This is a genomic window from Bacteroides sp. MSK.20.12, assembly GCF_019052435.1.
In the GTDB taxonomy this organism is placed as follows: Bacteria; Bacteroidota; Bacteroidia; order Bacteroidales; family Bacteroidaceae; genus Bacteroides; species Bacteroides xylanisolvens.
The window spans coordinates 1-57,671 of record NZ_JAHQVH010000010.1; the positions used below are offsets into that span (position 1 = coordinate 1).

A 57,671-nucleotide genomic window follows, 5' to 3' on the forward strand; every position below is an offset into this window, starting at 1 on the left:
GTTAACTAACTTAGGTATAACAAACGAAGTTGTCAACTAAATCCAGTACAGTACAGTCTCTACGGGGAAACGACAGTATCCTTACGTAGAAACTGTCGTGTCCCGCCTTAGAAACTCTCGTTTCCTGCCGTGGAAACTGTAATTTCTAATGCCGGAAACGACAGTTCCCCGCCTGGAAACGGGAAGTCAATGTATACAATAAACTTTTGCCCTCCTAGAGAATTAGCTTATGTAAGGTTTATACTGTGTTGCAGATACTTTATCTGCAACCTATCTGCCACAGTATCTGCAACGCTCCAACTATTTGTCAACTAGTGTATTACACGCGTTTGGTTGCAGGTGGCAGATGTTTTTATGTTTTTTCAACTTTATAGAGGAAGGATTACGCATCAAAATTAGGATCACAAGCGTAAGTCATAAACCCAATTCACCTCTGTGCCCTCCGTGTCCTCTGTGGTGAAAACAGTGCAAAAATGAACTATTCAATTAAATAACAAACCGAATAATATTTTTTTATTCTAAAGTGAATCAGCTAATGAGCTAACGTCTATACGATACAGTATAAGGTTGGTAGCTTGATAAAAGTTTTTTTTAAGCTAAAAAGTACAAATCTTTAAACTTTATTTCTTTACTTTGTTATTTATAGAGTGAGACTTATAGCGAACTTAAACTAGAAAGATTATGAAAGTAAAGCAGATTTGTATGATGGTGCTACTATGGTTGGGAGTGATTCCGGCGGTGCAGGCACAGACTTTCGACAAATTATGGAAAGAAGTGGAGCAAGCAGAGAAAAAGAGCTTGCCTAAGACAGTGATAAAACTGACTGATGAGATTTATCAGAAAGGGGAAAAAGAGAAAAACTCTCCGCAGATGCTCAAAGCATACGCGTGGCGGATGAAATACCGGGAAATGTTGAATCCGGATAGTCTTTATGCCGGTCTGAAAGGACTGGAACAGTGGGTGAAACAAACCGACCAACCAATGGACCGTGCTATTTTGCATTCTCTGATAGCCGGAATTTATGCAAATTATGCTGCCAACAACCAGTGGCAACTTCGCCAACGGACGGAAATTGTAGGCCAAACGCCTTCCGCGGATATACGCGAGTGGACCGCCAATATGTTTGTAGAAAAAGTGCGGACAAATGTGAAAGAAGCCTTGGCTGACTCTGTGTTACTGCTCAAAACTTCTTCACGCGATTATATCCCTTTCGTAGAATTGGGGAAAACGAGTGAATATTATCACCATGACCTTTATCATTTATTGGCTTCCCGTGGCATTGATGCTCTGTTGCAAGTGGAAAAACTAGGTGGCGGGTACACTGAAACGAACGCCGTAAATCCGGTGAAGCAGGATATAATAGCTATTTACGGAAATATGCTTTCTGCTTATAAAGCAGCCGGATTGAAAGAAGGTTATGTGTTGACTGCACTTAACTATTTGGAATGGAGACGGGGAGCGGAACGATATATCCGCCCTCTCCAAGCAAAGGGAGCGGCTTCGATATTGACGGATGACACTTACTTGAAAGCATTGAATACATTGAAAAGTAAATATGCTTCGGAACCGATATGTGCTGAAGTGTACCTGGCACAAGCCCGTTATGCTATTGAAAAGCAACAGCAGGTTAATGCATTGCAACTTTGTGATGAGGCGATTCGTCTTTATCCGGGGTATGACAGAATCAATGCTCTGAAGAATCTTCGGGAAGAGATATTGGCTCCTTATTTGAATGTCTATGCAGCAGATCAGGCTTTCCCGAACGAAGAGATAGAACTAAGGGCCTCACATAAGAATCTGGATGGTTTTACCGTCCGGATTTATCAGGCGAAGAAACTGATAAAAGAACAACATTACTCTGTAATTCGTCCGGAAGATTACCGGACACAGGACACGGTGTTTACGTTCAAAGCTCCCGAACTTGGAGCTTACGTAATGCGTATCATACCGGATATTCGTGCAAAGAGAGACAGTGAAAGCAAGTTTGACGTAACACGTTTCAAGGTGTTGACTTGTCGTCTGCCGGAAAAACAATATCAAGTGGTGACGTTGGACGGACAGACGGGACATCCTATTTCGAATGCGAAAGTTACGATGTATAGTAACGATGAAAAAGTTTTGCAAGAGTTTACGACGGACAAAGATGGTAAGGTGGTATTTCCCTGGAAATCTGAATACCGCTATTTGAAAGCCTCCAAGGGTACGGATACAGCGATGCCGAAGCAAGGTATCTATGCAGGAAGTTACGGATATTACGGTGACGAAGATAAAGTGGCGGAAAATATGACTTTATTGACTGACCGTTCTTTGTATCGTCCCGGACAGACGGTGTATGTGAAAGGAATTGCCTATTCTCAAAAATCAGATACGGCGGATGTGCTTCCGAACAAGGAATATATGGTTACTTTATTGGATGCAAATAATCAGGAAGTAGGGCAGAAGTCGGTACGCACCAATGAGTTCGGCTCGTTTGCCACTGATTTCGCGTTGCCTTCAGCTTGCCTGAACGGAATGTTCTCGTTGAAGGCAGGAAGAGGTCGTACAAGTATCCGCGTGGAAGATTATAAACGTCCGACATTTGACATCACTTTTGAAAAGCAACAGGGAAGTTACAAGTTGGGAGATGAAGTGCAGGTGAAAGGCAAGATAGCATCTTATAGCGGTGTATTGCTTCAGGATCTTCCGGTAAAATATAAGGTGATGCGTTCTACATACAGCCTTTGGCGCTTTGCGGAATCGGTACAGATTGCTTCCGGTGAAGTGACTGCCAATGAGAACGGAGAATTTACGATACCGGTCCGCCTGCAGGAAAGTGACTCTTATAAGAATGATGATAAAGTATATTATCGCTATTCCATTGAAGCTACTGTTACCAATGTGGCGGGTGAAACACAATCTTCTACGGATGTCATTTCGGCCGGAAACCGTTCGTTGGTTTTGCAGGTGGAATTGCATGATAAGACTTGTAAGGATAAACCATTCGACACGATGTTTAACGTGCAGAACCTAAATGGACAACCTGTGGAAGTGAAAGGAAATTATTACTTATATCCTGCCAAAGACCAGGATTTCAAACAACTGGAAGAGAAACCGGTTTTAACGGGAACGTTTACTTCTAACGAAGAAATAACGCTCGATTGGAAGAATCTTCCTTCGGGCCCTTATGTACTGAAAGCATCGGTGAAAGATAATCAGGGCAAGGAAGTGACTACTGATACTAACACGATTCTTTTCTCCATTGAGGACAAACGTCCGCCTGTAGAAACGACGGTTTGGTTCTATGGAGAAAATATGGAATTTGATGCGACTCATCCGGCTGTATTCTGCTTCGGCACGTCGAAAAAGGATGCTTATGTGATGATGAATGTATTCTCCGGTGATAAACTGCTGGAAAGTAAGACGTTGAACTTGTCTGATACGATTGTTCGCTTCGAATATCCATATCAGGAGAGTTATGGTGACGGTGTGTTTGTGAATTTCTGTATGGTAAGAGATGGACAGGTTTATCAGGAACATGCCCGGCTGACCAGACGTGTGCCGGATAAGAAACTGACTATGAAGTGGGAAGTGTTCCGCGATAAGTTGCGTCCCGGACAGAAGGAAGAATGGAAACTGACGATTAAAACGCCACAAGGACAAGCCGCTAATGCGGAGATGCTGGCAACGATGTATGATGCTTCACTGGATAAGATATGGAACCGTCAGCAGAATTTCCAAATCTTCTATAGTCAGATTGTTCCGTATTCTAATTGGATGAGCGGATATTCAGGAAATAATTCATTTAATTACTGGTGGAATACGAAAAGCCTTAAAGTGCCGGGATTGGCGTATGATTATTTCGTGATGTCTTCCGGTGTAGGAAATGTATATGCATTGTCGGAGTCTTTGGCTGATGGAGTGGTGGTTAGAGGTCTGGCGGTTCAGAGAAAGGTGTCGATGACAGGAAGTGTTACAAGCCGGAGCAATGCGGTGGAAGTGAAATATGTACCGGCTTTAGTCTCCGATGCTTCTGAAGATGTGGAATTTGAGTCAGGATGGGGCCAAACGGGAACACTTGGTAAACTTGATGAAACGTCCGGAAACGAAACACTCCCTGAAGCTCCTGCCGACCTGCGTACGAATCTTGCAGAAACGGCCTTCTTCTACCCGCAACTTCGTACCAATGAACAGGGAGAAATCTCATTCTCTTTCACGATGCCCGAAAGTCTGACACGTTGGAACTTCCGTGGATATTCTCATACGAAAGGGATGCTGATGGGAACATTGGATGGTGAAGCTACCACGAGTAAGGAATTTATGCTGACTCCTAATCTTCCCCGCTTTGTACGTGTGGGAGATAAGACTTCTCTTGCAGCTTCTATCTCTAATATGACTGGTAAGCCGCAAGCTGGAACAGTAACTCTGATTCTTTTCGATCCGATGACGGAGAAAGTAATCAGTACACAAAAACAGAAATTCAGCCTTGTTGCCGGAAAGACGATTGGCGTGAGCTTCCAGTTTACCGTCAGTGATAAATACGAAATATTGGGATGCCGGATGATAGCCGACAGCGGTACTTTCAGCGATGGAGAACAACAGTTGCTTCCGGTGCTTAGCAATAAAGAACATTTGGTAGAGACACTTCCAATGCCTGTACGTGGAGAAGAAACCCGTACTTTCTCACTCGACCGCCTGTTCAACCAACAAAGTAAAACGGCAACCGACCGTAAACTGACTGTCGAGTTTACAGGAAATCCGGCCTGGTATGCTATTCAGGCATTGCCTTCTTTGAGTCTTCCTACAAGCAATAATGCGATCTCCTGGGCTACAGCATATTATGCAAATACCTTGGCTTCGTTCATTATGAACAGTCAGCCGAAGATCAAAGCAGTGTTTGAAAGTTGGAAATTACAGGGAGGTACGAAAGAAACCTTCTTGAGCAATCTGCAAAAGAATCAGGAAGTGAAGAACATCATTCTGTCCGAATCTCCTTGGGTGCTCGAAGCGCAAACGGAAGAGCAACAGAAAGAACGTATCGCCACTTTGTTTGACTTGAACAATATCCGTAGTAATAATATCGCGGCTTTGACCCGATTGCAGGAGTTGCAGAACGCAAACGGTGCATGGTCTTGGTATAAAGGAATGACCGGCAGCCGATATGTTACTGCCTATATCGCCGAACTGAATGCCCGTCTGGCTATGTTGACAGGTGAGAAATTAACAGGTACAGCTCTCTCTTTGCAACAAAATGCTTTCACTTACCTTCATCAATCAGCTTTAGACGAATATAAGGAAATCTTGAAAGCACAGAAAGAAGGAGTGAAATTTACCGGTGTTTCGGGCAGTATTCTGCAATATTTGTATCTCATCGCTATTTCCGGAGAACAGGTGCCTGCTGCCAATAAAGCTGCTTATACCTATTATCTTTCTAAGGTAGGAGAACTGCTTACTTCTCCTTCAATGGATACGAAAGCGATTGCCGCTATTGTACTGGATAAAGCCGGACGCAAGAAAGAAGCACAGGAGTTTGTCGCTTCTCTGAAAGAATTCCTGACCAAGACGGATGAACAGGGAATGTTCTTTGCCTTCAACGAGAATCCGTATACATGGGGCGGAATGCAGATGCAGGCTCACGTAGATGTGATGGAAGCATTGGAGGCGATAGGCGGTAACAGCGATACCGTGGAAGAAATGAAACTTTGGCTGTTGAAACAAAAGCAAACGCAACAATGGAACTCTCCGGTAGCTACTGCCGACGCGGTATTTGCGTTGCTGATGAAAGGTGTTAATTTGCTCGACAATCAGGGAGATGTACGGATTGTAATTGCTAATGAAGTGCTGGAAACGGTTGCTCCGAGTAAAACAACTGTTCCCGGATTGGGATATATCAAACGTTCTTTCACACAGAAGAGCGTGGTGGATGCCCGTAAGATTGAAGTGGAAAAGAGAAATCCGGGTATCGCCTGGGGAGCTGTATATGCAGAATTTGAATCCCCCATCAGTGATGTGAAACAACAGGGTGGTGAGTTGAATGTAAAGAAACAATTGTATGTGGAACGTATGGTAAATAATGTCCCTCAATTGCAGCCTATAACAGTGAAAACTGTTCTTCAGATAGGTGATAAAGTCGTTTCCCGTTTGAGCATCCGTGTAGACCGTCCGATGGACTTTGTGCAGTTGAAAGATCAGCGGGGAGCTTGCTTCGAACCGATCGGCAGCATTTCCGGTTATCGTTGGAACAACGGACTGGGCTATTACGTAGACATCAAAGATGCATCGACCAATTTCTTCTTCGATCATTTAGGAAAAGGAGTATATGTATTGGAATATAGTTACCGTGTCAGCCGTGCAGGAACTTACGAAACAGGTCTGGCAACCATGCAATGTGCATACGCACCAGAATATGCTTCACATTCTGCTTCGATGACGGTAGCTGTTAAAGAGTAACGCAGGACATTTGTAAGAGAAATATTCAGGCACGCATTATGCCGATTTTACGGTTCATTAGATAAACTGAAACCGTAAAATAGGCGTAATCCGTGCCTGAATCTATTTGATACCTCTTGATGGGGAGAATTATCCTCTTTCGTCAATCTGTGTTAATCTGTGTAATCTGTGGTGAAAAACTCATCTAAAACCCCTACATTTGTGCACCAAAATAAAAAATATCGCATGAAACGTAGTTTACTATCTATATTATCTTTACTTACTGTCGCTTTGGCAGCCGTTGCCCAACCTCGTATCTCTTCAAATAAAGAGACACATAACTTCGGACAAATTGAGTGGAAACGTCCGGTGACAGTGGAATATACCATCACTAACACGGGAAACCAGCCATTGGTACTGACCAACGTCACAACCTCTTGTGCTTGTGCCGTGGCCGATTGGACCAAAGAACCGATTGCCCCGGGAGGAAAAGGAGTAGTAAAAGCTTCTTTTGACGCAAAAGCGTTAGGACATTTTGAAAAGTCGATAGGAATATATAGCAATGCCAGTCCGAGCTTGGTCTATCTGAAGTTTACCGGTGAAGTCGTGCAGGAAATAAAAGATTATACAAAGCTACTTCCTTATACAATCGGAAATATTCGTTTGGATCGTGATGAGTTTGCTTTCCCCGATGTCTATCGCGGACAGCAGCCTTCATTGACCTTTGATATCGCCAATCTTTCGGATCGTCCTTACGAACCGGTATTGATGCATCTGCCTCCTTATCTGAAAATGGAAGCGGAACCCAAAGTCTTGTTGAAAGGCAAGAAGGGAACTATCAAACTGACGCTGGATGCGAGCCAGCTAAAAGATTACGGATTGACACAGACTTCTGTCTACCTTTCCCGTTTCTCCGGTGATAAGGTGAGCGAAGATAATGAAATACCGGTTTCGGCCATTCTTCTTCCCGACTTCTCTCGTATGACGGAAAAAGATTCTTTGAACGCTCCTGCCATGCACATTTCGGAAACGGATATTGATCTTAGTATCCCGTTGATAAAGAAGAATAAGGTAAGCCATGATATATTGATAGCCAATTCCGGAAAGACTCCGTTAGTCATCAGTAAGTTGCAGGTATTCAATTCGTCGGTAGGAGTGAGCCTGAAGAAGACGGTCCTTCCTCCGGATGGAATGACGAAGCTCAAAGTAACTATTCGTAAGCGTGACGTAGGTAATAAGAAGCATCATTTACGTATCCTGATGATAACAAATGATCCGTTACGCCCGAAAGTTGAAATCAATATCAAACGCTAAATCCTATGATTATGGAACATCCTGAAAATAGTGAAGAATATAAGGGGCTTGTTGTCAATAAAGGCATTGAGCAACCCTCATCTGTGAATCCCTACTTAAAGCGGAAACCTAAGAAACGCCAACTTTCAGTAGCAGAGTTTGTAGAAGGTATCGTAAAAGGTGATGTCACCATATTGAGTCAGGCTGTGACATTGGTTGAAAGCGTAAAGCCTGAACATCAGGTTGTCTCACAGGAAATCATTGAGAAGTGTCTGCCATTTTCCGGTAATTCGATCCGGATTGGTATCAGCGGCGTTCCCGGTGCGGGAAAGAGTACATCCATAGATGTATTCGGTCTGCACGTGCTCGAAAAGGGGGGCAAACTGGCGGTATTGGCCATCGACCCTAGTAGTGAACGCAGTAAAGGCAGTATCTTAGGGGATAAAACGCGTATGGAGCAGCTTTCCGTACATCCTAAATCGTTTATCCGCCCTAGTCCGTCAGCTGGTTCTTTGGGAGGAGTGGCACGCAAAACACGTGAGACGATTATTCTTTGTGAAGCTGCCGGATTCGATAAGATTTTTGTGGAGACCGTAGGAGTGGGACAGAGCGAAACGGCTGTTCACTCGATGGTTGATTTCTTCCTGTTGATTCAGTTGTCCGGTACGGGCGATGAACTGCAAGGAATTAAGCGTGGTATTATGGAGATGGCGGATGGTATCGTTATCAATAAGGCCGATGGAGATAATCTGGAACGTGCCAAGTTGGCTGCCACTCAATTCCGTAATGCATTACATCTGTTTCCTGCGCCTGAATCCGGATGGATTCCCAAAGTATTGACTTACTCCGGTTTTTATAACCTGGGAGTGAAGGAAGTCTGGGACATGATTTACGAATACATTGACTTCGTGAAAGAAAACGGCTATTTTGAATATCGCCGCAACGAACAAAGTAAATACTGGATGTATGAAAGCATCAATGAACAACTTCGTGACAGCTTTTATCATAATCCGAAGATTGAAGCGATGCTCTTAGAAAAAGAACAGCAGGTATTGAAAGGCAACCTGACTTCGTTTATAGCTGCAAGAAGTCTGCTCGATACTTATTTTGAGGATTTGAAATGAGGCTTTTCTGCTTTTTCAAGATCAGCTCTTGATTTACTTTGAGTCACAATATATACTCCCAGGAATACGAGCGCGATAGCGATTCCTTTCTCCCAGCCGAAACTTCCGATACCCATCGCGATTGCCGCAATCGTAGCCACGATCGGTTGCATATAATTGTACATACTGACTACCGTAGGACGGAGCAGCCTCTGTGCAGTCATAATGCAGAGATACGCGAGGAAGCTACCTCCTAATACGACATAAAGTACCTGTAGAATGGCGACAGTGGAAACAGAAGTCCATTGAATCGTAGAAATATCATAATAGGAGAACGGAATGTAACACATTGAAGCATATATGAACATCCATTTATTAATCGTTACTGCCGAATATCGTTGAGACAATCCTTTGAATACAGTCAGGTATATGGAAAAACTGATTTGCGCAACGAGACAAAGCAAGTCGCCAATCAGGCTTCCATTTCCGTTGCTTCCTGCCTGGCTACTCATAATGAGAATGAGCGCTCCCATAGCACCTATAAAAATTCCCAGTACTTTCTTATTGGTAATAGGTTCTTTCAAGTAAATGGCCGCTACAACCATTGTTACAATCGGTAGAGTAGTAGTTACGATAGAAGCATCAATAGGAGAAGTCATAGAAAGCCCGAAGATGAACACTCCTTGATTGAATACTAGCGCAAACAGTGAAGCAAAGAAGATTTTCAGCATATCTTGATGATTCACATGTTCCTGTTTGCAAAATATAGAAAGGATCCAGAAAGCGGCTGCTGCCCCCACCATGCGGAATGTAGTGACAGAAATTGGAGAAAACTCTTGAAGAGCCGACTTACCGATGGGAGACATTAATCCCCACATAACGTTTGCTGTAAGCGCAAACAAATGACCATACAGGTTCTTACTTTTGTCCATGTTGATACTATTTATTTTACCATATCTCTGATATCATTAACAATCAAATAGAGAAAACGGTTGCAAAGGTAGTCTTTTATCGTATGATTTGTTTATATTTGCCTTGATTAAACTTGAATATTATGGAACAACAAGCCAATTATATCCGTCGTATCGAGATACACGGACTATGGGAACGCTTTAATATAGGATGGGATTTGCGTCCCGATGTGAACATCCTCTCCGGCATCAACGGAGTGGGGAAGACTACCATTCTGAACCGTTCGGTGGGATACCTCGAAGAACTTTCCGGTGAAATGAAAAGTGACGAGAAGAACGGAGTGCGTCTCTTTTTCGACAATCCCCAGGCAACCTATATTCCTTATGACGTCATCCGAAGCTACGACCGTCCCCTGATTATGGGTGACTTCACAGCCCGCATGGCCGACAAGAATGTAAAGTCTGAACTGGACTGGCAACTCTATCTCTTGCAACGCCGTTACCTCGATTATCAGGTCAACATTGGTAATAAGATGATTGAAATGCTTTCCAGCACTGATGAAGAAGAGCGTCGTAAAGCAGCTACATTATCTGTAGCCAAACGTCGTTTTCAGGATATGATTGACGAACTGTTCAGCTATACACGCAAAAAGATAGACCGGAAACGGAACGATATCGCTTTCTATCAGGATGGCGAACTATTATTCCCTTATAAACTGTCGTCCGGTGAAAAGCAAATGCTGGTTATCCTGCTGACCGTACTCGTGCAGGACAACAGCCATTGTGTATTGTTTATGGATGAGCCGGAAGCCTCCCTTCATATAGAATGGCAGCAGAAACTGATTGCTATGATACGTGAACTGAATCCGAATGTGCAGATTATCCTGACTACCCATTCGCCTGCCGTCATTATGGAAGGCTGGCTGGATGCCGTGACAGAAGTAAGTGATATATCTACCACCGTAGGGCACAAGCTCGACAAGGATTCTCCCAACTGTAATTTGTAATTCGTAACCTGTAATTGAACAAATGGCAACTTCACTACGAGATAATCTGACTTCTTCTTATTTCAATGCCGCCCATAAGCTTTATCCGAAGAAAGCCCGCCGACGTATCATCGCTTACGTAGAAAGCTATGACGACATCGCTTTCTGGCGCACATTGCTTGAAGAGTTTGAAGACGACGAACACTATTTCCAAGTGATGCTTCCTTCGGCCACCTCCCTGGCAAAAGGAAAAAAGATGGTACTCATGAACACGCTGAATACAGCCGAATTGGGGAGAAGTCTGATTGCCTGTGTGGACAGTGACTATGATTTCCTGTTGCAGGGAGCTACCAATACTTCCCGTAAAATCAATCGGAACAGGTATATTTTTCAGACTTATACCTATGCTATTGAAAACTATCATTGTTTTGCCGAAAGCCTTCACGAAGTATGTGTGCAGGCTACGTTGAATGACCGTTCCATTTTAGATTTCAACTTCTACCTGAAGAAGTACTCTGAAATAGTATATCCGCTTTTCCTCTGGAACGTATGGTTCTATCGCCAACGGGATACTTACACTTTCCCCATGTACGATTTCCATACTTATACTTCTTTGCGCGAGATTAATCTCCGGCATCCGGAAAAGAGCTTGGAATCCCTTCAACAACGGGTTAATCAGAAGTTGGCAGAGTTGAAAAGGAAATTCCCCCATAACATTAATCAGGTGAATGGATTGCGGACTGAATTTAAAGAGCTGGGCTTGGTGCCGGAAACTACTTACTTGTATATGCAGGGACACCATGTGATGGATAATGTGGTAATGAAACTACTGATTCCGGTCTGCACCGTATTGCGTCGTGAACGGGAACAGGAAATCAAGCGACTGGCCGAACACAATGAGCAATTCAGAAACGAACTGACTTGTTATCAGAACAGCCAGGTGAATGTAGAAATCATGCTCAAGAAGAATGTAGCCTACAAAAGACTCTTCCATTATGATTGGCTACGGCAGGATATCAGTGAATATTTGGAAGAAGGAAAGAATAAAGAAGAAAAGAAACAGAGATCATAAATAAAAGAAAAACTAAAAAAGAGAGAGACGATTGCTTATGAAAGAAGTAAAAGAAGTGGTTGATACAGTGAGTGTGGCATTAGCAAACGGGCAACCGGAAGAAGCAGGTAATGTAGTGATGCAAGAGGTGAATCATGCTTTGCTCTCGATGGGAGTGGATGAAGCTATGGCTGATAAGATTGATAACTTTATCATCTTATTGTTTATTATTGGAATAGCATTATTGGCTAATCTGATTTGCCGCAAGATTATTCTGCGTACCGTGGCTAAATTGGTGAGACAGACAAAAGCTACTTGGGATGATATTGTATTTAATGATAAAGTAATGGTGAACATCAGCAGGATGGTGGCGCCTATATTGATTTATATATCTATTCCTATTGCCTTCCCCGAACATGCAGACTCTGCTTTGCTTGATTTTCTTCGAAGACTTTGCATGATTTATATCCTTGCAGTCTTTCTTCGCTTCGTCAGTGCTTTGTTCACGGCTGTGTATCTGGTATATAGCGCGCGTGAACAATATAAAGACAAACCTTTGAAGGGGCTTTTGCAGACAGCGCAAGTCATTCTCTTCTTTATAGGAGCTATCATCATTATCAGTATTCTGATAAAGCAAAGTCCGGTAGTGTTGCTGACCGGATTGGGAGCTTCCGCTGCGGTTCTGATGTTGGTTTTCAAGGACAGTATCATGGGATTTGTCTCCGGCATTCAGCTTTCCGCCAATAATATGCTGAAGGTGGGCGATTGGATCACGATGCCGAAATACGGTGCGGACGGTACGGTGATAGAAGTAACATTGAATACCGTAAAAATACGTAACTTCGATAATACCATCACCACCATTCCTCCTTATCTATTGATTAGTGATTCTTTCCAAAACTGGCAGGGAATGCAGGAATCCGGCGGACGTCGTGTGAAACGTTCCATCAATATAGACATGACCAGTGTGCATTTCTGTACACCGGAGATGTTGGCAAAATACCGGAAGATACAACTGTTGAAAGACTATGTGGATGAAACGGAAAAGGTAGTGGAAGAATATAATAAGGAACATCATATCGACAACTCTGTGTTAGTGAATGGACGTCGGCAAACAAACTTGGGAGTTTTCCGGGCCTATCTGACTAACTATCTGAAGAGTCTGCCTACCGTCAACCAAGACCTGACCTGTATGGTACGTCAGCTTCAGCCTACTGAAACCGGTATCCCATTGGAACTTTATTTTTTTTCTGCCAATAAAGTATGGGTTGCCTACGAAGGCATACAGGCAGATGTTTTCGATCATGTGCTTGCCATTATTCCCGAATTCGACTTGCGTGTCTTCCAAAACCCGTCGGGGGCAGACCTGCATCGGATAGGGGTAAAGATAGAAAACTAATCAAACGATAAAACGCTTATAAATTGTAATTACTATGACTACACCGTTATCCAACCAGATTATCCGTGAAATCACTCCTTTGTCAGATAAGGATTGCTTTTACATTGCGGAACGTTATAAAACGGAATTCACTTATCCTATACACAACCACTCCGAGTTTGAATTGAACTTCACCGAAAAGGCTGCCGGAGTAAGGCGGATTGTAGGAGACTCTTCCGAAGTGATAGGTGATTATGATTTGGTATTGATAACAGGAAAAGATTTGGAACACGTCTGGGAACAGAACGACTGCCATTCGAAAGAGATACGGGAGATTACGATTCAGTTTTCTTCCGATCTTTTCTTCAAGAGCTTTATCAATAAGAATCAGTTCGACTCTATCCGCCGGATGCTGGATAAAGCACAAAAAGGGCTTTGTTTCCCGATGTCTGCCATACTCAAAATATATCCGTTGCTGGATACGCTTGCTTCCGAGAAGCAAGGATTTTATGCGGTCATTAAGTTTATGACGATCCTGTATGAACTTTCTCTCTTTGAAGAAGAAGCGCGTACCTTGTCCAGTTCGTCTTTTGCCAAGATAGATATTCATTCGGACAGCCGGCGTGTGCAGAAAGTGCAGGAGTACATCAATACACATTATCAGGAAGAAATACGTCTGGGGCAGTTGGCTGATATGGTTGGGATGACGGATGTGTCATTCAGCCGCTTTTTCAAACTGCGTACAGGCAAGAATCTTTCCGATTATATCATTGATATTCGGCTGGGCTTTGCTTCCCGGTTGCTGGTAGATTCTACGATGTCTATCGCCGAGATTTGTTATGAGTGCGGTTTTAATAACCTTTCCAATTTCAACCGGATCTTCAAGAAGAAAAAGAGTTGTTCGCCTAAAGAGTTTCGCGAGAACTACCGGAAGAAAAAGAAATTGATTTAGCGCATTCTCTTTTATGAACTCGGTGATTAACTCCCGAGTTCTATCTTCCACTCACCAATCGTTCGTGTGGCACTGTCAAAGTTTACACCTACTTTAACTATTTTCCTGTGATCCGCCTGATACGGAATAGCATACTTTTTGCTGTTAATCTGCGTTAATGCTTCTTCGGGTGTACCATCTACTTTAAATTCAAAAACATAGATGGTATCTTGAAGTTTCACAACCGCGTCTGCTCTTCCAATGGCTGTATCCACTTCCACATCTATATACTGTCCCATCAGCCGGAAAAACAGATAAAAGATAGTTTGGTAATGTTTCTCTTCCTTGTTGTTCAGTTTATTCGGGATAGACGCAAAGAAAGATTTCAGTCTTTCCAGACATTCTTCTAAATGACCGATACGCAAGTCTTTAATAAAGGACACTACATAAAATGTATTCTCTCGTGCAGGCAGATGCACATAAGCGGGCATTAGCGATTCGATAAATCCTTTTCTTACTTCTTTGTTGGGATAAGCCAGTGTATACAGTTGGAAATCCGGATCATATTCCTTAATTGTGAGATAACCGCTTTGGTAGAGCACCGGAAGAGGATCGGTGATTCTATTGCTGGGCGCATCAAACTGTTCGGCGGTGGCGGTCGTGTTATCCAGTTCCCGGATATCAAAATTGCTTTCTTGCAGAATATCTATCAGGAAAGTGGGAGTACCGGTCGAAAACCAAAAATTGGCATACTTCTTCTGTGCGAATGCATTGAACAAACTGAATGGATTATAAATATCTTCACTGTTCTCACTGAAATGATAGCCGTCATATTGTTGTTTCAAATGTACACAGGCTTCCTCGTATGTTTCTTTGTTGGCTTGCGCCATTTGTTCAATATCAATTTGTAGCTGCGTGCGCAACTCTTGTTCGGTGATGCCGCAGATGGCACTGTAATCATCCCTCATGCTGATATTCTGCAAGTTATTCAACTCGCTGAAGATACTCATTTGGCTGAATTTGCTGATACCTGTCAATAATAAGAAGCGAAGATACTGTCCCTGGGCTTTCAGTGGACTAAAGAAATCCCGCATGATATTACGTATTTCCTTTTGAACTTCATCATTATGATTGCTGTCCAGCATTGGTGAGTCATACTCATCTATTAATACCACCACCTGTTTACCCGTCTGTTTGTAAGCACGACGAATAATTCCTTCAAAACGTAAACTGAAAGTCGTTTCTCCTTCTTCCCGTTGATAAATTTTCTCCCATAAAAGCAATTGGCGGTTAATAACGGCTGACAGCATATCAGCGGTTATATATTTACTCACACTAAAATCAAAGTGTAGTACCGGGTAGACCGTCCAATCCTTTTCCAGAGTCTCCATAGCCAAGCCTTGAAACAGTTCTTTTTTTCCCAGGAAATAAGCTTCTAGTGTAGAAACCAGCAAACTTTTCCCAAAGCGTCGGGGACGACTTAGAAAATAGACTTTATTTGTATGAGTCAAACGATAAATCAATTCTGTTTTATCAACATAGACACAATCATTATTGCGTAAATCTTCAAAGTTCTGTATTCCTATCGGATATCTTCTGAAATTCTCTTCCATGACGCATATCTGTTTTTAGCGTGAAACATTCACAAAGATAATGATATTTAGTTTCAAGTCAATTATGCCTGTTCTTTTTTTAAGAAAGTCCAACGTTGGATATATACTTAGTGGGAAAGGAGCTATCGGTGTTTCTTTGCGTAATGCATTGAAAAGCGATGAAACATATCTTTGACGACAAACGGGTGGAAATACACTATCAGCCAAAATTTTCACCTTCTCACAACTGTCAGCCGATTAATTTTATGCATAATGAGAGATAAAAGAGTGAAGTTCCGGTCTTAAATTTGCTTATAAACAAGTTAAACTAATAGCGTAACTGATTGATAATACGTTTGTAACATCTTGTCATCATCTTGCAATGACTCTTTCAATAGATTGTATTTTTTTCGTCTTACGGTTGTAATGCTCACCCTCTATCTTTGCCAGCGTAATTAAAACGTAGAGCAAAGTTAGATGAAAAAACTATTTCTTATCCGATTTTCAGTGGCGGCCTTCTTTTGCCTGTTGTGTGTACTTCCTGCATTGGCTGCCAATATCAAGATTAAAGGAGCTGTGAAAGACAAACTATCCAAGGAACCTTTGATAGGAGCTACGATACGTTTGCTCGGAACTCAAGCCGGAGCAGTGACCGATATGGAGGGTAATTTCGAATTGAACAGCATGGGCGTTCTGGAAGGTATGTATGATATTGAGATTAAATATGTAGGCTATAAAACCGAAGTGCGCCGTAAAGTGCGTGTGGAGAATGGAAAACTGGTGATACTGAATCTGGAGTTGGAAACCGATGCACAGGAACTTGCCGATGTGGTGGTTGTAGCTAAGAAGAATAGGGAAAATGAGAATATGCTGTTGCTCGAACAGCAAAAAGCAGTCATTGCCGTACAATCTGTTGGTGTCAGGGAGCTTTCCCGTAAGGGTGTTTCGGATGCAGAAGGTGCTGTGACGAAAGTTGCCGGAGTGTCTAAACAAGACGGAGTGAAAAATGTCTTTGTCCGTGGATTGGGTGACCGGTACAATGCAACTACTTTTAATGGATTTGCTCTTCCTTCCGAAGACCCGGAATATAAGAATATCTCTCTTGATTTCTTCGGTACGGACATTATTCAGTCCGTAGGCGTAAATAAAGCATTCAACGCGGGAGGCAGCAGCGATGTCGGAGGGGCAACCATTGATATTGTATCCAAAGAACTCATTGGTAGCGGTCATCTGGGATTCGGCATTTCCGGTGGCTTGAATACACAAACGGTAGCAGCCGATTTTCTGAAACAGGATGGAGTGAACTTCATGGGCTTTGCCAATCGTACCGAACCTGCCGATGAAAACTCATGGAACTTCAGAAATAAGTTAGACCCTTCCGCTCAACATCTTCAAATCAACCGGAGTTACAGTATTTCCGGAGGTAAACGATTCTATGTCGGAAAAAACAAAAATCCGCTTTCTTTCTTCCTGACTGCCGGGCATACGACGGACTATCAGTATACGGATGAAATCATACGTAATACCACTACCAGCGGTACGGTATATAAAGATATGAATGGTAAGAAGTATGCGGAGAATATTAGTCAGCTGGCACTTGCCAATGTGGATTTCGATATGCAGAATCGTCATCACATCAGTTATAATTTGATGATGATTCATGCCAATACCCAGTCGGTGGGCGATTACAACGGCAAGAACTCGATTTTTAGTGACGACTATGAAAACCTCGGATTCACCCGTCGCCAACAAACAAATGACAATATGCTGATCGTTAACCAACTAATGACTAACTGGGGATTGACCAAATCATTAAGTCTCGATGCAGGTGCTTCCTATAATATGGTGAAAGGATATGAACCGGATCGTCGTATCAATAACCTGACTAAAGCGGAAGACGGCTATACGTTGCTAAGGGGCAACTCACAACAGCGCTACTTCTCAACTTTAGATGAAGACGACTTGAATGTAAAAGCAGGCTTGGTCTATCGTCTGAAAGATAATATAGAAGAGATTTCGAATGTCCGTTTCGGATATACAGGCCGATTCGTAGATGATAACTTCAAAGCCACGGAATATAACCTGACCGTAGGACATGTTTCTGCCATCCCTTCTTTAGACGACTTCTCGCTTGACGATTATTATAATCAGGAAAACTTTGCTTCCGACTGGTTCAAGATACAAAAGAACTTAGATGAATACATCGTAAAAAAGAATATTCATTCCGCTTATGCCGAGGCTACCTACCAGTTTACTCCCCGTTGGATTGTGAATCTGGGACTGAAATACGACAAGGTAGATATTGAAGTGGATTACAATGTGAATCGTGGAGGCTCTAAAGGAAACAATACCATCCAAAAAGATTATTTCCTGCCCAGCTTGAATCTCAAATACAATCTGAATGATAAAAACTCGTTTCGCCTGGGAGTTAGTAAAACATATACGCTTCCGCAGGCAAAGGAAATATCTCCTTACCGTTATGTCGGCGTGAACTTCAACAGTCAGGGTAATCCCAATCTGAAACCTTCGGATCATTATAACCTTGATCTGAAGTGGGACTTTAATCCCACTCCGACCGAGTTGATTTCTCTCACAGCTTTCTATAAATTGATTAAGAATCCGATATCCCGCATCGAAGTGGCAAGCGCCGGAGGTTATCTTTCTTATGAGAATATAGCGGATAAGGCAACCGTGGCAGGAGTGGAGATAGAAATACGTAAGACTCTGTTTGTCCGTCCGGTGAGTAATGCTGCGCACGGAATGAATAAACTCTCTTTGGGATTGAATGGCTCTTATATCTACACGAATGCAAAAATGCCTTTGGCAACGGTTACCACCGGTTCGCAACTGGAAGGAGCCGCACCGTGGATTGTCAATTTCGACCTCTCGCATAACTTCACGAAAGGAGAACGCAGTTTTGTCAATACATTGGTACTTAATTATGTGAGTGATAAAATATATACCATTGGCACACAGGGGTATCAGGATATGATGGAGCAGGGAGTACTGACACTGGATTTTGTGTCCCAAGCCAAACTGAACAAGCATCTTTCCCTTAACCTGAAAGCCCGCAACCTGCTGAATCCCTCTTATAAGTTAAGCCGCAAAGCGAACGAAAACGGGGAAAAGGTGATATTGAATGATTATAAGAAAGGAATAAATATAAGCCTGGGAGTGTCGTGTACATTCTAAGCCGGGTGATGAAATAAGATTATTAACTAATAATGAAAGCAAAATGAAAAGATTGTTTGTGAACTTTATGACGTTTGCCGTTATGGCAACAGCACTTACATTGACTGCATGTAGCAGTGATAGTGATGGAGACGGTGATGGTAACGGAGATGGTGGAAACAACGGTGGGACCGGTAGCTCTATTGTTGTGGGCGAAAATATCCTGTCCGGCACGCTGACCGGAGAACAGACACTGGAAGCTAAGGAATATATTCTGAACGGAACGGTAGTCATTGAAAATGGAGGCCGTCTGAATATCCCTGCCGGAACAACAATTAAGGCTCGCGAAGGTTTCAGCAGTTATCTGCTGGTAGCACAAGGCGGTAAACTTTATGCTGACGGTACAGCTGATAAACCGATTGTTTTCACTGCCAATTCAACAACCCCTACATCCGGCTATTGGGGAGGAATCATTATCAATGGTAAAGCTCCGATTTCCGGTTCGAACGCCAATAAGAGTGATACAGGTCTGACGGAAATCGACAACAACTATAAATACGGTGGTAATGTCGATAATGACAATTCCGGTTCACTGACTTATGTGAAAATCTGCTATGCCGGTGCTCGCTCTACTGCTGATATCGAGCACAACGGATTGACACTGAACGGTGTTGGAAACGGTACCAAGATCGAGAATATCTACATTCTTGAGAGCGCAGATGATGCCATCGAATTCTTTGGCGGTACGGTGAATGTAACCAACTTGTTGGCTGTGAACCCGGATGATGATATGTTCGACTTCACTCAAGGATATTCCGGTAAATTGAAAAACTGCTATGGCGTTTGGGAAAGCGGTTATACCAGTACGGAAGCAGATCCGCGCGGCATTGAAGCAGATGGTAACTTGGATGGCATTTATCCGGATCATTTACGTCAGTCAGACTTTGCGGTTGAAAATATGACAATCGTAAATAATGCTGCCAATACAACGGATAATGCAGACCGCATGCAAGACGTGATTAAAATCCGTCGTGGAGCAAAAGCTACGATCACCAATGCCCTTGTCAAAGGTTCCGGCGGTACAATCGATTTGATTGATATGAATGACAGTAAAGGGGCAGGAAGTGCTGCTTCCAGCATCAGCATCACCCATACATTGAGTTTTAAGAATAAGCTGAACGGTACATTGAATACATTTACCGAGCCGACTACGAATACTGGTGCAGATGCATCCCTGTTCACTTGGAGCGGATATAATTTCTCTTCCTTATAAATAAGATATAGAGTAGCAAAGTGTATATTTTTCAATAGGAGGTGTGGGAGAATTTGTAACAAACAGATTCTCCCATATTCTATTTATTTATTTTCGTAATCTTCTTTTAGCTTTTTTATTTGCTCCTTTATGGTATGAGTGATTACCTTTTTTGTATATTTGTCAACCTATTGTTTTACAATGATACAAAATATGCAAACAGACAACGAGCGATACAGAAAAATGGCTTCTCTTGCACAAATCGGGTGGTGGGAAGTAGATTTAACGGCAGGATATTATTTATGTTCCGATTATCTTTGTGATCTTTTGGGATTGGATGGTAATACTATCTCTGCTTCGGATTTTTTGAATCTGATACGTGAAGATTACCGCAAGCAGATTGCCCAGGAGTTCCGGGCAAATTCTTCTATCCATAAGGACTTTTATGAACAAACTTTCCCTATTCATTCGAAATATGGCGAGGTCTGGTTGCATACCCGTCTGGCTTTTCGTGAGAAGGGTACAGGTGTTGATGGAGGTGATAAGTCTTTCGGAATAATCCAGCGCGTTGAGGCTCCCAAGGAAGAAGATCAAAGGGATGCATTAAGGCGTGTGAACGATTTGCCTTGTCGTCAGAATTTTGTTTCGCAATCGTTGCTTCGTTTCCTACGTGATGAGGCAGTAGAATCTTGTATCGCAGATATTTTAAGAGATATTCTGAATCTTTATAATGGGAAAGGTCGTGTTTATATTTTTGAATACGACGAAATTTATGCCCATCATAGTTGTATCTACGAAGTTGTTTCTGAAGGAGTGTCGGCAGAGATAGACAATCTGCAGGACATGCCTGCCAGTGAGTCAAAATGGTGGAGTGAACAGATATTATCGGGCAAGCCAATTATTTTAAATACACTGGAGCAGTTATTAGAAGAGGCTCCTGATGAATATCAGATTCTTGTAGTTCAGGGAATCAAATCGTTAATGGTGACTCCTTTGATGACAGGCGACCGCGTTTGGGGATATATGGGGATTGATCTGGTTGAGACTTACCATGACTGGAGTAATGAAGATTTTCAATGGTTCTCCTCATTGGGAAATATTATAAATATCTGTATCGAGTTGCGTAAAACTAAGGACAAGGTAATCCGTGAACAGACTTTCCTAAATAATCTGTTTCATTTTATGCCGATGGGATATATACGTATGTCCATTATCCGTGACGAGAATAATAAACCTTGCGATTATCGGGTGACGGATGCGAATGAGGTCAGTTCAACCTTTTTCGGGCTTCCTTTGGAGTCGTATATTGGTTCTTTGGCATCTGAAAAGCATCCTGACTATCTCCAAAAACTTAATTTTCTGGAAGAAATACTGGATAGTAATTCTTATAGAGAGAAAGATGAATATTTCCCTCGAACGGAACGGTATACGCATTGGGTTATTTATTCTCCCGGAAAGGACGAAATAGTCGGTCTATTCCTCGATTCTACGGGATCGGTACAAGCTAACCGGGCATTGGATCGTAGTGAAAAACTCTTTAAGAATATCTTTGCTAATATTCCGGCAGGAGTAGAGATCTACGATAAGGACGGCTATTTGATAGATTTGAATAATAAGGATTTAGAAATATTCGGTGTAGTGAATAAATCGGATGTGATAGGGGTTAATTTCTTTGAGAATCCGAATGTGCCGCAGGGGATTCGTGATCGTGTGCGGAATGAAGATCTGGTGGATTTCAGACTTAATTATTCTTTTGAGCAAGCAGGAGGATATTATGAGACAAGCCGTTCTAATGTGATAGAACTATATTCGAAGGTTAGTAAACTATATGATAATGAGGGCAACTTCAGCGGATATATTTTAATAAGCATTGACAATACGGAGCGTATTGATGCAATGAACCGTATTCGTGATTTTGAGAATTTCTTCTTGATGATATCCGATTATGCAAAAGTAGGATATGCCAAATTGAATCTCTTGAACCGCAAAGGTTATGCTATAAAACAGTGGTATAAGAATTTAGGTGAGGAGGAAGATATTCCTTTGAGTGAGGTGGTAGCAGTTTATAGCCAAATGCATCCCGAAGACCGCAAGCGTTTCCTCGATTTTTATGATGGAGTCAGAGACGGAAAAAGGAGGCATTTCCAAGGGGAGATGCGTATTCGTCGTCCCGGAACGAAGAACGAATGGAATTGGGTCAGCAGTAATGTAATGGTCACCAATTATAAACCGGAAGAAAATGAAATAGAAATTATCGGTATTAATTATGACATTACAGAATTGAAGGAGACTGAAGCCGAATTGATTCAGGCACGTGATAAAGCAGAGATGATGGATCGTTTGAAAAGTGCTTTCCTTGCCAATATGAGTCATGAAATCCGTACGCCGCTGAATGCCATTGTCGGTTTCTCCGATTTGCTGGTAGAAACTGAAGAGCTGGCAGAACGTCAGGAGTATATTAAGATTGTACGTGAGAATAATGAACTTTTGTTGCAATTAATTTCAGATATACTCGATTTGTCAAAGATTGAAGCGGGTACATTTGAGTTTACTAACGGAGATGTAGATGTAAATCTGTTATGTGAGGATATTGTCCGCTCTATGGGGATGAAAGCGAAAGAAGAGGTGGAACTGGTGTTTGATGGTCATCTTCCGGTTTGTCATGTCATTAGTGACCGTAACCGTATACATCAGGTGATCTCTAATTTTGTTAATAATGCAATGAAGTTTACCTCTGAAGGAAGTATTCATGTGGGGTATAAACTAAAAGACGGAGAATTGGAGTTTTATGTCGAAGATACAGGCATCGGTATTGAAAAAGAGCAGTTGCCACATATCTTTGAGCGTTTTGTGAAGCTTAATTCTTTTGTACACGGTACAGGATTGGGACTTTCTATCTGTCAGAGCATCGTTGAACAATTAGGTGGGCGGATTGGCGTTGATTCTGAAAAAGGAAAAGGATCAAGGTTTTGGTTTACTATTCCCGGAGTGATCGTGACGGAAGAGATGAACTGTGCCCGGTAGAGTGGTAATAAGGCAGGTGAATATCTTCCTTCCTCATTAATAAAAGCGGCTTTTATATAGAAGAAACGGTCTTGGTTTTGATGTCGATTGATACTGACATGAAACCAAGACCGTTTCTTTGGTGAAAAGGTGTAGTCCGTTTAAATTCCGAACGACAGTTTATCGATGGATTGATATACGATACTTGCAATACCCAGTCCGATGATACCCAATGTGCAAAGTGCCAGTCCCCATTTTGTGCAACGGTCGCTGCGGAAAGTAGGAATCGGGTTGTCGGAAGGAGTGATGTACATTGCTTTTACAATCAATAGATAGTAGTATAATGAAATCACTGTATTTACCAATGCGATGAATACCAGCAAGTGGAAACCTGCATCGAAAGCAGCCATGAAGATAAAGAACTTAGAGAAGAATCCGGCAAACGGAGGGATGCCTGCCAATGAGAACAGAGACAGAGTCATCAAAAGAGCGATTTTGGGATTCGTTTTATAAAGTCCTGCGTAATCTTCGAGTGTGAATTTCTGACTGCGTAATGCCACGATAGTGATAACGGCAAATACTCCGAGGTTGGCGGCAGCATACACTAATACATAATATACCAAAGCTGTCATGCCTTGTGCTGTACCTCCGATAACGCCTAACATAATGTATCCCGCTTGCGAAATACTGGAGAACGCCATCAAACGTTTCAGGTTTTGCTGACGGACAGCAAATATATTGGCAATAGTGATAGAAGCGATGGTTACCCAATAAAGTACTTCCTGCCAGTCATTAATCATTGGAGCGAATACTTTGATAAGAACGGCCAATAATACAAATGCAGCCGATCCTTTTGATATAACACTCAAATAAGCGGTAACTGTACTCGGAGCGCCTTCGTAAACGTCTGCTGTCCATAAGTGGAACGGAACCAGTGATAACTTGAACGCCATTCCTGTGAAGAAGAATATAAATGCCATGATCTGTAACGGATTTCCGTCGATATGGGCAGGGAGGTCATCGAAATAAAGAGTCCCGGCAGAACCATAGATCATGGACAGACCAAACAACAGCAATGCACTGGAGAAAAGAGCTGTCAGAATGTATTTGGCACCTGCTTCGGCAGAGTTGTGACGGTATTTATCGAAGGCAATCAATGCTGCCATCGGAATAGAAGCTGTTTCAAGACCGATGAAGAACATCAGGAAATGTCCGGCGGAAATCATGAGATACATACCAAACAAGGTAGAGAGTGTAAGCACATAGAATTCTCCTTGTTTGAATGAAGTGTCTTCTCTTTTCATCCACTCGTGCGCCATCAGGAAAACAATCAGTGTACCGACATTCAGGATCGATTTAACAACTGTGTGCATCGGTACATAGTGATACATACCACCGAATGCATCGGTAGCAGTTCCCGGAATCAAGTTGATAGCCGTATGGATAGCCATCAGAATAACGGGCAACATGGTGTTCAGGCGTGCTTTCCCACTATTTTTGTGTGCATCCGGACTCATGAAGAGGTCAGCTAGAAATAGCAGCAGTAAGACAGCTATGAGCGACAGCTCTTCTCGCATATTTAGAAATTGTGAATAATCCATCTTGTTTATTTATGAATTAAGAATTATGATTTATGAGTTAGGGGATTAGTTGTGAGACAACCGGTAATACGCTTTCACCAATCATGTGGCTAACCCAGAAAGGAGCCATACCTAGTCCGGCAACGCAAACGATGAGGCAGATAACGGCTACACGTTCGTCCCAAGTTGCGTCGGTCAGTTCGAGGTGATGTTTGTTGGTGCAGGTTCCGTATAGAATCTTACCTACCAGGCGCAGGATGTAGACTGCGGTAATCACAATCGAAGAGCAGGCGATGATGGTCAGTGTGCGGTGAAATACGTCGTTGTTCTGGAAAGAGCCGACGAAGATGGTCATTTCAGCAATGAAACCGCTTAATCCCGGCAGACCGAGGTTGGCAAGACCGGCAATCACATAACATACACTAAGGAACGGCATAATTTTCATTAAACCGGCAAGTTCGCGAACGTCACGTGTGTGTGTACGTCCATATATCATACCGATCAGAGCAAAGAACAAGGCTGTCATTAATCCGTGTGAAAGCATTTGAAGGATTGCTCCTGTTGCTGCTGTCTGGTTTAGCATCAGAATGGCGAAAAGAACCAGTCCGCAGTGAGATACGGATGAATAAGCATTGATATATTTCAAGTCGGTCTGTACGCAAGCGGAGAAGGCTCCGTAGACTACAGAGATACCTGTCAGTATCAGGAATATCCAGGAAAGTTCGTTGGCTGCTTCCGGCATCAGATACATGGCGATACGGAAACATCCGTAACCTCCCAGTTTCATCAATACTCCGGCATGAAGCATGGATACGGCAGTCGGGGCAGAAGCGTGACCGTCAGGACTCCATGTGTGGAACGGGAAAAGGGCGCCCAATACACCGAAGCCGAGGAAAGTCAGCGGGAACCAGATGCATTGCTGTGCAAAAGGTATGTTGTGCAACTGTGCAATTTCGAGAAGGTTCATGGTGGTTGCTCCCGAGCCGAAATAGATTCCGAGAATACCGATCAATAGGAAAGCGGAACCGCCCATCAACATAAGGGTCAGTTTCATGGCTGCATATTCTTTACGTCCTGATCCCCATACACCAATCAGCAGGTACATCGGTATCAACGCAATTTCATAAAACATGAACATGGTGAACAAATCGACGGATATAAAGAATCCGAATACTCCCATAGACAACAGGGTGAACCAGAGGAAATATTCTTTCGTCAGCGGTTGCAGGCGCCAGGAAGCGAATGTACCGGTGAATACGATGACAGCAGACAATAACAACATGGCTACCGAAATTCCGTCAACACCTACTGAATAAGATATGTGAAGCGGGGCATACCAAAGCGTATCTGCACGGAAAAGCATTTCTGCCGTGTTTCCGGCGCTACGCTCTCCCAGATACAGGAATGTAAGTACGACGGAGGCAATCAGAAGTGCCGATGCGCCAGTAACCATAACCCCCCGGATGGCTTTGATTCCTCGTGCTGCCCAAAGTCCGGCCAGCATCAATAAGGGGATAAGTACGAATATGGATAAGAAATTCATCTTTATGATTTACTATTTAAAGATTTACTATTTACTATTTAGAGAATCAGCAGTAGGATAAGTGCCAATGCACCGCAAAGGAACACATACGCATATTGTTGTACCTGACCGCTCTGCAAACCACGAATCTCGTCGCTTGTTGTGTTGGTGGCCCATGCCAGGAAGTCAAAGAATCCATCCACTACATGACGGTCGAACCATGCGATAGGAGTAGAGATGCAGCGGAAGATAATCTTATGCGTAATAAACTGGTAGATATCATCAATATAGAAGCGATTATAGGCTGCCTTGTGCAGACCTTTGAATCGTTTTGCCAACGAATCAGCAACAGGCTGTTTGGCATTCTTGTACATCCATGTAGCGATTGCAATCGAAATAATCGCAATAACAACGCTCGTAATAGCTACTGACGGATCGAGATGGATAGAATAAGATTCACCATTCGAACTGATGAAGTGTCCGAAAGGAATAAATCCTGCTCCACAAGTTACAACAGCCAGGAACATTAACGGGAAAGTCATAGCCAACGGACTTTCGTGTGGTGTGTGATGTGCATGAAGTTCTTTGTTTTCCTTGCCCCAAAAAATACCGTAGTAAAGGCGGAACATATAGAAAGCTGTCATTGCAGCGATGACTGTCATCACCCATCCCATTACAGGGCTGTATTGGAAACAAGCAGCCAGAATTTCATCTTTCGAGAAGAAGCCCGAGAACGGAGGAATACCGGCAATAGCCAGACAAGCAATCAGGAATGTCCAGTGAGTGATCGGCATATATTTGCGTAAACCTCCCATAGCGGACATTTCATTAGAATGTACGGCATGAATGATGCTACCTGCACCGAGGAAGAGCAATGCCTTAAACATGGCATGTGTGAAAAGGTGGAACATGGAAGCCATGTAGCCCAAACCTCCTTCGTGTGGATTCATGGAAGTACAAACACCCAGAGCTACCATCATAAAGCCAATTTGTGAAATGGTAGAGAAAGCCAGTACACGTTTAATGTCTGATTGTACGCAAGCCACACTTGCCGCGTAGAATGCTGTAAATGCACCTACCCAAGCAACCATGTGCAGCGTATTCGGTGCGTATGTAATGAAAAGTGGGAACATACGTGCCACCAGATATACACCGGCAACTACCATGGTAGCCGCATGAATCAATGCGCTGACCGGAGTAGGACCTTCCATTGCATCCGGCAACCAGATATGCAACGGGAACATGGCACTTTTACCGGCACCACCGACAAACATCAGTCCGAGAGCCAACGGAAGCATAGAAGCTCCACCGCTTATCAAGGATACTGTATCCGGAGTGAATCCGAATGTACCACCGTAATATCCGTAAATCAGGATACCGATCAGGAAGCCCAAGTCAGCAAAGCGAGTAACAATAAACGCTTTCTTGGAAGCAGCGATGGCAGCCGGTTTTGTATAATAAAAACCGATTAGCAGGTAAGAACTTACCCCCACCAGCTCCCAAAAAAGGTACATCTGGAAGATGTTGGTTGCAACGACCAATCCCAGCATAGACATGGTAAATAGGGATAGGAAAGCGTAATAACGTTGAAAACCGACTTCTCCTTTCATGTAACCGAAAGAGTAGATATGTACCATCAGTGACACTGTAGAGATGACGATCAACATCATTACCGATATAGGATCGAGCAAGATGCCCAAGTCGAAGTGTAAAGTCTCTGTAAAAGGAAGCCACGTGAAGTTGTAAGGCATCAGTGTGGCGAATGTTCCGTCTTCCAGTCGTGGAGCGGAGAAATATTGGATAGCTGTAACGTAGGATAGTACTGCTACTGCTCCCAGTATCAGCGTACCGATTGTACCCGCTGTCCGGTGGGACATCCATTTACCTCCGATTCCCAATATGAGAAAGGAGAAGAAAGGAAGAAGGAGTATTAGAATTGTTAGTTCCATACAGTTTTATTTAATTACTTGAGTTATTATTATTAATTCTTGGTCTTATAGCTGATAATCACTATACTCGGACCTTCTGTTTGGTTTCCCGGTGTGAAACTAGTTGTTCCTCGGTGAGAAACACTTTGTTTCTCGGTGTGAAACGAAGTGTTTCAAGGGATGAAACACCTTGTTCCTGGGAATGAAACAAATCACCACTTCAACTCGTCCAGATTGCGCACCTGAATGCTTCGAAGATTACGATAAATGTTAATCATGATGGCGATAGCTATTGCAGTTTCCGCAGCCGAGATGGCGATGGAAAAGAGTGCAAAGAAATAACCCTCCATTCCCCCCGGAAAAAGGAAACGATTGAATACGGCGAAGTTGATGTCCGTAGCATTCAGCATTAACTCTACAGAAATCAGGATAGCCAGTGTATTTCGGCGGGTAAAGAATCCATAGATTCCTGCAAACATCATGATGGTAGAAACTACCAGGTAATATTCCATGTGTATCATATTCGAACTCTATTTTGATAGTTAATACTTAAAATTCCTATCTCTTACGTGCAATCATGATGCCACCGATGATACACGCCAGCAATAATATGCTGACAGCTTCGAAAGGCAATACATAACCGTATTTGTCACTACTTAATAAAGCGTTCCCGATAGCATGAATGCTAATTTCTTGCGGGGCCAAATTAGCTGTCTGCATGAAATCGTGCTTCAGTGTGATAAAAAGGATAATGGCTAAACCGGCAATCATAGTGAAGAGTCCGGCTAAGACTTTACTTCGTTTTGCTTTCTCGGCCCGGTCGCCTTCTCCACTGGTCAACAGGATGGAGAATACATAAAGAACGACGATACCACCGGCATAAACCATAATCTGAACGGAACCCAGAAAGGTGTAACCCAGCAAAAAATAGATGCCGGCCGTGCCGAAGAGCACGAAGAGCAGGTAGGTGGCCGAGCGTACGATACGTTGGGTAGTCACCGTCATGATGGACATAGCAATAATAAATGCTGCCAAAAAGTAGAATACTACTGTTTCAAGTGTTGATCCCATATCTAAACTTCTTTTTTCTTTTCTATTACTTTACTACCGTCGTGGTTCAACTTCAGGACAAGTTTCGTCCGGTCGAAGACTGCATGTTCGAAGTTCTGATCGAACGTGATGGCATCGTGCGGACAAGCATTGACACAGAGCTGGCAGAACATACAGGCACCCAAATCATATTCATAGGTTGCCAGGATTTTCTTCTTCTTTCCATCTTCTGTTTCGACGGTTTCGCTGGTCACTTTGATTGTATCGTTCGGACAGGCCATTTGACACAGTCCGCAAGCTACACAGCGATGTTCATTATTCTCATTGTGGGGCATATTCAGCGTACCACGGAAACGGTCGAACATTTTCAGCTCTTTCCGGTTTTCGGGATATTGCTCGGTCACTTTCTTACGGAAGTATACCTTGATGCTGGTTTTCATACCCGTTGCCAGTGTACTGATGCCATGCACCAGACCACCTAAGTACGTATATTTTTTATCTTTATATTCCATAATTTTCATTTATCAAAAGTGGAAGCCGAAAGCTACGCAGCATGCCATTAGTAATAGATTTACCATAGAAATTGGGACCAGGTATTTCCATTCCAGATTCAAGATCTGGTCGATACGCAAGCGTGGGAAAGTCCATTTGATCCACATCAGAAGGAATACCACAAAGAATGCTTTGGCGAAGAACCAGATAAAGCCCGGAATATAATCCATTACAGCATTAAATCCATCCAAACCAACAATGTGCAGCGGCATCCATCCTCCCAGGAAGATGGTGGCGGCAACACTGGCTACGATAAACAGATTCAAATATTCTGCCAGATAGAAGAAACCGAAGCCCATACCAGAGTATTCAGTATGATATCCGGCAGTCAACTCACTTTCTGCTTCGGGAAGGTCGAACGGGCCACGGTTACATTCTGCATTTCCGGCAATCAGATAGATGATGAAAGCAATGACCGCAGGAATATGTCCCTTGAAGATGAACCAACCATTAGCTTGTCCTTCTACGATTTCAGAAAATTGCATGGTTCCCGTCAGCACTACCATTGTCATGATACTCATACCAACAGAAAGTTCATAACTGATAATCTGTGCACCGCTTCGCATGGCACCGATCAAAGAGAATTTGTTGTTACTACCCCAACCGGCCAGCAAGATACCGACAACTCCAATGCTGGAAGCTGCCAACAGGAAGAACACGCCCACATTAAAGTCCAGAATCGCCGCACCTTTATTAAAAGGAATACAAGCGAAAGTCAGGAATGAAGCGATAATCACCATGAATGGAGCAAGATTGTAAAGGAAATGGTCGGCACCCTTCGGCATGAAGATTTCTTTGGTCAGCATTTTGAGCACGTCGCAGACCACTTGGATAGAACCCCATTTACCAACACGGTTCGGTCCAAGACGACACTGGAAGAAACCGCAGACCTTACGCTCCATGTAGATCAATATGATAGCCAGGATGGCATACAGTGCTACGAGGCACACGCCGACAGCTACACATTCTATAAAGATGGCTAATCCCTCCGGCATAATGGAGAGCAGTAGCTCATGTATCCAGTTTGTTACTATACTAAAGTCGAACATATATTTTTAATAATTAAGTATTATCTGTCAATATCCGGAACGACATAATCTATTGTTCCGCCAATAGCAATTAAGTCGGCAATCTTTGTGCCCCGGCAAATGGTGTCAATTGCAGCAACAAGCGGCAATCCCGTAGCACGGTAGTGCAGACGGTAAGGCGTTTTGTCACCCTGACTTTCCAGGAAGACACCAAATTCACCACGACTTCCTTCTACTGCTGCATAGTAACTGCCTTCCGGAACACGGATGATAGGTTTCATCTTCTCCTGATAAGGTCCCTCGGGAATATTGTCTATTAATTGCTCAATGATGTTCAGACTTTCCATGATCTCATCCATACGCACCAGGTAACGGGCAAAGCAGTCACCTTCCGTATAAACGATTTCTTTGAAATCGACTTTGTCATATACACCGTATGGCATTCGTTTACGTACGTCACACGCCCATCCTGATGCACGGCCTGTACCTCCGGTACAACCGAAAGAGATGGCATCTTCACGGCTTAACACACCGACGCCTTTCATACGGCTCTGTGCGATGATGTTACCCGTGAATATATCGTGATATTCGTGGATAATTCCTCTCATATATGGAATGAACTCTTTTACTCGTTTGACGAAGTTAGGATGAAGATCAGCCTGTACACCGCCAATCGTATTGTAGTTCATAATCAGACGTCCGCCGCAAGTTTCTTCAAAGATATCGAGAATTTTCTCGCGGTCACGGAATCCATAAAAGAATGCTGTCAACGCTCCTAAGTCCATAGCAAGACAAGAGTAGAACAGCAAGTGAGAATCGATACGTTGCAACTCGTCCATTATGGTACGGATGTACTGTACGCGTTCACTGACCTCAATGCCCATGGCTTTTTCAATACACATACACAATGCGTGACGATTTTGATGCGCGCCCAAATAGTCCAGACGGTCTGTCAAAGCTAATGTTTGAGGGTAAGTGAGGCTTTCATTCATTTTCTCGATACCTCGGTGGATATACCCGCAGTTCGCATCAATCTTACGAATAATTTCACCTTCCAGAGAAACACGGAAGCGCATTACACCATGAGTAGCAGGGTGTTGCGGACCGATGTTGACTACATATTCTTCTTCGCCGAACAGTTTCGTCTCTTTGTTCTTGATGGTTCCGTCCGGGTTCAGTTCTATTTCTTGAGTCGTATCAAACGTCTCTTCATTGGTCATGCACAGTGGGTTATCCTTTTCCGGGTCGTTATCTTTACGCATCGGATAACCAATCCAATCGTTGCGCAGGTAGAGCCGGCGCATATCAGGATGACCGACAAAGGTGATGCCATAAAAATCAAAAACTTCACGTTCGTAGAAGTCGGCTATCTTCCAGATGTCGCTGACAGACGGTATTTCCGGTAGCTCGCGGTTGGTTGTCGCTGTTTTTAGTGCTATCCGTTCGCCTGTAATGGTAGATTCCAGATGGTAGACTACGCCTAAGCCGCGGAGTTTTTCCGGAGCGTCTTTCTCATCGGCTACTCCCCAGTCCATACCGGTGAGGCTTTCGAGAAAGTCCATCTGTTTTTCATTTCGCAAGCGCAGCATCTCGTCGTGTAACGCTGCAGGAGCTATAAATTGTATTTCTTGCATAAATCAAATTAAATTAAGAATGAAAAATTAAGAATGAAAAATCTGCCGGGATGTTGCATGCGAATTCTTCATTCATCATTCATCATTCTTCATTTCTTAAATAATCCGGTTTCTTCTCTTTTCTGTTTACTCCACCAAAGAACTTTTCTATTTTCACTTTGCGTTGCAATTGCATCATGCCATAATAGAAAGCTTCAGGACGTGGCGGGCATCCGGGAATATATACATCTACCGGAAGAATCTTGTCCACCCCGTTTACTACGTGATAGGACTTCTTGAAAGGACCTCCGCTGACAGCGCATCCGCCTACGGCAACCACATACTTCGGATCGGGCATCTGGTCGTAAAGTCGTTTCAGTACCGGAGCCATTTTATTGGTGATTGTTCCGCATACCATAATCATATCAGCCTGACGCGGGCTGGCACGTGCTACCTCAAACCCAAAGCGGGCCATGTCATAACGCGCGGCACCCAGTGCCATAAATTCGATACCACAACAACTGGTTGCAAAGGTAAGCGGCCACAGTGAATTGCTGCGTCCCCAGTTGATAAAGTCGTCAAGTACTCCGAGGGCAACATTGGCTCCTCCAGCATTAAGTTCTTTGACCAACTTTTCCAATGATTCATTGTCGATAAACTCATCATACGGAATAGATTTTATTTTTGGCTTTTTGGTTATTTCCATTCCAAAGCTCCTTTCCTCCAGGCATAAGCAAGACCCAGAACTAAAATGATAAAGAAGAAGAGAACACTAATAAGTCCCTGTGGTCCCATGTCACGCATAACTACCGCCCACGGAAACAGAAAAGCTGTTTCGACATCGAACATAAGGAATAGGATGGCAAACAAGTAGTAGCCTACACGGAACTGCATCCATGATTTACCACGTGTCGGTATACCACATTCATAAGCCTCAAACTTTTGCAGGTTGTATGAACGGGGAGAGATAGCACGCGAGAGGGCTATTACTACACCGACAAAAGCAAGCGCTGTCAGTAAAACAACAACTAAAAATGTAAAATTCATAATTCAATAGCTGTTTAGATTGAATATTATATAGAAATAAGCAATTAGTCTATTCGCCCTATGGAGAATAAAACCAACTGTAATAAATGACGAGCAAAAGAGTCTACTGTACTGTAGGCTAAATGACAATCTTTCTCAACCCATATATATAATAGGAGATAGGATCGTAATAGTATGTAGGAGAATGGGATGAGACAGGGTAAGGTGGACTTTGATGTTTGTAATGGTCACAGAAATAAGCGATTAACAAAAACATGCTTTTATCTGTCGGAACATGTGCGACGTCTGTATGACTCATGTCACAGGTTTGCGTCGTATAAAGATTATAAAGACGTTCCAAAGCATCCTGAATCGGACGATCTTGTGATACATAGCATTTCTCCTGCCGATAAGTCGGGGAGGAAACTTTGCACATATCTTCCATTGCTCCATTAGTTGCACAATGGATGAGCAAAGCCAACACTAAAAGTAGTCCGAATTTTAAGCTTTGTTTCATCTTTCTCTTTTAACGGCTGCAAATATAGAACTAATATTTATACTTTTTGCAAAGTCCGTATAGCAAAAAAGCTTTTTTTAACTCCATATCTTTTAGATTCATTTTTTAGTCAGCATGGTTTCACAAATATCATTTAGAATGGGGTAATTTCTCCATCTTCATTTGTTAAAAGATGCAATAAAAAGAATGATTTACGCTCTTTTTGGCGAATAACACAAAGAAAATACATTTTTTTGCAGATTAAGAAAGAATACATGATTATGAAACGCACACTTTGGTTTATATTTTTCCTTCTAAACTCCTTGTTTTACCTCTATGCAGATAGTGAGAATGATTCTTTGTTGAAGGTGTTAGACAAAGTGATTTCTGAACGTTTGATATATACCCAGAAAAAAGAAGCTACCATAAAAGAATTAAAGAAAAAGAAAGTTGGCCTTAATTCGTTGGAGGATATATACAATTTAAATAAAGAGATTATCCATCAATATGAGACTTTTGTCTGTGACTCGGCAGAACAATATATTCATGAGAATATTGATATAGCAAAAACGATTGGTAATAAAGAATATCTTTTGGAAGAGCAGCTCCGGTTGGCTTTTGTCTATTCTTTATCCGGTTTGTTTATTCAAGCAAATGATATTTTTAAGTCGATAAAATGTGCGGATTTACCCGATCATTTGAAAGCTTTGTATTGCTGGAATCGTATACGTTATTATGAAAATCTCATTAAATACACGGACGATGTACGGTTTTCAAACGAGTATATATCGGAAAAAGAGGCTTATCGGGATACTGTGATGAGCATCTTATTTGACCAGTCGGATGAATATAGAAAAGAAAAAGCTGTGAAGCTTCAAGATAAGGGAAGTACCAAAGAGGCTCTTCTGATTTTGACAGAGATATATGATAAACAAGAGCCGGCATCTCATGGATATGCTATGATGGCTATGGGGCTTGCCAGAGCTTATCGGTTGATTGGGAATTATGCACTGGAAGAAAAGTTTCTAATGCTGGCTGCTATGACAGATACAAAACTGGCTGTCAAAGAGAATGAGGCATTATTGACATTGGCGGTTAATTTGTATCATAAAGGAGATATAGACAGGGCTTATAATTATATTAAAGTAGCGTTGGATGATGCCATCTTTTATAATTCCCGTTTTAAGAATACGGTAATTGCCCGCATCCATCCGATTATTGAAAATACATACTTGATCCGGTTGGAAAAACAAAAGCAGAACCTCCGTTTCTATATATTTCTGACTAGCTTGTTTGTGGTAGCTCTTGCTATCACCCTGTATTTTACATATAAACAAACAAAAATTGTATCCCGGGCTAAACGGCATCTTAAAGCTATGAATGAGGAACTGGTCGGGCTGAATAAGAATCTCGACGAAGCTAATCTGATTAAGGAAAAATATGTGGGGTATTTTATGAATCAATGTGCCGTTTATATTAATAAACTAGATGAGTACAGGAAGAATGTGAACAGGAAAATCAAGACCGGACAGATTGATGATTTATATAAGTCATCCTCCCGACCTTTTGAAAAGGAACTTGAAGAACTATATCATAACTTTGATAAAGCGTTCCTTAAATTGTATCCTAACTTTGTGGAAAAGTTCAATTCTTTGTTGAAACCGGAGGAGCGTTATAAACTGGAAAAGGACCAACTGAATACAGAATTACGCATATTTGCATTGATACGATTAGGAATTACCGATGTTGGACAGATTGCTGTATTTTTGCATTATTCTGTGCAGACAATCTATAATTATAAGAGTAAAGTGAAGAGAATGTCCACTCTTGATAGTAATATCTTTGAGGAGGAGGTAAAAAAGCTTGGTTCTTTGTCTCAAAAATGATTCTATCCAGTTTACCAAAACTAAAAAATGATCTTGTTATAAACTGTTGATTATTAAATGTATATATAATAATTGATCTATAAAACGTTTACTTTCCCGCCTACTTCCACTAAGAAGTAGGCTTTTTTCATCTCTATATTTGCATCACAAGATTTTTGATAACTGAATACTAATCTAAAGAAACACACAACTATGAGTTTTTCAGAATTGTATCTTATTTATTATCCCAAGCTAGTTCGGTTTGCAAAAGAATTTGTGATGTCGGAAGAGGATGCTGAGAACATAACGCAAGATGTGTTTACAGACTTATGGGAAAAGAGAGAGTCAATGAATCATATTGAGAATATGAATGCTTATCTTTTCAGACTTGTGAGAAACAAATGTTTGGATTATTTAAAGCATAAAGTATTCGAGCAAAAGTATGTCGAGAATGTGAAGGCTTCTTTTGAGATTGAGTTGAATCTGAAATTGCAATCTTTGGATCGTTTTGATGTATATGATATATCAGAAAGAAATCAGATGGAGAAACTGATACGGGATGCTATCAATAGTTTGCCTAAAAGATGTCGTGACATATTTTTGTTAAGTCGCATGGAAGGATTGAAGTATAGGGAAATATCCGAACGTTTAGGCATTTCGGTAAATACAGTGGAATGTCAGATGGGAATAGCACTAAAAAAGTTGAGAGCAAAACTCAATGTAACATTGGCTGCATAACTTTTTAATGATTTTATCGGTATTTTTTAGGGGTATTTATTGAGATAATCGTTCTTTGATAAAAAAGGACTGTGTATATGGAGAATTGTCTGAATAAATATTTTGCGGATGAATTTACTTCTGATGAAAAAACAGAGTTTCTCATAGAAGTGGAAAACAACGAAAGGCTGAAGGAAGAATTTATAGAAAATCAGACTTTGCTGGCACTCGTTGATTGGATATCTCCGGAATATGAAAATAATAAAGAAGTTGTCCAAAATAAATTATATGAATTTATGTGTAGAATGGAGCAACACAAAGATAAATAGGTTTAGGATACCATGAATAAAATTTATATCATATTACTGACTGTTTTCTTTTGTGCAAATGTTTATTCTCAACAAGCTTATTTTGTTGATGGGTATCATGGCGGGATATATGGACATTATCCGGTAAAGTGGAAAACTCAATTCATTGTGGATCAGCTGGCTATGCATCCGGACTGGCGGATTTGTATGGAGATAGAGCCTGAAACATGGGATACAGTCAGAGTACAGACTCCGGAGGCTTATTTGCGTTTTAAAGAGATGGCTACTAGTAATCAGGTAGAGTTTACGAATCCTACTTATGCACAGCCTTATTGTTATAATATCTCGGGAGAGAGTATAATAAGACAGTTTCAATATGGTATTGCTAAAATAAACAAACATTTTCCGGGGGTCGATTTTGTAACCTATTCGGTAGAAGAACCTTGCTTCACAAGTTGCTTGCCACAAATCCTTAAACAATTCGGCTTTAAATATGCTGTATTAAAATGTCCCAATACCTGTTGGGGAGGGTATACTGCTGCTTATGGCGGAGAATTGGTTAATTGGGTGGGACCGGACGGGACTGCAATCTTGACCGTTCCCAGATATGCTTGTGAAAAACTAGAGCCGGGATCAACTTGGCAGACAACTGCTTGGGGAAACTCGGATGCTTATTTAAAAGATTGCCGTAACGCAGGTATCAAACACCCCGTTGGTATGTGTTTTCAGGATGCGGGATGGAAGAACGGCCCATGGTTGGGAAGTGGAAAGAACACAAAAAATAACTCTATATATATGACATGGAGAGATTACATTGAAAATGTCTCCATCGGAAAAACGGATGATAACTGGTATTTTTCACAGGAAGATATACATGTGAATCTTATGTGGGGAAGTCAGGTTTTGCAAAAAATAGCGCAAGAAGTACGTGCTTCAGAAAATAGAATTGTCATGGCAGAGAAAATGTCTGTAATGGCTTATCTGGAAAATAAATATATTTGTCGACAGGCAGATATGGATGAGGCTTGGCGTACACTGATGTTGGCACAACATCATGATTCGTGGATTGTGCCTTATAATGGACTGAATAGAAAAGGAACATGGGCTGATCAGATTAAGCGATGGACAGACAGTACCAATCATCTTGCAGATGGAATTATTGAGGCATCTATGCAGAGCTTTAATGAAAAGTTTATTCCGCAAAATAATGCTCAACAGCAATATATACGTGTTTTTAATACATTAGGAATGAGAAGAAAGGAAATCGTAAGTGTTCTTCTGCCTACGGAATCTGAAAATGCGGATTTAAGTGTTTATGACTGGAAAGGTAAAGATATAGGTTGTTTGGTAGAAAATGAAGGTAAAGAGATAAGATTATTTTTTGAGGCAGAGATTCCTCCCTTTGGTTATTCCACGTATTGTATAAAAAAGAAAGAAGCCGATAAGAAAGAGGCTTCGGAGAGTAGATTCGTTTTGGAAGGTAATAAGGTGAATAAACAGGAATACGTGGTTGAAAATGATATGTATAAAATTGTTTTTGACTTATCAAAGGGAGGAACCATAAAAAGCCTGATAGCTAAAAAAGAAGGGAACAAGGATTTTGCAGGTAAAACGGAGAAATATGCTTTAGGGGAGCTACGAGGCTTTTTTTATGAAGAAGGTAAATTTCGTTCTTCTATAGAGACTCCGGCCAAGCTGACAGTAATAAGGGATAATGTGTATGAGCAAAAAATTAAGATAGAGGGTGAGATTGCTTCCCATCCGTTTACACAGGTAATCACTCTCACTAAAGGAACGAGACGAATCGATTTTGATTTGACGGTTGACTGGAAAAAGAATGTAGGTATTGGTGAATATAAAGAGGAACGTTGGCGTGATAATCGTCGGGCTTATTGTGACGATCGGTTTAAACTAAGTGTATTATTCCCGACTGATTTACATTCTCCTCGTGTCTATAAAAATGCACCGTTTGACGTATGCGAAAGCAAACTGACTGATACTTTCTTTGGTTCTTGGGATCAAATCAAACATAATATTATACTTCATTGGGTTGACTTGGCTGAACAGGAAGGCGACTATGCTTTGGCCTTATTATCAGACCATACTACTTCTTATTCTTATGGAGAGGGCTATCCGCTAGGATTGACTGCTCAATATTCGGGTGGAGGACTTTGGGGACCTGATTATAAAATAACACACCCTTTGAGGATGAAGTATGCAATTATACCTCATCGTGGCAAATGGGACAAAGCATCAATCGCAGATGATAGCGATTGTTGGAATGAACCATTGCTGTATTCTTGCTATCCAGTGGCAAAACCGGAATCGAAATCATTTATTGATTTACAGAATACTGGTTATCAAGTGAGTGCTCTTCAAATGAAAGATGGAAAGGTACTATTGCGCCTGTTCAATTCTGAAGGGGACGAAAAATTACAAAAGGTTACCATTGACATGCCATTATCCGGAGTGGAGGAAGTTGATTTGAATGGACAATGTATCGAAAGAAAGAAGATAAAAACACGTGCAGGTAAATCGGAAATGATGATTTCAATGCCTCGGTTTGGTATTAAGACTTTCGTTCTTAGTTTGACTTAAAATAATTAGATTATTGTTATGTATAAAGCGACTGCTAATCTTTTAATTGTTTGCTTTTTGTGTTGGATGACGGGTTGCTCATCAACCAATACCGTATCGGAAGATTTGGTTCCGACCGATTATGTAAACCCGTTTATTGGTGCCAGTACTAGTGTAGGGGCTGCCGGTGTTTATCACGGATTAGGTAAAACTTTTCCCGGAGCTACGACTCCGTATGGTATGGTACAGGTTAGTCCTAATACAATAACGGGAGGTGATAACGGTTCCGGATACAGTGATGAACATAAGACAATCGAAGGATTTGCCTTTACCCAGATGAGTGGTGTGGGATGGTTTGGTGATTTGGGCAATTTTCTTGTGATGCCTACAACTGGTGAATTATATAAAGTGGCAGGTAAAGAGAATAATGATAGTATAAAAGGATATCGTTCGGCTTATAACAAAGCCACTGAAACGGCTAAGGCCGGATATTATTCGGTAGAATTGACTGATTATCATATCAAAGTAGAAAGTAGCGCGACACCACACTGTGGAATTTTACATTTTACTTATCCTTCTAGTGACCAATCGCGTATTCAGATTGATTTAGCTCGTAGAGTAGGGGGAACATCTACTTCGCAGTATATTAAAGTTGTAGATGATTACACTATTCAAGGATGGATGAAGTGTACACCTGATGGTGGTGGATGGGGTAATGGTGAAGGAAAAGCTGATTATACCGTTTATTATTATGCACAATTTAGTAAACCTTTGACTAATTATGGCTTTTGGAGTGCAGATATTCCCGAACATTGGGTTCGGAAACGTGATGAAGTAGTGAGTATTCCTTATTTGACTCGTGTATCACAAGCTCCGGTTATAAAAGACAAGAAAGAACTGACGGGTAAACACTTGGGCTTTTTTACTGAATTTCCAACGAAGGAGGGAGAGACTGTAGAAATGAAAGTTGGTATCTCTTTTGTTGATATGGAGGGTGCTGCAAATAACTTTGAACAAGAAATAGCCTCTAAAAATTTTGGACAAGTAAAGCAGGAAGCTACTGAATTGTGGAATAAAGAACTTAATCGTGTCCGGATATCCGGTGGTACGGATGATGAAAAAACGATATTCTATACTGCCATGTATCATACGATGATTGATCCTCGTATCTATACAGATGTAGACGGACGTTATGTAGGCGGTGATTATAAAATACATACGGCTGACAGCACTTTTACAAAACGTACTATATTCAGTGGATGGGATGTATTTCGTAGTCAGTTTCCTTTGCAGACTATAATTAATCCGCGTTTAGTAAGTGATGAACTGAACTCATTGATTACTATGGCAGATCAGAGTGGGCGCGAATACTATAAACGTTGGGAATTGCTGAATTCCTATTCCGGCTGTATGTTGGGAAATCCTGCTTTGTCTGTTTTGGCGGATGCTTATATCAAAGGGATTCGTACGTATGATGCAGAGAAAGCATATCGTTATGCCGTTAACACATCCCGTCGTTTTGGTAATGATTCATTGGGGTATGCTCCGGAACCATTGAGTATTTCAACCACTTTGGAGTATGCTTATACTGATTGGTGTATATCTCAATTAGCGAAAGCTATGGGGAAAGAAGACGATGCCAAATGTTTCTATGAAAAGGGACAGGCATATCATTCTATTTTTGATAAAGAAAAGGGATGGTTCCGTCCTCGCAAAGCAGATGGAACATGGGTAGAATGGCCGGAGAATGCACGTCTTAAAGAATGGTATGGGTGTATAGAAGCAAACTCTTATCAGCAAGGTTGGTTTGTACCTCACGATGTTCCGGGAATGGTGAATTTGATGGGTGGTAAGGAGAAAGTTATTGCGGATTTAACAGATTTCTTTAATAAAACTCCTTCTAATATGCTGTGGAATGAATATTATAACCATGCGAATGAACCTGTGCACTTTGTTCCTTTTTTGTTCAATCAGCTTGAAGTTCCCTGGTATACTCAAAAATGGACACGCTATACATGTGAAAAGGCTTATGCAAACAAAGTTGAAGGGATTGTTGGCAATGAAGATGTAGGTCAGATGTCGGCGTGGTATGTGTTGGCTGCTTCCGGTATTCATCCTTCCTGTCCGGGAAATACACGTATGGAGATTACAAGTCCGGTTTTTGATAAAGTAGAGTTCAATCTTGATCCCAGCTATTATACTGGTAAGAAATTCACGGTGATAGCTCATAATAACAGCATAAATAACGTCTACATACAAAAGGCCTTGTTGAACGGTCAGGAATACAATAAATGTTATCTTGATTTTGCGGACATTGCAGCCGGAGGTACATTAGAGCTGTTTATGGGTGATAAACCTAATGTTGAGTGGGGACTTTGATTGAATAACATACTCTAAAACAAATTGTTACTTTAAAATCTTGATAGTATGATGAATAAACTTGGGCTTATCATTGTATCGGTTATATTAGCTCTAATCCAGACAGGGTGTGCAGAGCAGAGTACATGGATGTCTTTGAACAGCTCTAATCCTCGGATTATCTGGGAAGTGAAACCCCAGGCAGATTTAGAGAACATAACCGGAGAACAGATTTCTACTCCGGAATTTAAAATGTCCGATTACGTTAAAGGTGTGGTTCCCGGAACTGTTTTTACTGCTTATGTTGAAGCAGGAATCGTTCCTGATCCTAATTATGCCGATAATATTTATAAAGTAGACGAAACGTTTTATAACCGTCCTTTCTGGTATCGTACGGAATTCGAACTCCCGTCTTCTTATTCGGAAGGGAAGCGGGTATGGCTTCATTTCGACAATACGAACCGTTTTGCCGATTTTTATTTTAATGGCGAGAAGATATCAGGAACAAAAACATCTACTAAAGATGTAAGCGGTCACATGTTACGTTCGAAGTTTGATGTAACTAATCTGATAAAGAAATCCGGTAAGAATGTGATAGCTGTTCTGATTACCGATGCCGATCAGAAAAAGACGCGTAAGGCTAAAGACCCGTATGGAGTTGCGTGTAGCCCCAGTTATCTGGCTGGTGCCGGTTGGGACTGGATGCCATACGTACCGGGACGTCTGGCTGGTATCACAGGCAATGCTTATCTTGTGGTAACGGGAGATGTAGTGATGGAAGATCCTTGGGTACGTTCAGAGTTACCGACCTTGCAGAAAGCAGAGCTTTCTGTCTCAACAGATATTAGAAATGCTTCTTCTTCCCTCAAAGATGTCGTTGTATCCGGAGTGATTCAGCCGGGGAATATTTCTTTCTCTAAAGACATTCGGGTAGAAGGAGGAACAACCGCCAGACTATCTATTAACAAAGATGACATAGCACAATTGGTCGTTGACCATCCGAAACTTTGGTGGCCGAATGGTTATGGTGATCCCAATCTTTATACTTGTAAGCTGACTTGTTCTGTAGATGGAAAAGTGTCGGATGTAAAAGAAATGACATTCGGTATCAAGAAGTATGAGTATAAAATGGTCGATAATGTAGTGGGATATCCTGTTCTTACATTCTTTATCAACGGACAGAAGATCTATCTGAAAGGTGGAAACTGGGGAATGAGCGAATATCTGCTTCGCTGTCAGGGTAAAGAGTATGAAACGAAAATCAGACTTCATAAGGAAATGAATTACAATATGATCCGTCTATGGACAGGGTGTGTTACTGATGATGAATTTTATGATTATTGTGATAAATATGGGATTATGGTATGGAATGATTTCTGGTTATATGTAGCATACAATGACGTGGCTCAACCGGAAGCATTTAAAGCGAATGCCCTTGATAAAGTCAGACGCCTTAGAAACCATCCTTCTATTGCTATTTGGTGTGGAGCAAATGAAACGCATCCGACACCTGATTTGGATAATTACCTGCGTGAAATGATTGCGAAGGAGGACAATAATGACCGTATGTATAAGTCTTGCTCCAATCAGGATGGACTGTCCGGAAGTGGTTGGTGGGGAAATCAACCTCCAAGACACCATTTTGAAACTTCAGGCAGTAATCTGGCATTTAATACACCGGCTTATCCATACGGTATTGATCACGGTTACGGTATGCGTACAGAAATAGGAACGGCCACTTTCCCCACATTTGAAAGCATCAAAGAGTTTATCCCGCAAAAAGACTGGTGGCCTCTGCCTACTGATGAGCAGTTGAAGAATGATGATGACAATGTATGGAACAAACATTTCTTCGGTAAGGAAGCGTCTAATGCCAACCCGGTTAATTATAAGAATTCAGTGAACACACAGTACGGAGAATCATCCGGATTGGAAGAATTCTGCGAGAAAGCGCAAATGCTGAATATCGAAGTGATGAAAGGTATGTATGAGGCTTGGAACGATAAGATGTGGAATGATGCAGCCGGACTTCTGATCTGGATGAGCCATCCGGCTTATCCCTCGTTTGTATGGCAGACTTATGACTATTATTACGATCCTACAGGTGCTTATTGGGGAGCAAAAAAGGCTTGTGAACCTTTACATATCCAATGGAATGCTTCCAATAACAATATAAAAGTAATAAATACTACAGCAAAGGACTTGAAAGGTGCAATAGCTAAAGCTGCAATTTACAACTTGAATGGAAAAGAAGTGCCTGCATACGGACAGGCAAAACAGGTCGATGTGGCAGCCAGCAACATTGCAGAAGCATTTTCTTTGAACTTTAACCCTTTCAATCTGGCTTATGGAAAGAAGGCTGTAGCTTCTTCTTCAACAGGTGCCTCTAAAAGTGCTTCAATGGTTACTGACGGAGGAGCGGGAAGTCGTTGGGAAAGTGCATACAGTGATCCTCAATGGATATACATTGATCTTGGTAAAGAAGAAAAGATAGAAAAGGCTATTTTGAAATGGGAGGCAGCTTGTGCTAAGAAATACGAACTGCAAGTATCGAATGATGCGCAAGAATGGAAAACCGTTTATGCCAACAAAGATGGAAGAGGTGGTACTGAACAGATTGAATTGGAACCTGTTACAGCACGTTATGTGAAATTGGCAGGCATCAGCCGTGCCACACAGTTCGGATATTCATTGTTCGAATTCGAAATCTACGGTGAGAAACCAAAAGAGATAAAAGAACTGACTCCGCTTCATTTTATCAAGTTGGAACTGACAGATGTCAAAGGTAATCTAATCTCTGAAAACTTCTATTGGCGGAATGGTGTGAATGATCTTGATTATACATTGCTGAATACACTCCCAGAGGCCGATTTGTCTTGCCGATTGGTGGATAAATCGATGTCTGACGGAAAGATGAAGATCGCTGTAAAGAACAATTCCGAGACTGTGGCTTTTGCTAATCGGGTGAGGCTTGTTAATAAGGCTACGCAGAAAAGAATACTTCCAATAATTATGTCCGATAATTATGCGACGTTGATGCCTGGTGAAGAAAAGGTTATCACTATGGAGGCAACTCCCGAACTGTTGAAAGGAGGCGTAAGTGTATTGGTGAAACAGTATGGGAAAGCAGAGAAGAATAAGCTGGATATAGCAGATTGATTGTTGTACGGTTATCTTTATGGTTTGATTAAAAGAATAAAGAAAATGGCTAATAGACTAAAAATGAGGATACTCTTGTTGTTATCTTTAGTTTATATAAATTGCGATTACTTACAGGCACAAATAACAATACCTCGGTTTGAAGAAGGGGAACGTGTGGTATTTGTAGGAAACAGCATTACTCACGGCGGACATTATCATTCATTTATCTGGTTGTATTACATGACTCGTTTCCCGGATAAACCGATTACTATCATGAATGCCGGAATTGGTGGAGAGAGTGCGTGGGATATGAAGGATCGCTTGGACTATGATGTTTTCAACAGGAAACCAACTTATGTGACTCTAACTTTCGGTATGAATGATACCGGTTATGATATTTACATGAAAGACGATGCAAAAGAACTGTCGGAACAACGGATTGCAAAGTCATTGGAAAGCTATCGGGAAATAGAAGAACGTTTATTGGCTAAAAATAAAATAAAGAAAGTTTTGATTGGTGGTTCTCCTTATGATGAGACTTCCCGGTTTAATAATTTTATATTGCGTAATAAGAACAACGCCATTTTAAAAATCATAGATGCCCAACGTACATCGGCTAAAAAGAATGGCTGGGGTTTTGTTGATTTTAACCAACCGATGCGTGAGATAAGCAGAAAGGAGCAGGAGGCAGATTCTACATTTACATTCTGCAGGATAGATAGAATTCATCCGGATAATGACGGACAGATGGTTATGGCCTATTTGTTTCTGAAAGCACAGGGATTGGCTGGGGATGAAGTGTCGTCAGTATCTATTGATGCATATCATTCATCTGTAATAACCCATAAGAACTGTAAAATTTCAAAACTAAAAAAGAACGGAGCTGATCTGACTTTTGATTATCTGGCGTATGCTCTTCCTTATCCGCTGGATTCTATTTCTAGAAGTGGCTGGGGAAATAAAAGGTCACAACGCGATGCAATGCAGTTGGTTCCATTTATGGAAGAGTTTAATCAGGAACGTTTTCAGGTAACAAACTTAGAGAAAGGAATGTATCGGTTAACTATAGACAATCAGTTTATTGACAATCTCTCATCCGAAAAGTTGGCGAATGGAGTGAATTTGGCAGATTACCCAAATACTCCCCAATATCAACAAGCTGCGAAAATCATGTATCTGAATGAAGAACGGTTTGAAGTGGAGAAACGTTTTAGAGAATACTTGTGGACCGAATATTCATTCCTGAAAAAGGAAGGATTACTGTTTGCAGATGATAAAAAAGCTATCGATAAGCTAAAAGAATACTTGCCTAAAGATGGTTTTCTTAGGATGAGCTACGATTGGTATATAAAAGCGATGAATCCCGAAATACGGGAGGTTTGGAGCAATTATATGAAGAGTCTTGTTGAAACAATTTATAAAATCAATAAACCTGTCACTCATAAAGTGAGGCTGACAAGGATTGAGTAATGCTCATTGTACATAAATTGCATAAACTCTTTAAATTGGGCAATATGAATAGATTATTTGAAACCTTCTTGTTATTGATGATATTTTCTTCCTTTATTTATGGAAGAGGCAATACCCGTGTCGTGAATCTGCGTTGTGATAATATGGAGAATCCGATAGTTATTGAGAGCCGACAACCGATACTTCAATGGCAACTAGTGTCGGATCAAAGAGGAAAAAGGCAAACGGCCTATCGTGTTATGGTATCCAGCAGTCTGAAACAGCTCAATAAAGGGAAAGGTGATTATTGGGATTCCGGTAAGGTCAATTCATCAGAGTCTGTTATTAACTATCGGGGAAAACTTTTGCCATCCGAAGCACAGCTTTATTGGAAAGTGATGGTATGGGATGAAGATAACACTCCTACTAAATGGAGTGATGTGTCGAGCTGGAATATGGGATTATTAAAATCATCCGACTGGAAGACAAAATGGATAGGACAGACAGAAGATCTATATCCGGACTCGACACTGACATATCCGGCACCGTATTTTCGTAAAGAGTTTGCAATTAAGAAAGCTGTCAAAAAGGCTGTAGTATATGTCTGTGGATTGGGTTTTTATGAAATGACTTTTAACGGAAATAAAATAGGAGATCAGGTATTGGCTCCTGCCGTTACGAATTATGATAAGAGATCGTTGAAAAAACTTTTGTATCATTATGATGACCAGTCGTCACAGAGAGTTCTTTATAATGTATTTGATGTCACTTCCCATTTGAAGAAACAGAACAATGTGATTGGGGTCGTATTAGGTAATGGCTGGTATAATCAACGCGACCGTGTTGTGGAAGGTTATATGTGGTATGATATTCCTAAGCTGATACTACAACTGGAGATTGAATACAAAGACGGAAGTAGGGAAACGATTGTGTCTGATTCATCATGGAAAACGACTACGGGACCGATTTTGCATGATGCAATATTTACAGGTGAAGTTTATGATGCCCGTCTTGAACTTGGTTCGTGGAATCAGGAGGGGTATGATGACTCTACCTGGAAACCGGCTTTGGTGGTTCGTCCTCCTACGGGGACCTTGCAGGCACAGACAATTCCATTTACGAAAGTGATGGGAACGGTAAATACCCATTGTGAACAGGTAAACGACTCTTTGTATATCTTCACTCTGCCTGAAACCGTTTCGGGCTGGTGTGAACTTACTGTGAAAGGTAGGGCAGGGGACTCTGTGAAGCTGCGTTTCATTAGTGATGAGGGCTTGGATTATGGTCAGGAAGATGTATATATACTGAAAGGCGGTCAGGAAGAAAGATGGGAACCCAAGTTTACCTGGCATGCATTTAAAAAGGTAGAAGTTATCGCAACAGAGGGAATCGAAATCTCCGGGCAAAGCATACGGGTGAAATCCATTTATACAGATATCAGGAGTACGGGAAAATTTGAATGTTCTAACGAACTGTTTAATAATATCTGTGAGGCTTATAACCGTACAATGCATGCCAATTTCAAAGGTATAATAAGTAGCGATCCGCATCGCGAACGATTGGCTTATACTGGTGACGGGCAAGTCATCACGGAAAGCCTGCTCTATTCATTTGACATGACTCGTCTTCTCAGGAAGTTTGTGACTGATATTAGTGATGCGAGCAATAAAAATACAGGCTATGTTCCCCATACCGCACCTTTTGGCGGTGGAGGCGGAGGACCTGCATGGGGATCGGCTTATGTAGTCATACCTTGGAACTATTTCTGCCACTATGGTGACACTACACTTTTACGGGAACATTATCAGGGAATGAAGCATTGGGTTGAATATCTTCAGACTCGTACTGATGACAAGGGGATAGTCGTGAGGGAGGAACCGAATGGATGGTGTTTAGGTGAGTGGTCTACTCCTCACAACAGAATTGAAATTCCTGCCTCATTGGTGAATACGGCATACTTTTATCATGTTACTTGCATCATGGCAGATATTGCGGGTATTTTGGACAAGAAAGATGATGAGCATTATCTGCGTACACTTGCCGAAACGATCAGAAAGAACTTCAACGCTGCATTCTACAATGAAGCAACCTGTCATTATTGGGAGGGAAAACAAGGAGCCGATGTATTTGCGTTGGCATTCGGACTTGTTCCGGAAGGTAAGCAAGGAAAAGTGTTCTCGGCTTTACTCGAACATTTGAAAATGATTAATTATCACTTTGATACAGGTATACTGGCTACTCCACTTTTACTGAAAGTGCTGACAGAAAATGGAAGAGCTGACATTGCCTATAAATTGATGAATCAGCGGGATTTTCCAAGTTATGGTTATTTGGCTGACAAAAAAAATAATACACTTTGGGAAACATGGAATGGGGATGGAAACGATGAGGGATGCGGACATTGTCATCCGATGTTTGGGAGTGTTGTGGCATGGTTTTATAATTCATTGGCGGGTATAAAACCTAATTTGTCAAATCCGGGTATGAAGCATTTTTATATTGAGCCGATAATAGTTCCCGATTTGAAGTATTGTAGAGCTATCTATGATAGTCTGTACGGTCAAATCCGTTCTGATTGGAAAATAGATGAGTGTGGAAATCTGAATTTTCAAATAGAAGTACCAGCAAATACATCGGCTACGGTGACGATTCCGGATTGGGGGAGCAGAGTGATATTGGAATCAGGCAGACAGATAAGTAGAAATAGTAATATTGTAGTGGATAAAGTTAATCCAGCTCGGATGGAAGTTTCGTCGGGCTCGTATAATTTTGTCATTCTTAAATAAGTAAAATATGAAATATGATATGAATAGTATGAAACGGTTATTGTGTTTGGTTGGTTGTTTCTGTTGGCTGTCAGTGATAGTGTATGGAAATAAGAAAACATCATCATTTTATTTGTCGGAATTAAAATGTGAAAATCTAATTGAACCTTTGGGGATTGATAATGTGACTCCTCACTTCAGTTGGAAGTTAAAGGGGAACGGCTGGAAAGGCGGGCAAACTTATTATGAAATACAGGTAGCTTCGGATAGTATTTTGTTGGTGCAGGACAAAGCTGATTTATGGAATACCGGAAAATTGAAATCCAATACTTCGGTTATGGTACCTTATCAGGGAAAAGCTTTAACTTCTCGTTCTTTGTGTTATTGGCGGGTACGCGTTTGGGATGATAAAAAACAAATTTCTTCATGGAGTCCTGTTGCCCGTTTTGGAGTTGGTATCTTGAATAAATCACAGATGCAAGGAGAATATATAGGGGCTTCTGTTGAAGGTGGTAAGATTTGTGCTCCTATTCTTCGCAAGAAAGTGAAATTGACTCAGGGAGAGACTTCTTTCCTGCATGTAAATACGTTAGGTTATCACGAAATTTATATCAATGGGAGAAAGGTTGGGGAGGACGTTCTGACCCCTGCTGTATCACATTTATCTAAACGTTCACTAATTGTTACTTATGATATTACTCCTTATTTAAGAGAAGGAGAAAATGATCTGCTTATCTGGCTGGGACAAGGTTGGTATAAAACGACGACTTTCGGAACAGCTTATGAAGGTCCGCTGGTAAAAGCAGAATTGGATGTGTTGAGAAATGGTAAATGGGAAGTCGTAACGAAGACAGACGGAGCATGGTACGGACGTGAAAGTGGCTATTCGGATACAGGTACTTGGCGTGCTTTGCAGTTTGGAGGTGAGAGGGTGGATGGAAGGATTCTTTCGCGAGATCTTTCAACACAGGCTTTAGACAAAATGAAATGGACTCCTGTTGTGAAAGTGAATGTTCCCGATCATATCGCTTCCCCTCAAATGTGTGAGGTAAACAAGATACATCAGATTTTGCAGGCTGTGTCTGTAAAGAAGCTGGGTGAAAGTCTCTGGCTGGTAGATATGGGGAAGGTTCAGACCGGATGGTTTGAGATGCAAATGCCTATATTGCCGGCGGGTCATGAAGTTATTATGGAATATAGTGATAATTTGACGAAAGACGGTGAATTTGACAAGCAAGGTGAAAGTGATATTTATATATCTGGTGGTAAGCAAGGAGAATACTTCAGAAATAAATTCAATCATCACGCTTTTCGATATGTGCGCATCTCCAATCTTCCTCAGAAACCGGAAACAGGTGCAATGAAATCTCTGCAAATTTATGGAGATTATAAACAGACCGCAACTTTTGAATGTTCGGATGCCGACTTGAATGCTATTCACCAAATGATTCAGTATACGATGAAATGTCTGACTTTTAGTGGATATATGGTAGACTGTCCGCATTTGGAACGTGCAGGATATGGTGGTGATGGAAACTCCTCAACGATGTCTTTGCAAACGATGTACGATGTAGCTCCAACATTTGAAAACTGGGTGCAAACATGGGGAGACTCCATGCGTGAAGGAGGAAGTTTGCCGCATGTTGGTCCTAATCCGGGTGCCGGTGGCGGCGGTCCGTATTGGTGCGGATTCTTTGTACAGGCTCCCTGGAGAACGTATGTCAACTATAATGATCCCCGCTTGATTGAGAAATATTATTCTCAAATGAAAGAGTGGTTTAAGTATGTTGATAAATATACAGTAGATGGTTTGCTGAAACGTTGGCCCGATACCAAATACCGTGACTGGTATTTGGGTGACTGGCTGGCACCCATGGGAGTAGATGCAGGTAATCAGGCTTCAGTGGATTTGGTAAGTAACTGTTTTATCAGCGAATGCTTGAGCACTATGTATAAGACAGCCTTAACATTAGGAAACAAAGAAGAGGCGGAAGAGTTTGTTATGCGTAGAGAAAAACTCAACAAGTTGATTCATCGGACGTTCTACCGTGCGGATAAAGGAATCTATTCTACCGGCTCACAATTGGATATGTGCTATCCTATGTTAGTAGGGGTTGTGCCTGATTCTTTATACAATAAAGTGAAAAAGAATGTCATTGCCATGACTGAAGAAAAATATAAAGGACATATTGCTGTTGGTTTGGTTGGAGTACCTATTTTGACAGAATGGGCTGTTCGGAATAAACAAGTGGATTTCTTCTATCAAATGATGAAGAAACGTGATTATCCCGGTTATCTATATATGATTGACCATGGTGCGACAGCGACTTGGGAATATTGGAGCGGAGAACGAAGTCGTGTGCACAATTGTTACAATGGAATTGGTACTTGGTTTTATCAGGCTGTAGGAGGAATACGTCTTGACGAGGCTAACCCTGGATATCGTCACTTCTATGTTGATCCTCAAATTCCAAACGGTGTGACCTGGGTAAAAGTAACGAAAGAATCACCTTATGGCACAATTGCTGTTAATTGGAAGTTGAAAGATGATAATCAGTTGAATCTTCAATTGACAGTTCCTGCCGGAACAACAGCTACAGTTTGCATCCCTAATAATGCTGTCTCATGTAAAAAGAATAAGAAGAAAGTGAGCGTTAAGGAACAGACTGTTGATGTAGAAGCAGGGCATTATGATTTTCTATTTAATTTGAAATAGATACCCTACTAGAGTGTATTTATGATTTTCATTTCTCATATTCTCATTCATTAATCATAAATAGCAGAAAACTAATAGAATAGACTATGAGAAATGATTTCTAAGACGGCATTTCTCATAGTTTTTCCGTCAAATACCCCGTATTTTACCTTGTTTCTCATACTTGTTGGATTCATTTCTCATAGTGTTTTTCCAATCAACCTATACAAGAATAAAGAAACAACTAGTCAACCATTATCAGGGAAGTACATATTCTCCTTGTCCCATATATTGTGGGAAAGTATTCCCTACTAGTAGGGAAAAGATTCTCTTATTTTGTGGGAATAAATTCTCATAATATTAGGGAACATTTTCCCATAATATATGGGACAATCGGAACTACAGTTTATCTTCAACCAGAAAAAAGGAGAAGTATAGTATTTAACTATGAGAAACACTCTGAAATACTATGAGAATAAGGTGAATTTTAAGCTAAAATAGAAGGTGTATTATGAGAAATGCCGTCTTAGAAAGTATTTCTCATAAGCTATTTATTTGATTATTTGCTGTTTATCAGTTACCTATGAGAATATGAGAAATGAAAATGAAAAATCTTCTCTAGAGGCTGCTGAATTTTTTATTGATACATTTAAAAATGCACCGTAATAAACTAATTTATCATTTAATTTAAGTCTGTACAGAAACAAAATTAATTTTAGGAAAATTGTCTTGTGAATGGACTTGAAGTTAATCGCTTTGATTATTATTTTTATATGATTCTTTTTAAATTTCTCTTTAGTGGTTTCTTAAATTTCAAGCGTTCATAGTATAAAGTTCAATAGATATAGGTAAAAAGTTAGGATTGGTGTTTGAAATTCCACAATATTCCTCCGGTCTATATATTATCTTTTTATTAATTGGCTGGAGGAGTTGCTGGAAGTTTCGTTTGACTAAAGTGAAAAATATGATATTATGAAAAATGTTTTAGTAATGATTACGTGTGCCTTGATTTGTTTTTTGTCAGCGTGCTCGAATGTAAAAGGTGTACCTTCTATAGTAACTATTGAAAAAGGCTTTCGGGAAATTCCCGATAGTATCCGAGTGGGATGTTATTGGTATTGGATTTCAGATAATATCTCAAAAGAGGGAGTGATTAAAGACCTGTATGCTATGAAAAAGGCAGGGATCACCCGTGCATATATAGGAAATATTGATATAGGAGGAAATGCTTATGGAGATGTGAAGATATTTACGCCCGAATGGTGGGATGCCATACATGCAGCACTGAAAACTGCGACAGAACTGGACATAGAAATAGGAATGTTTAATAGTCCCGGGTGGAGTCAGTCGGGAGGACCGTGGGTGAAACCGGAACAGAGTATGCGTTATCTGGCAGCTACCGATACGAGGGTGAAAGGTCAGCAAACTTTTTCGTACACAGTACCAGGATATTCGGATTCTATGCAGTTAGTTCGTATTATTGCTTATCCTGTCCAAAGCGACATGTTTCAAAAAGAATGGAAAGTGCAACAGAAAGGATATGAACCCGTAGTTTTTGAAATGCATCTTGATGAACCACAGCCAATTCGTAGTTTCATTTTTGCTACAAACAATTATGTCTGGACGGAAGCGGAGCTCCAAGCTAAAGTCGGTGATGCTTATAAAACGATCCGGAAGTTTGAGATAGACCGTACTAATGGTATGCGTTCTGTCGGATTTTTCACCAATGCTCCGGTTGTTCTTTCTCTTCCTGCAACGGAATCTGCGGACTTTCGTTTATTGTTGGATAAGCCAATTAATTCTTATGGGGATGTAGAGGCCACGGTCACTCTTTCTTCCGCAAGAACGGTAGAACGATATCCGGAACAATCTTTGGCGAAGATGTATCAACGTCCCGATCCTAAATGGGATTCATATATGTGGACTAATCAGGATTGGTATAACGATTCGGAGGGCTTTGTGATACCACAGGATAAAGTAATAGATTTGACTGCTTTTCTTTCTTCAGATGGGACTTTGACTTGGAATGTACCGGAAGGTGACTGGATTATTTCCTGTTTGGAAATGAAAACGACAGGTGTGACAAATACACCTGCCACACCTGAAGCTACCGGACTTGAAGTGGATAAAATGAGTAAGCAACATGTCAACGCACACTTTGATGCTTATATGGGTGAAATTCTTCGCCGTATACCTGAAGCTGATCGTAAGAGCCTGAAAATAGCAGTGCAAGACAGTTATGAGACGGGTAGCCAAAATTGGACGGATGATATGCTGGAGCGCTTCAAGAAAGCTTATGGATATGATCCACTTCCTTATCTACCTACTCTCTATGGTAAAGTAGTAGGGAATGAAGATATGTCTTCTCGTTTTCTTTGGGATCTGCGCCGTCTGATTGCAGATGGAGTTTCATACGATTATGTAGGTGGATTGAGAGATATTTGTCATCAACATGGACTCACAACTTGGTTGGAAAATTATGGGCATTGGGGATTTCCGGGAGAGTTCTTGCAATATGGCGGTCAATCTGATGAGATTAGTGGTGAATTTTGGAGCTTTGGGGATTTGGGGCTAATTGAAAATCGTTGTGCTTCCTCTTGTGGGCATATTTACGGTAAAAAGCGTATTTGGGCAGAATCATGTACAAGTGGAGGACCTAATTTCACCCATTATCCGGGCAATATGAAAGCACGTATTGATCGTTTTTTCGCTGAAGGTATCAATGCTTCACTACTCCATTTGTATATTCACCAACCTTATGAAGATCGTAATCCCGGTGTGAGTGCTTGGTTTGGAAATGATTTTCATCGTAAAAACACTTGGTTTAGTCAAATGGATTTATTTACAGACTATCTGCGGAGGTCGAACTTCCTTTTACAGCAAGGTACTTATGTGGCGGATGTCGCTTATTTCATCGGTGAAGATGCTCCCAAAATGACAGGTTCAATAGATCCTCAATTACCAAAAGGATATTCTTTTGACTTTATTAATGCCGAGGTTCTTTTAACGAGGGCTATCGTTAAAGATGGTTGTTTGACCCTGCCTGATGGAATGAAGTACCGTTTACTGGTATTGCCAAATCAAAAATCAATGCGCCCCGAAGTACTGAGAAAGATTAGTGAATTGGTACACGATGGCTTGGCTGTTTATGGTGATGCTCCTGAATATTCTCCTAGCCTGTCCGGCTATCCTGAAGCAGATAAGGAAGTATCACATATTGGTACAGAATTGTTTGCTAACGATCATTATGGAAAAGGAAGAGTGTTTCAACGGGGTATTATTTTACAAGATGTGTTGGATACACTGAATATACATCCTGATTTTAGGTGTGAAAAAGATATGCCAATTTTGTTTATACATCGAACTTTACTGGATGCGGAAATTTATTTTGTGTCCAATCAGCATAATGAGAAAGTGGTTTTTAACGGAGAATTTCGTGTGTCGCAGGAATTCTCTCCGGAACTTTGGAATCCTGTAACAGGAGAGATTCGTTATTTACCAGATTTTAAAAGTAAAAAAGGCTATATATCTTTACCTGTTGAGTTGGAAAGAAATGAAAGCGCCTTTATTGTTTTTCGCAAGACTAACAAAGTAACAGAAAAGAAAGATAATTTTCCGCAGAAAGCAATAGTTTATAAGATAGATACCCCTTGGAAGATCACATTTGAAGCAGGTAAACATGGACCGAAGACACCGGTAGTTTGGTCTCAATTGAAAGATTGGATGAATTCAGAGAATGACAGTATAAAATACTTTTCCGGACAGGCTGTTTATGAAACGACTTTCACATTGGAAAAACTTCCGCAGAAGAGCTTGTATATTGATTTGAGTAATGTAATGGTAATGGCAAAAGTGACACTGAACGGGCAATATGTAGGTGGAGTATGGACTTTCCCATATCGTCTGAATGTGACAGAATATCTGAAGAAGGGTGATAATACATTAGAAGTAACAGTAGTCAACAATTGGCAGAACCGTCTTATCGGTGATCAACATCTTCCAGAAGATCAACGTATGACATGGACGACAATCAATCCATGGAAGGCTGATTCGCCTTTGCAGTCTTCAGGATTGCTTGGTCCGGTGGAAATACATACTTTCGATTATGAAATAGTTAAGCTCGAATGAACTGTTTTTTATCCTTATATGTGGTATTTTCATTTATAACCATTCTTTGTCTAAATATTGGTTTTCAAGATATTCCTGAAGTACATATTTAATAAAGAGATATTGTATACTACAAAAAAGCAATGTTGTTTAGTGGTGTATTGTTTTTTAATCGTCTTAATAATAAAGTAGATAAATGTAATCTAATAAAAAAAAACTAATAATAATGAATATTACTGTTCACAGAGTTTATAAACGATTTATTAACCGCTATTTCTATCGTATATGAAAAGCTTGTTTTATTTATTCTTACCTATTGTAGGTGTATGGTTGTTTTCATCTTGTGCAAATTTAGAGCAGGTTGAAACAACAGATCTTGATCGGGAATCTGTTTTTGCAGATAGTGCATATACAGCAGGATTCCTTTCTCAAATTTATGTAGATGTTGGTTATGATGTTAAGCCCAATCGATACACTACTAATGCTTTTGGGGTAACAAAAGAACATGGGGGCTTACAGACTGCTTGTGACGAGGCTGCTTATAAAGTAGTCTCTGATGTTACTAATGATGTGATGTTTGCAACAGGGACTATTAATTCACTTAATGTATTGGAAGATGATGTTTGGAAGAAAGCATATACTAATATACGAAGGGTGAATTTATTTATGAAGTATGTGGATGGTGCTCCGTTACTTGAATCCACTAAGATTCAATATAAAGCGGAAGCACGTTTCTTGCGTGCGTGGTATTATGCAATGATGTTGCGTCATTATGGTGGAGTACCTTTGCTTGGTGATACCATATATGAAGTGGCGGATGATATGAAAACAAAGCGTGACACATATGCTGATTGTGTGAAATATATTGTAGAGGAATGTGAGTTGGCTGCAAAAGATTTGCCTGTTGTATTTAGCGGTATAAATAATGGACGCGCTACGGCTGGTGCATGTAAAGGGTTGATTTCTCGTATTCGTTTATATGAAGCTAGTAAATTATTCAATGGTAGTGATTTTGGTATATCTACTAATTGTCCAAAAGAGTTGATCGGTCATCCTGATTATGATAAAGAACGTTGGAAGGCAGCTGTTGATGCAGCTCTTGATGTGATAAAGCTAAATCGTTATGCTATTTACACACGCCATATAGAAGCTGATGGGTACAATCCCGGAAGAACAGAACCAGGATGGGGATTTTATGCAATCTTTCATAATAATGACTTTGGTAAGGTGCCGGATGGGGCCTATGTGACGTATTCAAATGGATCGTATTGTGAAATGATATTTGAATGCAGGCCAGGGGAAGGCAATCAACGTGAGGCATTGTTTGGTCCTCCTACGTGTGGTGGTAATGGTAATGGAGGTTATATTTATCACGATTTGGTAGAACAGTTTCCGATGAAGGATGGAAAGAAAATAGGAAAGAGCGATAAATATCCTTATGATCCCATGAAACCAGCAGAAGGACGTGACCCACGTTTTGCTAATACTGTTGTTTGGAATGGTAGTGTAATGATGAGTGGAGGTGATAAAGATCACGTCGTCTATACTCATAAGGGGGTGGGATCGACTACTGATGCTTTTGGAAGTGGTACGCCGACCGGATATTATATTCGGAAATTTAGTCATCGCCAATTAGCGGGAAATTGGTTTGTAGGTACTTCACAGGCGTTTGACTTGATTCGCTATGCTGAAATCCTATTGAATTATGCAGAAGCAGTCAACGAATATTATGGGCCTGATCATAAAGATATTTTAGGAGAACAAATTATAAGTCCGTATGAAGTATTGAAAGTACTTCGTGAACGTGCTGGTATCGAT

The 57,671-nt window shown here is 41.2% G+C and carries 34 protein-coding genes (1 of these 34 running past the window's edge); 21 read left to right on the forward strand and 13 right to left on the reverse strand.

All coding sequences use genetic code 11. The features are described 5' to 3' along the window. The first annotated feature begins 681 nt into the window (after window positions 1-681). The 3 genes from KTR06_RS07515 to meaB all read left to right on the forward strand — a co-directional run bounded on the left by KTR06_RS07515 (window position 682) and on the right by meaB (window position 8,822). On the forward strand, window positions 682-6,426 hold the full coding sequence (locus KTR06_RS07515) for an alpha-2-macroglobulin family protein (RefSeq protein WP_217290153.1): 5,745 nt from the start codon (window positions 682-684) through the stop codon (window positions 6,424-6,426). Window positions 6,427-6,651: 225 nt separating this feature from the next. After that, a complete protein-coding gene (locus KTR06_RS07520) occupies window positions 6,652-7,719 on the forward strand; it encodes a DUF1573 domain-containing protein (protein WP_004301426.1) in 1,068 nt (355 codons plus the stop codon). An 11-nt stretch (window positions 7,720-7,730) separates the two neighbouring features. After that, the gene (meaB, locus tag KTR06_RS07525; RefSeq protein ID WP_217290154.1) at window positions 7,731-8,822 is read left to right on the forward strand and encodes a methylmalonyl Co-A mutase-associated GTPase MeaB; all 1,092 of its coding nucleotides are present in this window, start codon (window positions 7,731-7,733) and stop codon (window positions 8,820-8,822) included. Here meaB and KTR06_RS07530 read toward each other — a convergent pair. Further along, window positions 8,801-9,733 (reverse strand): DMT family transporter, encoded by a 933-nt coding sequence (locus tag KTR06_RS07530; RefSeq protein WP_217290155.1) that lies wholly within the window; start codon window positions 9,731-9,733, stop codon window positions 8,801-8,803. The two genes, meaB and KTR06_RS07530, sit on opposite strands and share 22 nt — an antisense overlap. Window positions 9,734-9,855: 122 nt before the next feature. On the opposite strand from KTR06_RS07530, the gene KTR06_RS07535 reads away from it, so the two are divergent. Genes KTR06_RS07535 through KTR06_RS07550 form a run of 4 tightly spaced genes read left to right on the forward strand, consistent with a single transcriptional unit; the run spans window position 9,856 to window position 14,079 of the window. Next, entirely contained in the window at window positions 9,856-10,719 is an 864-nt protein-coding gene (locus KTR06_RS07535) for an AAA family ATPase (protein ID WP_004315636.1), read from the forward strand. A gap of 22 nt (window positions 10,720-10,741) precedes the next feature. After that, window positions 10,742-11,770 (forward strand): DUF4435 domain-containing protein, encoded by a 1,029-nt coding sequence (locus tag KTR06_RS07540; RefSeq protein WP_004315637.1) that lies wholly within the window; start codon window positions 10,742-10,744, stop codon window positions 11,768-11,770. A 37-nt stretch (window positions 11,771-11,807) separates the two neighbouring features. Next, window positions 11,808-13,148, forward strand: a complete 1,341-nt coding sequence (locus KTR06_RS07545; RefSeq protein WP_008776530.1) for a mechanosensitive ion channel family protein — start codon at window positions 11,808-11,810, stop codon at window positions 13,146-13,148. A 34-nt stretch (window positions 13,149-13,182) separates the two neighbouring features. Continuing rightward, window positions 13,183-14,079, forward strand: coding sequence for an AraC family transcriptional regulator (locus tag KTR06_RS07550; protein ID WP_004315639.1), 897 nt, complete (start codon window positions 13,183-13,185; stop codon window positions 14,077-14,079). 26 nt (window positions 14,080-14,105) lie between these two features. On the opposite strand, the gene KTR06_RS07555 is transcribed toward KTR06_RS07550, so the two are convergent. Continuing rightward, window positions 14,106-15,671: an ATP-binding protein gene (locus KTR06_RS07555; RefSeq protein WP_120067197.1), complete on the reverse strand. Its 1,566-nt coding sequence runs from the start codon at window positions 15,669-15,671 to the stop codon at window positions 14,106-14,108. 456 nt (window positions 15,672-16,127) lie between these two features. Between KTR06_RS07555 and KTR06_RS07560 the strand changes: the two genes are divergently transcribed. From KTR06_RS07560 to KTR06_RS07570, 3 genes are all read left to right on the forward strand, one after another. Then, complete coding sequence (locus KTR06_RS07560; RefSeq protein ID WP_217290156.1) at window positions 16,128-18,842, forward strand: TonB-dependent receptor; 2,715 nt, start codon at window positions 16,128-16,130, stop codon at window positions 18,840-18,842. Window positions 18,843-18,885: 43 nt separating this feature from the next. Beyond that, window positions 18,886-20,094 (forward strand): hypothetical protein, encoded by a 1,209-nt coding sequence (locus tag KTR06_RS07565; protein ID WP_061448026.1) that lies wholly within the window; start codon window positions 18,886-18,888, stop codon window positions 20,092-20,094. 192 nt (window positions 20,095-20,286) lie between these two features. Next, window positions 20,287-23,097 carry an ATP-binding protein gene (locus KTR06_RS07570; RefSeq protein ID WP_217290157.1) on the forward strand — a complete coding sequence of 937 codons (2,811 nt, stop codon included), beginning with the start codon at window positions 20,287-20,289 and terminating at the stop codon, window positions 23,095-23,097. Window positions 23,098-23,237: 140 nt separating this feature from the next. On the opposite strand, the gene KTR06_RS07575 is transcribed toward KTR06_RS07570, so the two are convergent. From KTR06_RS07575 to KTR06_RS07625, 11 genes are all read right to left on the reverse strand, one after another. Next, window positions 23,238-24,677: an NADH-quinone oxidoreductase subunit N gene (locus KTR06_RS07575; protein WP_004312106.1), complete on the reverse strand. Its 1,440-nt coding sequence runs from the start codon at window positions 24,675-24,677 to the stop codon at window positions 23,238-23,240. A gap of 37 nt (window positions 24,678-24,714) precedes the next feature. After that, window positions 24,715-26,199, reverse strand: a complete 1,485-nt coding sequence (locus KTR06_RS07580; RefSeq protein WP_004312107.1) for a NuoM family protein — start codon at window positions 26,197-26,199, stop codon at window positions 24,715-24,717. A gap of 38 nt (window positions 26,200-26,237) precedes the next feature. Continuing rightward, the gene (gene nuoL / locus KTR06_RS07585) at window positions 26,238-28,127 is read right to left on the reverse strand and encodes an NADH-quinone oxidoreductase subunit L (protein WP_009039049.1); all 1,890 of its coding nucleotides are present in this window, start codon (window positions 28,125-28,127) and stop codon (window positions 26,238-26,240) included. A gap of 191 nt (window positions 28,128-28,318) precedes the next feature. Continuing rightward, window positions 28,319-28,627 carry an NADH-quinone oxidoreductase subunit NuoK gene (nuoK, locus tag KTR06_RS07590; protein ID WP_004312109.1) on the reverse strand — a complete coding sequence of 103 codons (309 nt, stop codon included), beginning with the start codon at window positions 28,625-28,627 and terminating at the stop codon, window positions 28,319-28,321. Between the two features lie 37 nt (window positions 28,628-28,664). Beyond that, a complete protein-coding gene (locus KTR06_RS07595; protein ID WP_004312110.1) occupies window positions 28,665-29,177 on the reverse strand; it encodes an NADH-quinone oxidoreductase subunit J in 513 nt (170 codons plus the stop codon). Window positions 29,178-29,179: 2 nt separating this feature from the next. After that, window positions 29,180-29,668, reverse strand: a complete 489-nt coding sequence (locus KTR06_RS07600; RefSeq protein WP_004305338.1) for a 4Fe-4S binding protein — start codon at window positions 29,666-29,668, stop codon at window positions 29,180-29,182. A gap of 12 nt (window positions 29,669-29,680) precedes the next feature. Continuing rightward, a complete protein-coding gene (nuoH, locus tag KTR06_RS07605) occupies window positions 29,681-30,757 on the reverse strand; it encodes an NADH-quinone oxidoreductase subunit NuoH (protein WP_004312111.1) in 1,077 nt (358 codons plus the stop codon). A 20-nt stretch (window positions 30,758-30,777) separates the two neighbouring features. Beyond that, window positions 30,778-32,370, reverse strand: coding sequence for an NADH-quinone oxidoreductase subunit D (locus KTR06_RS07610; RefSeq protein WP_004312112.1), 1,593 nt, complete (start codon window positions 32,368-32,370; stop codon window positions 30,778-30,780). An 82-nt stretch (window positions 32,371-32,452) separates the two neighbouring features. Continuing rightward, entirely contained in the window at window positions 32,453-33,055 is a 603-nt protein-coding gene (locus tag KTR06_RS07615; protein WP_004312113.1) for an NADH-quinone oxidoreductase subunit B, read from the reverse strand. After that, entirely contained in the window at window positions 33,046-33,396 is a 351-nt protein-coding gene (locus tag KTR06_RS07620) for an NADH-quinone oxidoreductase subunit A (RefSeq protein WP_004312114.1), read from the reverse strand. Before KTR06_RS07620 ends, KTR06_RS07615 begins: the two co-directional genes overlap by 10 nt. A 118-nt stretch (window positions 33,397-33,514) precedes the next feature. Further along, window positions 33,515-33,892 carry a hypothetical protein gene (locus tag KTR06_RS07625; protein ID WP_004312115.1) on the reverse strand — a complete coding sequence of 126 codons (378 nt, stop codon included), beginning with the start codon at window positions 33,890-33,892 and terminating at the stop codon, window positions 33,515-33,517. A gap of 260 nt (window positions 33,893-34,152) precedes the next feature. Between KTR06_RS07625 and KTR06_RS07630 the strand changes: the two genes are divergently transcribed. From KTR06_RS07630 to KTR06_RS07680, 11 genes are all read left to right on the forward strand, one after another. After that, on the forward strand, window positions 34,153-35,757 hold the full coding sequence (locus KTR06_RS07630) for a DUF6377 domain-containing protein (protein WP_032851024.1): 1,605 nt from the start codon (window positions 34,153-34,155) through the stop codon (window positions 35,755-35,757). A 192-nt stretch (window positions 35,758-35,949) separates the two neighbouring features. After that, entirely contained in the window at window positions 35,950-36,474 is a 525-nt protein-coding gene (locus KTR06_RS07635) for an RNA polymerase sigma-70 factor (protein ID WP_004301470.1), read from the forward strand. A gap of 77 nt (window positions 36,475-36,551) precedes the next feature. After that, complete coding sequence (locus KTR06_RS07640) at window positions 36,552-36,782, forward strand: anti-sigma factor (RefSeq protein WP_217290158.1); 231 nt, start codon at window positions 36,552-36,554, stop codon at window positions 36,780-36,782. Between the two features lie 12 nt (window positions 36,783-36,794). Continuing rightward, a complete protein-coding gene (locus KTR06_RS07645) occupies window positions 36,795-39,359 on the forward strand; it encodes a glycoside hydrolase family 38 C-terminal domain-containing protein (protein ID WP_217290159.1) in 2,565 nt (854 codons plus the stop codon). A gap of 18 nt (window positions 39,360-39,377) precedes the next feature. Then, complete coding sequence (locus tag KTR06_RS07650) at window positions 39,378-41,717, forward strand: GH92 family glycosyl hydrolase (protein ID WP_217290160.1); 2,340 nt, start codon at window positions 39,378-39,380, stop codon at window positions 41,715-41,717. Window positions 41,718-41,765: 48 nt separating this feature from the next. After that, entirely contained in the window at window positions 41,766-44,855 is a 3,090-nt protein-coding gene (locus tag KTR06_RS07655) for a discoidin domain-containing protein (protein WP_217290161.1), read from the forward strand. Between the two features lie 45 nt (window positions 44,856-44,900). After that, complete coding sequence (locus tag KTR06_RS07660) at window positions 44,901-46,307, forward strand: SGNH/GDSL hydrolase family protein (RefSeq protein WP_217290162.1); 1,407 nt, start codon at window positions 44,901-44,903, stop codon at window positions 46,305-46,307. A 44-nt stretch (window positions 46,308-46,351) separates the two neighbouring features. Further along, window positions 46,352-49,072, forward strand: coding sequence for a family 78 glycoside hydrolase catalytic domain (locus KTR06_RS07665; protein WP_118407835.1), 2,721 nt, complete (start codon window positions 46,352-46,354; stop codon window positions 49,070-49,072). Window positions 49,073-49,091: 19 nt separating this feature from the next. Then, on the forward strand, window positions 49,092-51,767 hold the full coding sequence (locus KTR06_RS07670; RefSeq protein WP_118407834.1) for a family 78 glycoside hydrolase catalytic domain: 2,676 nt from the start codon (window positions 49,092-49,094) through the stop codon (window positions 51,765-51,767). 951 nt (window positions 51,768-52,718) lie between these two features. Continuing rightward, window positions 52,719-55,874, forward strand: coding sequence for a glycosyl hydrolase (locus tag KTR06_RS07675; RefSeq protein WP_217290163.1), 3,156 nt, complete (start codon window positions 52,719-52,721; stop codon window positions 55,872-55,874). Window positions 55,875-56,138: 264 nt separating this feature from the next. After that, on the forward strand, window positions 56,139-57,671 hold the 5' portion of the coding sequence (locus KTR06_RS07680) for a RagB/SusD family nutrient uptake outer membrane protein (protein WP_118407807.1). The gene runs 321 nt beyond the window's last position; the window shows 1,533 of its 1,854 coding nt (coding positions 1-1,533); the start codon lies at window positions 56,139-56,141; its stop codon lies off the right edge, out of view.

Bases quoted from the DNA above. Each gene is read 5' to 3' on its own strand.
- KTR06_RS07560 (WP_217290156.1), top strand. From the start codon at position 16,128: ATGAAAAAACTATTTCTTATCCGATTTTCAGTGGCGGCCTTCTTTTGC.
- KTR06_RS07530 (WP_217290155.1), bottom strand. From the start codon at position 9,733: ATGGACAAAAGTAAGAACCTGTATGGTCATTTGTTTGCGCTTACAGCA.
- KTR06_RS07600 (WP_004305338.1), bottom strand. From the start codon at position 29,668: ATGGAATATAAAGATAAAAAATATACGTACTTAGGTGGTCTGGTGCAT.
- KTR06_RS07540 (WP_004315637.1), top strand. From the start codon at position 10,742: ATGGCAACTTCACTACGAGATAATCTGACTTCTTCTTATTTCAATGCC.
- KTR06_RS07545 (WP_008776530.1), top strand. From the start codon at position 11,808: ATGAAAGAAGTAAAAGAAGTGGTTGATACAGTGAGTGTGGCATTAGCA.
- KTR06_RS07595 (WP_004312110.1), bottom strand. From the start codon at position 29,177: ATGGGATCAACACTTGAAACAGTAGTATTCTACTTTTTGGCAGCATTT.
- KTR06_RS07535 (WP_004315636.1), top strand. From the start codon at position 9,856: ATGGAACAACAAGCCAATTATATCCGTCGTATCGAGATACACGGACTA.
- KTR06_RS07610 (WP_004312112.1), bottom strand. From the start codon at position 32,370: ATGCAAGAAATACAATTTATAGCTCCTGCAGCGTTACACGACGAGATG.
- nuoK (WP_004312109.1), bottom strand. From the start codon at position 28,627: ATGATACACATGGAATATTACCTGGTAGTTTCTACCATCATGATGTTT.
- nuoH (WP_004312111.1), bottom strand. From the start codon at position 30,757: ATGTTCGACTTTAGTATAGTAACAAACTGGATACATGAGCTACTGCTC.
- KTR06_RS07550 (WP_004315639.1), top strand. From the start codon at position 13,183: ATGACTACACCGTTATCCAACCAGATTATCCGTGAAATCACTCCTTTG.
- KTR06_RS07625 (WP_004312115.1), bottom strand. From the start codon at position 33,892: ATGAAACAAAGCTTAAAATTCGGACTACTTTTAGTGTTGGCTTTGCTC.
- KTR06_RS07630 (WP_032851024.1), top strand. From the start codon at position 34,153: ATGAAACGCACACTTTGGTTTATATTTTTCCTTCTAAACTCCTTGTTT.
- KTR06_RS07580 (WP_004312107.1), bottom strand. From the start codon at position 26,199: ATGAATTTCTTATCCATATTCGTACTTATCCCCTTATTGATGCTGGCC.
- KTR06_RS07575 (WP_004312106.1), bottom strand. From the start codon at position 24,677: ATGGATTATTCACAATTTCTAAATATGCGAGAAGAGCTGTCGCTCATA.
- nuoL (WP_009039049.1), bottom strand. From the start codon at position 28,127: ATGGAACTAACAATTCTAATACTCCTTCTTCCTTTCTTCTCCTTTCTC.
- KTR06_RS07640 (WP_217290158.1), top strand. From the start codon at position 36,552: ATGGAGAATTGTCTGAATAAATATTTTGCGGATGAATTTACTTCTGAT.
- KTR06_RS07620 (WP_004312114.1), bottom strand. From the start codon at position 33,396: ATGAATTTTACATTTTTAGTTGTTGTTTTACTGACAGCGCTTGCTTTT.
- KTR06_RS07660 (WP_217290162.1), top strand. From the start codon at position 44,901: ATGGCTAATAGACTAAAAATGAGGATACTCTTGTTGTTATCTTTAGTT.
- KTR06_RS07675 (WP_217290163.1), top strand. From the start codon at position 52,719: ATGAAAAATGTTTTAGTAATGATTACGTGTGCCTTGATTTGTTTTTTG.
- KTR06_RS07655 (WP_217290161.1), top strand. From the start codon at position 41,766: ATGATGAATAAACTTGGGCTTATCATTGTATCGGTTATATTAGCTCTA.
- KTR06_RS07515 (WP_217290153.1), top strand. From the start codon at position 682: ATGAAAGTAAAGCAGATTTGTATGATGGTGCTACTATGGTTGGGAGTG.
- meaB (WP_217290154.1), top strand. From the start codon at position 7,731: ATGGAACATCCTGAAAATAGTGAAGAATATAAGGGGCTTGTTGTCAAT.
- KTR06_RS07565 (WP_061448026.1), top strand. From the start codon at position 18,886: ATGAAAAGATTGTTTGTGAACTTTATGACGTTTGCCGTTATGGCAACA.
- KTR06_RS07650 (WP_217290160.1), top strand. From the start codon at position 39,378: ATGTATAAAGCGACTGCTAATCTTTTAATTGTTTGCTTTTTGTGTTGG.
- KTR06_RS07670 (WP_118407834.1), top strand. From the start codon at position 49,092: ATGAATAGTATGAAACGGTTATTGTGTTTGGTTGGTTGTTTCTGTTGG.
- KTR06_RS07615 (WP_004312113.1), bottom strand. From the start codon at position 33,055: ATGGAAATAACCAAAAAGCCAAAAATAAAATCTATTCCGTATGATGAG.
- KTR06_RS07645 (WP_217290159.1), top strand. From the start codon at position 36,795: ATGAATAAAATTTATATCATATTACTGACTGTTTTCTTTTGTGCAAAT.
- KTR06_RS07570 (WP_217290157.1), top strand. From the start codon at position 20,287: ATGCAAACAGACAACGAGCGATACAGAAAAATGGCTTCTCTTGCACAA.
- KTR06_RS07555 (WP_120067197.1), bottom strand. From the start codon at position 15,671: ATGGAAGAGAATTTCAGAAGATATCCGATAGGAATACAGAACTTTGAA.
- KTR06_RS07520 (WP_004301426.1), top strand. From the start codon at position 6,652: ATGAAACGTAGTTTACTATCTATATTATCTTTACTTACTGTCGCTTTG.
- KTR06_RS07635 (WP_004301470.1), top strand. From the start codon at position 35,950: ATGAGTTTTTCAGAATTGTATCTTATTTATTATCCCAAGCTAGTTCGG.
- KTR06_RS07665 (WP_118407835.1), top strand. From the start codon at position 46,352: ATGAATAGATTATTTGAAACCTTCTTGTTATTGATGATATTTTCTTCC.